Source organism: Oscillospiraceae bacterium NTUH-002-81 (genome assembly GCA_032620915.1).
Taxonomy (GTDB): Bacteria; Bacillota; Clostridia; order Lachnospirales; family Lachnospiraceae; genus JAGTTR01.
Window position 1 is genome coordinate 2,813,701 of the sequence record CP136052.1, and the last position, 41,300, is coordinate 2,855,000.

At 52.6% G+C, this 41,300-nt stretch carries 28 protein-coding genes, 7 tRNA genes, 1 rRNA gene and 5 pseudogenes (1 of these 41 running past the window's edge); 1 reads left to right on the forward strand and 40 read right to left on the reverse strand.

Features of this window, described 5'->3' with window-relative positions; all coding sequences use genetic code 11:
- Window positions 1-264 precede the first annotated feature (264 nt).
- The 8 genes and pseudogenes from RJD28_13865 to RJD28_13900 all read right to left on the reverse strand — a co-directional run bounded on the left by RJD28_13865 (window position 265) and on the right by RJD28_13900 (window position 8,977).
- Entirely contained in the window at window positions 265-579 is a 315-nt protein-coding gene (locus RJD28_13865; protein WNV57344.1) for a helix-turn-helix domain-containing protein, read from the reverse strand.
- 123 nt (window positions 580-702) lie between these two features.
- Window positions 703-1,017, reverse strand: coding sequence for a TnpV protein (locus RJD28_13870; GenBank protein ID WNV59631.1), 315 nt, complete (start codon window positions 1,015-1,017; stop codon window positions 703-705).
- Window positions 1,018-1,372: 355 nt separating this feature from the next.
- Window positions 1,373-2,543 (reverse strand): annotated as a pseudogene (locus tag RJD28_13875) (iron-containing alcohol dehydrogenase).
- A 141-nt stretch (window positions 2,544-2,684) separates the two neighbouring features.
- Complete coding sequence (locus RJD28_13880; GenBank protein WNV57345.1) at window positions 2,685-5,204, reverse strand: formate C-acetyltransferase/glycerol dehydratase family glycyl radical enzyme; 2,520 nt, start codon at window positions 5,202-5,204, stop codon at window positions 2,685-2,687.
- A 45-nt stretch (window positions 5,205-5,249) separates the two neighbouring features.
- Complete coding sequence (locus tag RJD28_13885; protein WNV57346.1) at window positions 5,250-6,194, reverse strand: glycyl-radical enzyme activating protein; 945 nt, start codon at window positions 6,192-6,194, stop codon at window positions 5,250-5,252.
- 99 nt (window positions 6,195-6,293) lie between these two features.
- Window positions 6,294-7,388: a helix-turn-helix transcriptional regulator gene (locus tag RJD28_13890; GenBank protein ID WNV57347.1), complete on the reverse strand. Its 1,095-nt coding sequence runs from the start codon at window positions 7,386-7,388 to the stop codon at window positions 6,294-6,296.
- A 217-nt stretch (window positions 7,389-7,605) separates the two neighbouring features.
- On the reverse strand, window positions 7,606-8,715 hold the full coding sequence (locus RJD28_13895) for an MATE family efflux transporter (GenBank protein ID WNV57348.1): 1,110 nt from the start codon (window positions 8,713-8,715) through the stop codon (window positions 7,606-7,608).
- Complete coding sequence (locus RJD28_13900) at window positions 8,693-8,977, reverse strand: MATE family efflux transporter (GenBank protein ID WNV57349.1); 285 nt, start codon at window positions 8,975-8,977, stop codon at window positions 8,693-8,695. The genes RJD28_13895 and RJD28_13900 overlap by 23 nt, the downstream gene beginning before the upstream one ends.
- Window positions 8,978-9,260: 283 nt before the next feature.
- On the opposite strand from RJD28_13900, the gene RJD28_13905 reads away from it, so the two are divergent.
- Window positions 9,261-9,959: a LysR family transcriptional regulator gene (locus tag RJD28_13905; protein ID WNV57350.1), complete on the forward strand. Its 699-nt coding sequence runs from the start codon at window positions 9,261-9,263 to the stop codon at window positions 9,957-9,959.
- A 14-nt stretch (window positions 9,960-9,973) separates the two neighbouring features.
- Here the strand turns inward: RJD28_13905 and RJD28_13910 are convergent.
- The 32 genes and pseudogenes from RJD28_13910 to RJD28_14065 all read right to left on the reverse strand — a co-directional run.
- Window positions 9,974-11,347, reverse strand: a pseudogene (locus RJD28_13910) (MATE family efflux transporter).
- A gap of 34 nt (window positions 11,348-11,381) precedes the next feature.
- Window positions 11,382-12,233 carry a tagatose-bisphosphate aldolase subunit GatY gene (gene gatY, locus RJD28_13915; protein WNV57351.1) on the reverse strand — a complete coding sequence of 284 codons (852 nt, stop codon included), beginning with the start codon at window positions 12,231-12,233 and terminating at the stop codon, window positions 11,382-11,384.
- Window positions 12,234-12,260: 27 nt separating this feature from the next.
- Complete coding sequence (gene pfkB, locus RJD28_13920) at window positions 12,261-13,193, reverse strand: 1-phosphofructokinase (protein ID WNV57352.1); 933 nt, start codon at window positions 13,191-13,193, stop codon at window positions 12,261-12,263.
- Window positions 13,194-13,202: 9 nt separating this feature from the next.
- Window positions 13,203-14,252, reverse strand: coding sequence for a galactitol-1-phosphate 5-dehydrogenase (locus tag RJD28_13925; GenBank protein ID WNV57353.1), 1,050 nt, complete (start codon window positions 14,250-14,252; stop codon window positions 13,203-13,205).
- A gap of 18 nt (window positions 14,253-14,270) precedes the next feature.
- A pseudogene (xylB, locus tag RJD28_13930) lies at window positions 14,271-15,783 on the reverse strand (xylulokinase).
- Between the two features lie 169 nt (window positions 15,784-15,952).
- Window positions 15,953-17,251: a putative ABC transporter permease gene (locus RJD28_13935; protein WNV57354.1), complete on the reverse strand. Its 1,299-nt coding sequence runs from the start codon at window positions 17,249-17,251 to the stop codon at window positions 15,953-15,955.
- A 102-nt stretch (window positions 17,252-17,353) separates the two neighbouring features.
- Window positions 17,354-19,015: a phospholipase D-like domain-containing protein gene (locus tag RJD28_13940; GenBank protein WNV57355.1), complete on the reverse strand. Its 1,662-nt coding sequence runs from the start codon at window positions 19,013-19,015 to the stop codon at window positions 17,354-17,356.
- Window positions 19,012-20,160 (reverse strand): sporulation integral membrane protein YtvI, encoded by a 1,149-nt coding sequence (gene ytvI / locus RJD28_13945; GenBank protein ID WNV57356.1) that lies wholly within the window; start codon window positions 20,158-20,160, stop codon window positions 19,012-19,014. The genes RJD28_13940 and ytvI overlap by 4 nt, the downstream gene beginning before the upstream one ends.
- Before the next feature lie 53 nt (window positions 20,161-20,213).
- Window positions 20,214-21,054: pseudogene (locus RJD28_13950) on the reverse strand (metal ABC transporter permease).
- A gap of 306 nt (window positions 21,055-21,360) precedes the next feature.
- A pseudogene (locus RJD28_13955) lies at window positions 21,361-21,816 on the reverse strand (ATP-binding cassette domain-containing protein).
- On the reverse strand, window positions 21,813-22,997 hold the full coding sequence (locus tag RJD28_13960) for a metal ABC transporter substrate-binding protein (protein ID WNV57357.1): 1,185 nt from the start codon (window positions 22,995-22,997) through the stop codon (window positions 21,813-21,815). Before RJD28_13960 ends, RJD28_13955 begins: the two are co-directional and overlap by 4 nt.
- Before the next feature lie 168 nt (window positions 22,998-23,165).
- Window positions 23,166-23,762, reverse strand: a complete 597-nt coding sequence (gene yihA / locus RJD28_13965; GenBank protein WNV57358.1) for a ribosome biogenesis GTP-binding protein YihA/YsxC — start codon at window positions 23,760-23,762, stop codon at window positions 23,166-23,168.
- A gap of 41 nt (window positions 23,763-23,803) precedes the next feature.
- Window positions 23,804-26,125 carry an endopeptidase La gene (lon, locus tag RJD28_13970; GenBank protein WNV57359.1) on the reverse strand — a complete coding sequence of 774 codons (2,322 nt, stop codon included), beginning with the start codon at window positions 26,123-26,125 and terminating at the stop codon, window positions 23,804-23,806.
- An 81-nt stretch (window positions 26,126-26,206) separates the two neighbouring features.
- Window positions 26,207-27,469: an ATP-dependent Clp protease ATP-binding subunit ClpX gene (gene clpX / locus RJD28_13975; GenBank protein ID WNV57360.1), complete on the reverse strand. Its 1,263-nt coding sequence runs from the start codon at window positions 27,467-27,469 to the stop codon at window positions 26,207-26,209.
- A 111-nt stretch (window positions 27,470-27,580) separates the two neighbouring features.
- A complete protein-coding gene (clpP, locus tag RJD28_13980) occupies window positions 27,581-28,165 on the reverse strand; it encodes an ATP-dependent Clp endopeptidase proteolytic subunit ClpP (protein ID WNV57361.1) in 585 nt (194 codons plus the stop codon).
- Window positions 28,166-28,196: 31 nt separating this feature from the next.
- Complete coding sequence (tig, locus tag RJD28_13985) at window positions 28,197-29,483, reverse strand: trigger factor (GenBank protein ID WNV57362.1); 1,287 nt, start codon at window positions 29,481-29,483, stop codon at window positions 28,197-28,199.
- Window positions 29,484-29,642: 159 nt separating this feature from the next.
- On the reverse strand, window positions 29,643-30,194 hold the full coding sequence (locus RJD28_13990; GenBank protein WNV57363.1) for a DJ-1/PfpI family protein: 552 nt from the start codon (window positions 30,192-30,194) through the stop codon (window positions 29,643-29,645).
- A gap of 197 nt (window positions 30,195-30,391) precedes the next feature.
- Complete coding sequence (locus RJD28_13995) at window positions 30,392-31,774, reverse strand: transglutaminase-like domain-containing protein (GenBank protein WNV57364.1); 1,383 nt, start codon at window positions 31,772-31,774, stop codon at window positions 30,392-30,394.
- Window positions 31,775-31,803: 29 nt separating this feature from the next.
- A complete protein-coding gene (locus RJD28_14000; protein ID WNV57365.1) occupies window positions 31,804-32,883 on the reverse strand; it encodes a dipeptide epimerase in 1,080 nt (359 codons plus the stop codon).
- 54 nt (window positions 32,884-32,937) lie between these two features.
- Window positions 32,938-33,930 (reverse strand): dipeptide ABC transporter ATP-binding protein, encoded by a 993-nt coding sequence (locus tag RJD28_14005; protein ID WNV57366.1) that lies wholly within the window; start codon window positions 33,928-33,930, stop codon window positions 32,938-32,940.
- Window positions 33,927-34,916 carry an ABC transporter ATP-binding protein gene (locus tag RJD28_14010; GenBank protein ID WNV57367.1) on the reverse strand — a complete coding sequence of 330 codons (990 nt, stop codon included), beginning with the start codon at window positions 34,914-34,916 and terminating at the stop codon, window positions 33,927-33,929. The genes RJD28_14005 and RJD28_14010 overlap by 4 nt, the downstream gene beginning before the upstream one ends.
- 12 nt (window positions 34,917-34,928) lie before the next feature.
- The gene (locus RJD28_14015; protein WNV57368.1) at window positions 34,929-35,855 is read right to left on the reverse strand and encodes an ABC transporter permease; all 927 of its coding nucleotides are present in this window, start codon (window positions 35,853-35,855) and stop codon (window positions 34,929-34,931) included.
- Window positions 35,855-36,787, reverse strand: coding sequence for an ABC transporter permease (locus tag RJD28_14020; protein ID WNV57369.1), 933 nt, complete (start codon window positions 36,785-36,787; stop codon window positions 35,855-35,857). Before RJD28_14020 ends, RJD28_14015 begins: the two co-directional genes overlap by 1 nt.
- A 159-nt stretch (window positions 36,788-36,946) precedes the next feature.
- Window positions 36,947-38,557 (reverse strand): ABC transporter substrate-binding protein, encoded by a 1,611-nt coding sequence (locus tag RJD28_14025; GenBank protein ID WNV57370.1) that lies wholly within the window; start codon window positions 38,555-38,557, stop codon window positions 36,947-36,949.
- 407 nt (window positions 38,558-38,964) lie between these two features.
- Window positions 38,965-39,050 (reverse strand) — tRNA-Leu (locus RJD28_14030).
- Between the two features lie 21 nt (window positions 39,051-39,071).
- Window positions 39,072-39,144, reverse strand: a tRNA-Val gene (locus RJD28_14035).
- Window positions 39,145-39,179: 35 nt separating this feature from the next.
- Window positions 39,180-39,253: transfer RNA gene (locus RJD28_14040), tRNA-Asp, on the reverse strand.
- Between the two features lie 33 nt (window positions 39,254-39,286).
- Window positions 39,287-39,360: transfer RNA gene (locus RJD28_14045), tRNA-Ile, on the reverse strand.
- Between the two features lie 13 nt (window positions 39,361-39,373).
- Window positions 39,374-39,446 (reverse strand) — tRNA-Thr (locus tag RJD28_14050).
- Window positions 39,447-39,467: 21 nt separating this feature from the next.
- Window positions 39,468-39,539 (reverse strand) — tRNA-Glu (locus RJD28_14055).
- A gap of 140 nt (window positions 39,540-39,679) precedes the next feature.
- Window positions 39,680-39,751: transfer RNA gene (locus RJD28_14060), tRNA-Asn, on the reverse strand.
- A 250-nt stretch (window positions 39,752-40,001) separates the two neighbouring features.
- Window positions 40,002-41,300: ribosomal RNA gene (locus RJD28_14065) — 23S ribosomal RNA — on the reverse strand; it runs 1,594 nt beyond the window's last position.

Consider the following 41,300-nt stretch of genomic DNA (forward strand, 5'->3'; position numbering starts at 1 on the left):
TCATCATATCATAAAAATGCGTTTCAAACAATCTAATCTATCAAAAATCATAATTCAATTCCGAAATATCGCATTTAAAATCACAAGAAGCACAGCTTAATAAGACAAGCTGAAAGTACAAGCACATCTTAATAGCAACGGTTTGTCCAGTATGGGATTTACCATATCTGGTTTTCCTATTTTCTGATGTCCGGAGATAGAAATTTCCTATGACCTGATTGTCCAAAATTGGACTATCCACCCTTAGGCACTTCTATTCTCTACTTAATCATTTTCTTCTCCTAATGGAACTTCCCGGATAATATATTTGGTATCGCCATAAAAGCCATACTCATTACGCAATCTATGACGTTCCACATATCCATGATGCTCTAATTCCTTAATTGCAGAACGAACAGAATCAATCCCATCTCTGCTCAATGTTGCCAGTCCTTGCATATTGTAATTCCAGTCATCTGGCAAACTTAACATCAGCGATAATAGACCTTTCGCTTTCAATGTCAGATTCTTATTCTTGAAATGATGATTACTCATTACCGTAAAATTCTTAGTTCTCTCTACACGAAAAATCTGTGCCATGCTCCCATCCTCCTTTCCAGTTCAAAAGAAAAAGACGCAAGCCATATCTTATGACTCACGCCTTACTTCGCTCACAATATTCTATTTTTATCAGTTACCTGCCAGATTAGTTACTGGCAATCCTTATACATAAATCAATTCCTTGAGAATAATCTCTTCCGCAATCGCTCTGTGTTGATTAGCAGCTCTTACCCATGCCATTTGATCTGCTTTTTTATCCGGCAGTGGTTCTTTTTCTTCCAGTTGCTTCAGAATCACTTCTTCCCGTTCTCTTGCTGCTTTATCTACTTCCAAAAGGTGTTCTCCAATTGTATCCTGTAAAAGCATCACCTGATAGGTTGTATTTCGATGGTTTTTCAGATAATCTCTGCGAAGAAAACCATACTTGCCAAGCTGCTCCATCTGCTCACCGGATTTATAGATGAGATTCGGGATCAGATATCCATTTACATTCGTATACGTTACATAAACAGGACATTCGCAATCCGCTTTCGCTACTTGCTCATGAACGCAGTTGCTTCGCTGCCTGCGTTCATTTTATTAGCACTCTCCATTTCTCATCATTTTTTGACCACAAATTTACGACATTTACGACAAATCTGACACTGCTTTACAATACCAGACAAAATGACTGATGCCCCGGAAAGCCTGTAAAACAGGCACTTCCGGGATACACAAGACAGGACAAAAATCGACTTCCATTATCAAGAGGTGCGTGCTAATAATTTTGTGAACGCCAGGAAGCATGAATATTTGCATATGATTCAAAATGTTTTATGGAAAGTCCAAAGAATTACATGGACATTTTTACAATTTCCCGGATTTCCTCCTTCGTCAGCACCCGATAACCACCTTTCAGGATGATCGTACCCTTCACGATATCCTCGATCATATCTTCTGTCGCGCCAATCTCAGAAAGAGACATGGCAAGTCCCAGCTCCCGCATCCAGGCTTCCATGGCGCTGAGCCCTTCCTCTGCCACTTCCCGGTCAGATTTACCGTCGGCGCTTACTTCCCAGACATTCTTGGCAAAGCGGGTAAATTTGGGCAGGCCCGCATCCAGGATGAACCGATAGTAGGGAAGGGACACGGCTGAAAGGGTCATGCCATGGGTAGCATCTGTGACAGCCCCGGCTGCCTGACCGATCATATGTACCATCCAATCTGTCTTTTTGCCCTTTGCCACCAACGTGTTCAACGCCCAGGTTGCCGTCCACATGATATTGCTTCTTGCCTCATAATCCTCCGGATTTTCATTGGCGATCCGGCTGGAATGAATGAGAGAACGCATCAGTCCCTCACTGATGTAATCACTGGTGTTGTCATCCTCCCCTGAAAAATACTGTTCACAGATATGGCTGAAAATGTCGTAACAACCTGCCACCATCTGACGGTGAGGAAGGGTCATGGTGTACCGGGGATTTAAGATGGCAAACCGGGGCATGATCTTCTCATCCCGGAATACATGGCAGATCTTCATCTTGCTGGCATGGTCGGTGATGACCGCACCGGCATTCATCTCAGAACCTGTTCCTACCATCGTCAGTACACATCCCACCGGCAACGTCTCACAGCTGGGTTCTTCAAACTTCACATAATATTTTTCCCACGGATCCTCATCGCAGTTGACAGCGACAGACACAGCCTTTGTGTAATCACACACGGAGCCTCCGCCCACAGCCAGCAGAAAATCTGCCCTGTGCGCTCTGGCAATGGCAACACCCCTCCCGCAGCTTGTCAGATGTGGGATTGGGCATGACACCGGAAATTTCCGCCACCTGCTTGCCCTCTGCTTTCAGTATGTCCATGACTTCATCATAGATGCCATTTTTCTTAATGGAACCGCCGCCATAGACGAGTACCACATTTGGGCCGTATTTCTTCAGCTCTGTACCCAGCTTGCCCAGCGCCTTTTCTCCAAAATATAATTTTGTTGGATTACAATATGAAAAATTTCCTAACATTCTTTTTCTCCTTTTGAATATTTTCCGAATCTGCCGGATAAGCAGAAAAACCTCCAGGCAGGGTAAGCCTCTGTTACTTCTCTGTCTGAAGGTTTTCATTTATATGTTACATTTGTTATCCTGGTGTTTCAAATACCGGGATCAGAAATGCAGTTCTGTTCTCTGGATCAGGTCTTTCTGCAGTGCATCTCCCAGCTCTACGAAGTATGCGCTGTATCCGGCCACTCGAACAAGCATATCGCGGTAGCTGTCGGGATCTTTCTGGGCAGCCCGCATCGTATCTGCGCTCATGATGTTGAACTGCACATGCATCGGGTCATTGGCCAGATAGCCGTCCACGAAGCTTAACAGGTTGTCTCTTCCCTCCACACCGGTCACTGCGTTCTCCGGGAAACGAACGTTCAGCAGCGTACCGTTGGGTGCCAGGCTGTGGTCCACCTTGCCGACAGAGTTTGCCAGAGCGGTGGGGCCCTTGGTGTCGTGAGAACCGGCCTCGGTATGTACCGGTCCCATGTTATCAGAGATGGCCTCTCCCTTCTTTCTTCCATCCAGGGAAGCATTGGTGCCAAGACCCATGGAAACGTTGCCGCTTACAGAGTAAACGCCCGGGTTGAACTGGCCGCCGCGGATGGTCGGTCTGCCGATCAGTGTCTTACAGTAGCACTCGAAGATGAATTTGAACAGATCATCTGCGTAATCATCATCGTTGCCGTAGTGATGCACCTTGGAGCTGTTGATGAGCTGATGAAGTACCTCATGGCCTTCCCAGTTATCTTTGATCGCCTGGAGAAGCTCTGCACCGGTGTATTTCTTCTCATCAAATACCAGCTGCTTGATCGAGACAAGGGAGTCTGCGCAGGTAGCCACACCCAGTGCCTGGGGTCCAATGCCGTTGTATTTTGCACCGCCTGCGGAAAGGTCTACGCCCTTCTCCAGACAGTCTTCGAAAAATGCGGATACATACGGCAGCGGCTTTCTCTCTCTGTGTGCCCGGTCAATGACATTCAGACATGCACACATCTGATCCAGCCAGTACTCAAACTGCTTCTTCACGCTCTCCAGCAGCTCATCCATGTTCTTATAATCTGCCAGGTTGCCGGTATCCGGGCCAAGATGCTTGCCCAGCTTGCCGCATTTCTCCCATCTCGGACACTGCTCTCCGCAATCCAGACATCTGCCGCCGTTTAATACCATTTCCATGAATTTTGCGGTATTGATGTAAGCAGCGTCATGCCAGCCATACTCTTTACCGGGGATAGAAGGCTCAACGCAGCCAACGATTGCATAATCTGCTGCCTCCTCTGCCGGCACGCCCTTTCTTGCAAATGCCTTGATCGTAGGCGCATCGTTGAAGATCTTCGGATGGCCATATCCGGCACGGATACACTCGATGGCCTTTACCTTTACCTCATAGGGGGTGCCCTCATGCATTCTCACTAGGAGCCACGGGCACATCATTCTTGTATGGACAGATGCATCCAGCATCATCATGGTCAGGTCGTTGGTCAGGTCGTTGCCGTCCTTATCAGCGCCGCCGATGGTCAGACATTCGCCGCCGAAGCCACGGCCCTGACGGACTTTTGCAGTACCGCCGTCTCTGACCTTGGTGGGGTTGTTCATCTTTACGAAGGTAACCTCCAGAAGCTCCTGTGCGAACTCCTTGGTGATCTTGCCTTCCTTGATGTCTTTCTCATAGTAAGGATACAGCCACTGATCCATTCTGCCGTAGGAGATGGAATGTCCGTTGCTCTCAATCTGGGTCATGGTTGTGGCAAAGTTGAACAGCTGCAGTGCCTGCCAGAAGCTCTGTGCCGGGCCGCCTGCGATCTGGTGACAGTTGTCAGCCATGGCAAGAAGCTCTTCTTTTCTCTTCGGGTCAGCTTCTTCTGCTGCCTTCTCCCGGGCCAGTGCCTCGTATCTTGCGATGTATTTCTTTGCTGCTTTATGGCAGATGAGAACAGCGTCGTAGAACTCTCTCTTTACTGCAAAATCAGGATCCTTCTTGGTGAGCTTTGTAAGGCCTTCCTCGGCTCTTCTGATCATGCCGTCGAAGCCTTCCTTCATGAGACGCTCATAATCCATGACCAGATGGCCGATGCCGCCGTAGTGGTACAGGTTTGTCTGGAAAATCTTCTTGCCCACCTCGGAGCCCTTCTTCATTTCCTCATCCATGTACTCGTTGGCCAGATCCTCAACGGTCTTGCCCTTCCAGTAAGCACACAGCTTGATGAACTCCTGTCTGTCCTCTTCATTTGCAAAATAGTGCTGGTCATGTTCCCGCTTCTCGAAGGGCTCATACAGTGCCTCGTAGAGCATCCAGTCGATGGAAAACTCCGGGTACTGGGGGGATGCCTTTGCCGGTGCACAGATCTCGCCCAGGATCAGCTCCTCATCGTAGATTCGAAGAGTTGCGTTCAGCAGGATCTTCTCAAAGGCTTTCGCACATTTGATCTTGGTCGTTGCTCTCTCATTTTCCTGATAAGCCTCTGTCACGTTGCGGAAACGCTCCACGTCAATCAGGTACTCCCGATCCAGGAATGCTTTTCTCAGATGGTTGACACGGGGATACGGGGACCAGTCCTTGTGGCCAACCTGATATCCGATACAGTAGTTTTTGTCATACGGATCTACGCCGCGTGCTGTGGTGTGTACTTCGCTCATCGTTCTCTCTCCTTCTAAAAAAATATGATGAATGGTTATTTGTTTTTATTCTTTTTCCTTGGTGCCCACGACACAGTGGATGCCGCGGCTGTTGAAATAGTCTGCGATGCCTTCTACCTTTTTCTGGAACTCTTCCCGGTCAAACTCCAGATCCTTCATCTCGTATGGTCTTCCCAGGGAAGCACATTTCTCCTCGCCCATCCGCATGAAGCTTAAGAGCTGCAGGGTACGCAGGCTGCTGCCGATCTGGCTCTCCAGGAAATCCGCCGTTCTGGTGATATTTTCCATGTCATCGTTGATGCCTGGAATGACGGGAATACGGAGGATCATCTCATGTCCTTCCCGCGCCAGGTGTGCCAGATTGTCCAGAATCTGTTCACAGCCCATGCCGGTGTATTTCTTATGGATCTCGCTGTCCATGTGCTTCACATCGGAAATGAGCAGATCCGCGTACTGTACCGTATCCGCAACGATATCCCAGTCTGCATAAAAGGTGGATTCCAGACATGTATGGATGCCGGCCTCCCGGCTGGCCTTCAGAAGCTCTCTCGTAAATTCGTGCTGCACCAGCGGATCGCCGCCGGATACGGTCATCCCGCCACCGGAACGCTCGTAGTATTTTCGATCCTTCTCAATGACCTTCATAACCTCTTCCACAGTCATGTGCTCGCCCCAGCGCTTGATGGCCTCCGAGGGACAGGCCTCCACGCACTGAGTACAGCCGATGCATTTGCTCCTGTCAATGCCCCAGATCTTCTCTTCACCGAAAAGCAGCGCCTGCTGCTTACAGACCTTCGTGCAAAGCCCGCATTTCTGCTCGGAAATGCATTTGGACGGGTACACGCCCGGCTCGGACGCCAGCTTCTGACTCTCCGGATTGCTGCACCATTTGCACCGCATGGGACATCCCTTCATGAAAATCTCTGTCCGGATGCCGGGTCCATCATTGATGGTAAACTGCTGGATATTAAAAATAATTCCCTTTTCCAAAATGACCCCTCTTATCCTGTTTCGTTTGTTATTGTTATATTTTTATCAGTCAATCATATTATAGGTTGCACCTGCCCCAAAAACAATAGGAAGGTCTCCCTATTTTAGCACCTCATACAGCTCGTACCGGTTGTTTACATGGTATTTGGAAAAAATATTCTGCACGTGATTTTTTACCGTATGATAGCTGATGCACAGCTCATCCGCCACCTTCTGATAGGTAAAGCCTTTGCACAGAAGCTCTGCCACCTTCTGCTCGGCAGGCGTCAGGGCAATCTCCTCCTTGTGGTTCTTCTCCTCCACCGGATCTTTCCGGGAAATGGTGATCCAGTGATACCGGTCAACAATGCCATGGCTGTAGCTCTGGTCGTACGTATAGATCTTGAACACACAGTTTTTGATCTCCTTGATCACTACCCGGTCGCCCTCCACCTGGCCAGCCTTTCCTTCCAGCAGAAACGGCAGCCACAGGCACCGGGCATGGTGCTCGATCTCCTCCGCCGCCGACTGGCCCAGAACGCTCACCAGCAGCCGGACCGCCTCCCGGTTGTAACCGATGATGTGCATGAAATCGTCGGTGATCAGGTAGGCATGCTCCCCGGAGGAAATGATCTCGTCCTGGATATTGGAAATGATCTTCGCCTGCTCATGCTTCTTGAAGCCCACGTAGGAGGTAGCGATATAGCGGTAAATCTCCTGGAAGCTCTCCACCTCCGCGTCGGAGAAATCCCCCTCCTCTTTTGTTTTGAAAAAAGCGATCTGGATGTAGGCGTTGATGCCAAACGCCAGAGAAAGACAGTAGTGGGCACCGAACTCCTTCTCGATGAGCCGCACAAAGCTGGATTTGTCGTAGGTATTTTTTGCATAAAAATCAGAGGCCCGGTACATCCGCGGATTTTGATTAAAATAGGTCAATCCGTCGGCAACTGCCTCCTCATACATGGTTTTTCGCATCTTATCGTAGCGCAGGATCCGCGAATAGGCGTGATCTGCCCCGGCCACTTCCATTCCGTTTTTCCGGATCCAGGAAAGGAACTGCCCTTCGGTGTTATAAATGAAGATCGCTGCCCGCTCCAGGCCGAAATCCCGCTGCAGCGCGTCCAGCAACCCTACACTGAAAAATTCCCGGGCGGAAATCTGCCGCTCCGACATCTCCGTCACGAACCGCGACGCCTCTTTATCGTTGTAAGCCATAGCACGCCAGGCCTCCTCTTTTCGACAGGTATTGTTATCTGTATTTTACTACGTTTATGTTTTCAAATCAACGAAAGGAGCACCTGTTATCATGAAAAAAGATGCCTGAACCTTCTGCCGATCATTCGGCAAAAAGCAGACATCTTTTATTTTCCATATGCTCTGTCATGACGCTGCGGGGCAGATCATTCACATCACAGAAATCTTCCCTCGGGTTTTACGATTGCTGCAGGTGCTTCCGCGCCGGGCGGTACCACATGAGCGCCAGGAACATGAGTAGCGCCGTGGTGGACAGGCTGATGGGGTACGCCATCATGATGGTGCGGAAGGTCTGGCTTCTGGGGAATGCGGTGAAGATCCACAGCAGGCGGACGCCGCACACGCCGATGATGGTGAGTACCGCCGGTACCACGGATATACCGAAGCCCCGCAGGTAGCCGGAGAAATTCTCATACAGCATGGTAAACGTATATGCCGAGAAGATCAGCAGCAGTCTGGTATAGCCAATCTCGATGACCGCCGGATCGCTGTTGAAGATCGCCAGCAGATTTTTTCCAAAAAACAATACGATAAAAATGGTGGCTGCCGTGGCGATGGTGTCCTCCAGCAGGCACAAAAGCAGCACCTTCCGGCAGCGCTTGATCTGCCCGGCGCCGAAATTCTGGCCGGTGAAGGTGGTGCACGCCTGGCTGAAAGCGTTCAGCACATCGTAGGCAAATATTTCCAGATTGAAGGCCGCGCTGGAAGCGGCGATGACCACCGTACCCAGGCTGTTGATGGCCGACTGGATCACGATGTTGGCAACAGCAAACACGGCGCTCTGGATGCCCGCAGGCAGGCCGATGCGCAGAATCTTCACAAACACATCCTTGTGGAAACGAAGCTCGTCCAGCCGGATGCGGATGGCCTGATCCGTCCGCAGCAGCTTCACCAGCAGGATCAGGGAACTCACCGCGTTGGAAAGTACCGTGGCAATGGCAACGCCGTTGACCGTCATATGCAGCACCACCACGAAAAACAGATTGAGACAGACGTTCAAGACACCGGAGATGGCCAGCGCCTCCAGCGGCATCCTTGTCTCGCCGACACTCCGGAAGATCGCCGCCTCAAAATTGTATAAGAGAATGACCGGCAACCCCAGCAGGTAAATGCGGATATACAGCAACGCCTGAGGAAATACGTCCTCCGGCACGTTCAGCATCCGCAGCAGGCTGCCCACACCCAGCTCGCCGATGACCGCCACCAGGGCGCCGCCCGCCACAGCCATGATCACCGCCGTATGTACCGCGTGGTGAATGGTTTTCTCATCCCCCCTGGCCCACTGCATGGGCGATGACCACATTGGCGCCCAAGGCAATGCCGATGAATAGGTTCAGCAGCAGGCCCACGATGGGGCTGTTGGCGCCCACGGCCGCCACCGCCACCGTCCGCATCTCGCCGGTAAAATTGCCCACAATGGCCACGTCAGAGGCGTTAAACAGCTGCTCCAGAATGCCCGTGGCCGCCACCGGCAATGCGTACAGGATGAGTTTGTTCCAGATGGAGCCATGCAGCATATCCATACTCCGCTTTTTCGTTTGTCCGCTCATAGTTTCCCCTCGATTTCTATTCTTTGTCTCTTCTATTGTTTTTGTTTCCGTTGATGTCCGTCTGCATTTTGACTTCATTTATACAAATGTCTGACAGATTTTCCGTGATATCGCTGTCACACTTGATATTGCTGTCATACTTGATAGGATATCTTCCTTTATTCTGTTCATTATACGCAGTTGTTCTTTTCATAGCATATATATATTAGCTATCATTTACCATAGTTTACAGGAATGATATTTTGGATTAAAATAAGAGAAAAATGATAGTGGGGGAATCTGTATGGACATTCGCATCCTGCGCTATTTTCTGGCAGTTGCAAGAGAAGAGAATATTACAAGAGCGGCGGAAAGCCTGCACATCGCCCAGCCCTCCCTGTCCAAGCAGCTCATGGAGCTGGAACAGGAGCTGGGGAAGCAGCTGCTCATCCGGGGAAAACGCAAGATCACGCTGACCGAGGAGGGGATCCTGCTGCGCAAACGGGCCGAGGATATCGTATCCCTGGTGGAAAAGACCGAGCGGGACATTTCTTCTGATTCCCGGGAGATTTCCGGGGAAATCGTGCTGGGCGGCAATCCCACGCACACCCTTCTGGCAGCGGCTTCCGCCCTGCAAAAGCAGTATCCGGACATCCGGTTTCATTTCTACAGCGCCGATGCCACGGACATCACCGAGCGGCTGGATCACGGCAGCCTGGATTTCTCCGTTCTGCTGCAGCCGCCCCACACGTCCCGCTATGAAAGTCTCGCGCTGCCCGACACCTCCGCCTGGGGCGTGCTCATGCCCCGGAAGGATGCCTTTGCCCGGCTTCCTGTCATCCGCCGGGAAGAGCTGCTGCAGATGCCGCTGGAGATCCACTATCATCTCGTGTGGAAACGGGACAGTGTCTTTGGAAAGGCCGCTGGGCTGTTTCTGGAGGAAGTAAGGAGACGGGCAGAGGCGGCAGCTGCGTCCGCTCCTCGCAACGTCCCGGCTTCATGAATCATCTGCTTGGCTTACTGCTGTGCTTCCTCTATCTTCCGAAGCTCCGGCAGCACGGTCGCCAGCATCGTCACAAAGCACAGGCCCCCGCCGATGACGTTGGACACCGGCTCCGCCAGGAACACGCCATCCGTCCCCATGGAAAGCCCAAAGGGCAGAAAATACGTCAGCGGCACCACGATCACCACTTTTTCTCAAAATAGAGAAAAAGATGGCCTGCTTTTTCTTATTTAATGATTTGAACACCATCTGTCCGATGTACTGCAGATCCATGAACACAAACGCCGCGAAATACAAATTCAGCGGCCGGACCGCATGGCTGACCAGCGTGGCATCTGAGCTGAAAATGCGGATCAGCGCCTCCGGCGCCAGCAGGATCACACTCCACGTCAGTGCCGTGTACAGCAGCACCAGCGTCGCCACCACCCGGATGGACTTCCGTACCCGGGCAGGCCGTCTGGCCCCGTAATTATAGCTCAGCACCGGGGAAGCGCCCTCGCTCATGGCATGGATGGGTGTCTCCACCAGCTGCCGGACGCTGGAAATGATCGTCATGATAGAGATGTACAGATCCCCGCCGGTCACCGACAGCACATGGTTGCAGGAAATACTCACCAGACTGTTGGTCAGCTGCATGATAAAGCCCGCCGTTCCCAGACTGATGATATTGGCCGCCAGCGGCAGACTTTCCGCCAGTTCGTCCTTTCGCAGCAGCCGCACCTTCAGCTCCGCTTTCCCGTGCAGAAAGGTAAACACAAAGACCGCCGACAGAATCTGAGACAGCACCGTGGCAATGGCCGCCCCCTGGATGCCCAGATGCAGACCGAACATCAGCACCGGGTCCAGCACCAGATTGGTGCCCGCCCCCCACTGCCACCGACAGCATGCCAATGGTGGCATAGCCCTGGGCGTTGATGAAAGGATTCATGCCCGTGGCGATCATGGCCGGCAGCGTGCCCAGCAGATAAATCATCAGATACGGGTACGCATACTGGATGCCGTCCGCGGACGCGCCAAACAGAAACAGCAGCGGTCTGGCAAACAGCATTCCGATCACCATCAGAAGCAGCGCCGCCCCGCACACCATGGTAAACGCCGTGTTCATGATCTGATCCGCCTTTTTCGCATCCCCCCTGTCCCTGGCTGATGGCAAACAGCGGCGCCCCGCCGGTGCCGAACAGGTTGCTGAACGCCGTGATGATCACAATGATCGGAAAGCATAAACCCACCGCCCCCAGCGCCACCGTCCCCACATCCGGGATCCGGGCAATATAGATCCGGTCCACAATGTTGTACAGAAGGTTCAAAAGCTGCGCCACCAGCATCGGCAGCGCAGCACTTAAAATGTGATTGGTTACAGTTCCGTTTTCAAAATCGATTTTTTTCATAAATTTGTATCAATATTTCTGAATTCCTGTCTGATCAGGCCCGTCCGTCACTGCCGCACACAAGGATCTTGCTCATGACGTACTGTTTCACTTCTTCTCTTCCCCGGGCATTGTATTTCTTCGGGTCAAACACATCGGGATCTTCCTGCATATACGCTTTCACGCCCTTGGAAAATGCGATTCTTAAGTCTGTCGCATAGTTTACCTTGCAGATACCTCTGCGGACACACTCTCTGACAATATCATCCGGCACACCGGAAGTTCCATGCAGAACGAGAGGAATGGTTACTACCTCACGGATGGCGCTTAAGCGGTCTACGTCTACCTTCGGGATTCCCTTGTATACGCCATGGGCGGTGCCGATGGCAACCGCCAGAGAATCTACGCCGGTTCTCTCAACAAATTCCCTTGCCTGCTGCGGATCGGTGTAAGGATTCTCATCCCCGGCTTCCAGATCATCCTCTTTGCCGCCTACTTTTCCAAGCTCTGCCTCCACCGGCACACCGGACGGATGGCACGCATCTGCCACGGCCTTGCTGACTGCGATATTATCCTCAAAGCTCTCATGGGAACCGTCGATCATGATGGACGTATAGCCTACCCGCAGGGCACGCATGGCCAGATCAAAACTGTTGCCGTGATCCAGATGCATGACGATCGGTACCGACGCCATCTCTGCCGCTGCCTTTGCATTGGCGTAAAAATATTTCAGATCTGCATATTTTACGGTAGAGGGGGTTGTCTGCATGATCACAGGAGCTTTCAGCTCCTCCGCTGCTGCTGCCACTGCCTGTACCATTTCCATATTTTCCACATTAAATGCGCCGATCGCATAGCCGTTTTTCTGCGCATCTGCAAAAAGTTCTCTCGTTGTAACCAGTGCCATCGTTATCTCCTTCTTTCCTGTTATTTTTTATTTCAGTTTCTCTACTGTGATCTGTTCCATCAGGATGCCTGCCATCTTCGGCTCAAAATCCCCGGTATTGGGAGACAATGCATTGGCCGTGGCAACAGACGCCGCATATTTCAGCGCTTTTTCCGGCGGATAGTTTTTCTCCAGAGCAACGGCAAAGGCGCCCACCATGGAGTCACCGCAGCCCACGGTGTTCACCACTTCCAGCCTGGGGATCACGGCACGGTAGCAACCTTCCCTGCACACAAGCAGGGCGCCGTCCCCGCCCAGGGAAACGACCACATGAGGAATGCCCATGGCCTGAATCTTCTCCGCGCAGGCGATCACGGCCTCCATACTGTCCAGTTTTTCTCCGAACAGCTGCTCCATCTCATCCCGGTTGGGCTTCACCATGTCCGGGCAGGCCCGAAGACCGGCTTTCAGCGTATCTCCGCTGGAATCCAGGATCACTTTCTTTCCCATGCCTTTTGCAAGAGAAATGATCTTTCCGTACACATCGCTGCTCACACCCCGGGGAATGCTGCCGGAAATCGTCACCACATCACTGTCCTGTATGATCTGCGGCAGCCGATCCATAAACTGTTTCTCCTCTTCCGGGCTGACGGTAAAGCCCGGCTCCAGATATTCTGTGGAACCGTAGCCCGGATCCAGAATGTTGATACAGCAGCGGGTCTCTCCATTTACATAGCCAAAGCTGTGGGGAATTCCGTCCTGCTCCAGCAGATGCTCCAGCTGCTGCCCGTTGTAACCGCCCACCAGGCCGGTGGCCTGCACCTTTGCCCCGCACAGGGCAATGACCCGGGCCACATTCAGTCCCTTGCCGCCTGCGGTGGTGCGGCTTTTGGATACCCGCATCACCGTGCCGTTCTTGATCTCATCTGTCATAAAATACGCCTTATCCAGCGCCGCATTCATTGTAACTGTCGTTATCATATGCTTCTCCTACTTTTCACTGTCGATCAGGATCTTGCCCTTTACGGTGCCCGGTGTCTTGTACATCTCGAAGGCATCTGCAATCTGGCTCAGCGGCATTTTTCTGAAAATAAAGGAATCGTCAAACTTCAGATCTCCGGTCTTGAAGTAATGTGCTGCCAGATCCCACTCTTTTCCCGGGAACGGTGCGCTGTAGGACATCCAGGAACCGGTCAGGTTGAATTCTTTACGGTTGATGTTCTCCCACTCGGCTACGGTAAAGGTCAGTTCTTTCGTGGGCGTGCCGATGAAGCATACATTGGCTTTGTTGGCAGCCAGTTCAAAGGCCATCTTCATGGTGATGGTATTGCCTGCGGTCTCGTATACATAGTCAAAGCCTCTGCCGCCGGTCAGTGCCATTGCCTGCTCCATGAAATCCGCATCCTTCGTATTGATGCCTGCCGTTGCACCCAGGCGCATGCCCATGTCCAGACGCTCTTTGGCGATATCAAAGATCACAACCTCTTTTGCGCCGAAAATCTTTGCCCACTGTGCGGTAAACATACCGATGGTGCCGCCGCCCAGGATGGCCACCGTCTTTCCGCCTTCATAAGGCACCCGCAGCAGACCGTGCAACGCCACTGTTGCAGGCTCGAAAAATGCACCCTGCTCAAAGGAAACGCTGTCGTCAAATTTTACCGCATTTTTCTCCGGCACTGCCACATATTCTGCGAAGCTGCCGAACTCTCTGGAACCAATAAAGCTGTAGTGCTTGCACAGAGAATAGTTGCCCTTCTGGCAGTCCTCACATTTCATGCAGGGCACCAGCGGAACACCGGCCACTCTGTCTCCGGGCTTGAGGCTTGTCACACCTTCTCCGATCTCCTCTACCACTCCCGAAAACTCATGTCCGAGTACATTCGGGAAGAAATGGCAGGCATTTCCGTTTACCCGCGGAATATCAGAACCACAGATTCCCGTATACTTTACCTTGATCAGCACATGGCCCGCTGTTGCTTTGGGCTTCTCAATCTCCTCGTACCGAATATCCTCTCTTGCGTGTACAACTCCTGCTTTCATGCTTCTTCTCCTCCTGTTTTATTGATTCATTATATTTTTCAGATCTTTGTAAAGATCCAAATAGATCTCATAGTTTCTCATATAAGCATCATGGGTGCTGTCATCCGGTGTATGCTCTCTCGTGATATGTACCGTCCGGTTCACCGCATCGTCGAAATCCCGATAAATGCCTACCCCCACACCGGCCAGGAGCACTGCCCCCAGCGTGGTTGCCGCGTCCGAAAACGGAACGATCACCTTTTTCCCGGTGATATCTGTCTTGATCTGCGTCCACAAAAAGAGAGTTGGCAGAACCGCCCATGGCGCGGAGAACCTCTACATGCGCCCCCACACTTTCTGCGATATCCAGATTGTGTTTCAGGGAAAATGCCACGCCCTCCATAGCCGCCCGGATCATGTGGGCCTTCGTCTTGCCGAAATCCAACCCGTAAAATACCCCTTTCGCGTTGGGATCCCAGATGGGAGAACGCTCTCCGGACATATAGGGCAGAAAGACCACGCCCTCGCTTCCCGGCGGTATCGCTGCCGCCTGTTCATTATACTGATCCAGGGAAGATTTGCCGGTCTCTTTCGCAATGCTGCGCTCATAGGCGCCAAATTCCCGTTCCATCCATTTCATCACACCCCCGCCGCCGGTGCTTCCGCCCTGCAGCAGCCATTTGCCCGGCACCACATGATAGCCGAGGATGAGACGGGGATCCGCGGTATAGCTATCCATACAGATGCTCATGCCGCCTGCCTGTCCGCCCTGCTCCTGGGTCTCGCCCGCATGAATGACACCGGCTCCCAGTGCCCCGCAGGCTGCATCCAGACCGCCTGCCACCACAGGAATGCCGCTGACCAGACCAATCTGTACCGCTGCTTCTTCGGTAACGGTTCCCACCACCTGATGACAGGGCACGATCTTGGGTAAAAAATGCCGAGGGATGCCCAGCTCGTCACACATATCCATATCCCACTGCCCGGTGCGCATGTTGAAGCAGTGGAAGCCATAGCTCTGGCAGATATCCTGTGTCACGGCACCGGTCAGCCGGTAAGCGATAAAGCTGTTGGCCTGCAGGATCTTGTCGATCTTCGCATAAACCTCCGGCAAATTTTCCTTATACCAGATGATCTTGGCCGTCGTGTAAGATGGCCGGAGCATATTGCCGGACACCTCAAATATCCGATCTGCACCGATCTGCGCATTCAGGCGGTCACAGATGTCCTGCGCCCGGGTATCCATCCAGATGGGCGTGTTCGTCAGCACATGACCTTCCCTGTCAATGGCAATGGCGGACCAGCCCTGTCCGTCAATGCCGATCCCTGCGATCTCCTCCGGCGCCACCGCACCTTTCTCCAGACATTTCTTCGTTGCCTGGCACACCGCATCCCACCACTCATCCGGGTTCTGCTCTGCCCATCCCGGTTTCGGATAATATACGGCATAGTCTCCCGAGGCCGCGGCCTTTACCTGTCCATCCAGAGTAAAAAGTGCCACCTTACAGGCGCTCGTTCCGATATCAATTCCCAAAAGATATTTCTTCTCCATTCTTTTCCCCTCCGGTGATTGATCGTCTAATTCCTTTTCTTGCTTTATTATATCATAACATTCCTACATTTTAAAGGAAAGCACAAATTATTCGGGATTTTCACTAAAAAAGAATGGCCAGAACGCATCCGGCCACTCTTCTGAAAATTCCTGTGAAATTTTTCCCTGTCTATTCCGTCTCGATAGCATTTGGATAAATCTTCGCCATCTTTGCATCGTCGTAATGCACATCGGCCCATTTCTGCCAGCCACTGGTGGCTTCCACGCCTTTGCTTCTCTGGTCGTGCCGCACCAGTGCCACGCAGGACACGGCCACATTGCAGCACATGAAAACGATCAGCGCCCAGGTCAGAAGCTTGCCGCCCACGACAGGGAGCTTTTCGATCCATTTTTCCATAAGCGGGCAGAGGAGTTTGAGCCACACCACCGCCGCGATGCCCCAGAAGAAGCAGTACAGCAGGTTGATCCTGCCGCCCAGGTTGAAGGGGATCTTGCTGTAGTCCCAGAACACCTTGCCGAACACCAGCTCGGTGAAGACACTGCACAGGTACTCGTAGGCGCCGCCCAGCAGGGTACCGATGAGGAAAAGGAACCGGTCACTCCGGTTCTTATACTTGTACAGAAGGGCGGTGGCCAGCGCGATGGCCAGTCCCCAGACGATGCTGAAGGGGCCCCACACCACGCTGCTGCGGCTCATCCACACACCGGCGGTGACCCGGCAGAAGATGGTTTCCGTGATGTCGCCGAGAAAAGCGCCGATGAAAAACAGCATGACAACCTTATAGAAACCGCAGCCCGCCGCAAATACCTTCTCATTGGCCAGCCTTGCCTCCACGGCCTGAATCTTCGGATAGGCTTTTCGGATACGCCGCTCCACACGCCGGGAGATCCAGGAGCCCAGCTCTTCGCTGACTTCGTCGATGCGTTCATCCGTTTCTGCCCAGCGGGCTGCATGCTTGCTGTGTCCGAACAGCAGGATGCAGGACGCCAGAATGTCCACCAGCAGTACAGCCACCAGCGCCAGCAAAACCATCCGCATCACCACGCCCGGCAGGAATTTCAAAAGCTGCAGCAGCAGGCGGTTGCCGAAACGAACAGTACAGAAACCCAGCGCGCCAAAGATCAGGGATGCCGGCAGGCAGATATAGCCGTCCAGGTTCCAGCGGACATCAGAGTAGTCCCACCAGCGCTCCCGGAATATTTTTTCAATGAGATGGCCGCTGATCCACTCCGCCGCCGTTGCATAGACGACTGCAAAAAGATAGAGCCAGCCGCCGGTCAGCTCCTGCAGGCCCACGGTCATGACAACCGCCGTGATACCATAGATCACGCAGAACGGCCCGTTGACCAGGCCACGGTTCACGAACCGTTTCTGTTTCAGCGCAGCTGTCACGGTTTCCAGTACCCATCCACCGAAGGAATACAGGAAAAACAGCCACAAAAGTTCATAACCTGTAAAAGTATTCATCGTCTCTTCCCCTGTCCAGGCCTCCCGGCCCTTCGTATTTTTTCTATTTCTTCTGTCTGATCTGTTCCTGATGAGAAACCGTTTTTCTCCTGATTGCCGATGCTATAAGAGCGGTGCAACCAGCCGCAGCACACACTGGGCAATCCGCAGCACGGTGGAGCGTCCGCTCCGGTATTGCTCGGTCACCTCCCGACACACCGGGAACAGCTGTGCAAAATCTTCCCCGATCTGTTCCACCGCCGGGCATCCGTACAGAAATACCCCGTTTTCAAAATGATGATACAGACTGCGGTAATCCATGTTGATGGTTCCCACTGTGGCCGCCACGCCGTCACAGAACGTCTGCTTGGCATGAATAAAGCCCGGCGTATATTCATAGATCCGCACCCCCTGCATGGCAAGTCCCGCATAGTAGGAGCGGGTCACCTTGTAGATCAGCTTTTTGTCCGGGATGCCCGGGGTGATGATCCGCACATCCACGCCCCGCTTGGCCGCCAGCCCCAGCTCTCGGGTCATCTCATCGCTGATGATCAGATAAGGCGTTGCCGCATAGAACCGGTGCTTCGCGCTCTTGATCAGGTTCAGGTACACATTTTCTCCCATGTACTCGTCATCCAGCGGGCTGTCCGCATAGGGCTGGACGAAGCCGTTCCCCAAGGCATCCAACTTCTGCTCATCCTGCGCGACAGCTGCCTCATCTGCCCTTTCTCGGGCTGCAGACACCTTCTCGTCTGAAAACTGCGCCGCTGCCGGGAGCCGCCCTGCTCCGGCAGCCTCCAGATATTTCTCCCAGCCGCTCTCCTCCTGCTGTCCTCTGACAGAGGCGTTCCACATTTCCAGGAACAGTGCGGTCAGCGTCTGCACCGCCCCGCCGGTGAGCTTGACGCCGGTATCCTTCCAACGCCCATAGGGGTGGGTGATGTTAAAATATTCGTCCGCCAAGTTGTAGCCGCCGGTGAAGCCCACCTTCCCGTCGATGACGGTGATCTTCCGATGATCCCGGTTGTTCATGAACACCTTGATCACCGGCAACACCGGGTTGAACACCCGGCAGGCAATGCCCAGCGCTTCCATCCGGTGAATGAAATCCAGACCGATGAAACCGATGCTGCCCACATCGTCATACAGGATGCGCACTTCCACACCGGCCGCCGCCCGCTCTGCCAGCACATCCCGCATCCGCCCGAAGGCCTCGGCTTCCTCGATGGCGTGATATTCCAGAAAAATAAATTCTTTCGCTTCCCGCAGCTGTCGCAGCTGTTCCTCGAATCCCTCCGCGGCATCGCTGTAAAACGCCACCTCCGTATTTTCATACACCGGAAATTTTCCGTAGTTGTATATATAACGGCACTGGTTTGCCGCGGCAAAATCCGTCTGCTCCAGGTGGTGCATCACCGCAGGATCCTGGCGCAGCCTGCCAAACAGCTTCCCGTCAATGGCTTCGTAGCGGCGGCGCATGGGTTTTGTGGCATCCTTATTGGCCGCCAGCGCATAGAAGCACAGCCCCATCACCGGAAACACAAGGATCAGCACCGTCCAGGACATTTTAAACGCCGAATTCTGATGTTTGCCGTAAATGCGCAGCACCAGCAACAGGGCCAGCAGACTGCTGATCAGGGCGATGGCCGTGGAATACCGGTTCAGCCGGATAAACTGCTCCAGGATCCACACCAGCTGAATGAGCACACTGATCGCCACAAACGCCAGCCGTCGGATGCTGTTTTTCACATTGGATTTCTGCTCTGTACGCATTCTTTTCTTCATCTTATCTTCCTCTGTTCCTCATTCTGTTTCTCCATTTTGCGGAATCGGTTGATATCCCGGGCCACATCGCCGATGGCCGCAAACAGCGGCTGAAACATGCCGATCCGGTAAAAGGTCTGCACCAGCACGCCCACGGGCACTGCGACGATCATGCCCACCACGCCGTACAGCTTGTACCCGATGTAAATCCAGATCAGCGTGGCCAGGGGACTTAAGCCCACCGTGTCACCCACGATCTTCGGCTGGATAAGCTGCCGCACGGTCTGGCTCACCGCGTAGATGACCAGCAGTCCCACCGCCATCCGGTAATCATGGGCCAGAAACTGGAATAACGCCCAGGGCAGCAGCACCGTGCCTGTACCCAGAAACGGCAGGAAATCCAGAAATGCCGTGAGAAAGGCGATAAGCACCGCAAAGCGGATGCCCAGCACGGCAAATCCCACCAGCAAGATGAGAAACACCACGCCCATGATCTTAAACTGGGCTTTGAAATACCCGCCCACGGCATTTTTGATGCTGTCCGTGGCGATGAGAAACGTTTTCTGTACGTTTTCCGGCACATTTTCCCGGAAAAATTTCATGATCCGCTCCCGGTCTGCAATGAAAAAATAGGCAGACAGAATGACGAACACCACCCCCAGCAGATAGGAGGGCAGATTTTTGGCAAAATTGCCCGCCGCCGTCACGGTGGGCCGCCCGATTTCTTCCACAATGGTGCCCATGTACGAATCAAACTGGGTGCCCAGGGATGCCAGCCCTGCCTGCAGGCCGTCCGGCAGCTGCGCATACACACCGCTCAGATTTTTGCCGATCTGGGTAAACTCCTCCCCCATCCGGGCATAGGTCTCCGGAAACGCATAAATGAAGCCCACGATCTCCCCGCCCAGTCTGGCGATGATGAGATAGAGCACCAGCACCACCAGCGCAATGGCCGTAATGATAATGAGCATGGAACCGTGCCTGCGCACGATCCGGAACCGTTTTTCCATCAGCCGCACCAGCGGATTGGCCAGGATCGCCAGGATCCAGCCAATGACCAGCGGCAGGAAGAACAACAGTAACCGCGGCACCACCGTAAACAGCAGGACAATGCCCGCTGCCCACAAAAGCAGATTCACCAGCAGCTTCGCATATTTTTCTTTCATCGGATCATCCCCTCTGCCCTTATTCTACCCTGCCCGCCGCCGCCCGTAAAGGCCTACGGGCACACTTTTCGATAAAGATAGGTGGCAAAATAAATGATGGCCGAGATGATGACGATGGTGGGGCCGGTGGCCACGTTCACGTAAAAAGAAACGATCAGCCCCAGAATGCCGGAAAACATGGAAAACAGCACCGAAAAAGAAGTGATATTCCCGGATGTTGACGGAAAGATTGCGGGCCGATGCCACCGGCAGGATCAGCAGGGCGTTGATGATCATAAGCCCCACCCATTTGATAGAAAGCATGACGATGCACGCCGTCAGGATGGCGAACAGATTGTCCATCAGCGCCACCGGAATGCCCCGGCTGGACGCCACGGAACGGTTGATGCTCACCGCATTTAACCGGTTAAACGCCACCAGCCAGAACACCAGCGTCACCACAAAAATGAGCAGCAGATAGCCTAGCTCTTTGCCGGAAATGCTCAAAATATCACCCACCAGCAGGCCGGAATATTTGCTGAAATTGCCGCCCTGGGACAGGATCGCCAGGCCCAGCGCCACGCTTAAAGAGGAGCACACGGAAATGATGGTGTCCGTGTTCTGGGTCTGCTTCGCCTTCAGCCGGTTTAACACCAGCGCAAAAACAATGGCAAAGGCGATCATGGTCAGGTTCGTATCCGTCACGCCCAGCACCACGCCGATGGCAATGCCGGTCAGCGCCGAATGCCCCAGCGCATCGGAAAAAAACGCCATCTTGTTGCTGACGATCATGGTACCCAGGATGCCGAACAGCGGCGTGATGATCAGGATGGCCAGCAGTGCATTTTTCATAAAATCAAAGGAAACCCAGGAAAAGGGCAGTAGCGTTTCCATCCAGCTGTAAATTACTTGCATCCCTCTGCCACCTCCCTCTCTCGTCTCAAATTCCACTTTGCCGAAAATCCGGTGAAAGCTTTCGCTGGCGTATACCTCCGCCGGGGTGCCCCGGGCCACGATCTTCGTATCCAGCAAGATCACCTCATCCGCATATTTTTCCACATAATCCAGATCATGAGAAATGAGGATGATGGCCATGTCGTACTCTTTTTTCAGTCGTACCATGATCCGGTAAAACAGATCCATGCCGTTTTTGTCGATACCGGCCACCGGCTCGTCCATGATGAGCAGATTCGGGGCATCCATCACCGCCATGGTCAGCAGCACCCGCTGCAGCTCGCCGCCGGACAGCTTGCCCACCTGCTTGTCGATGAGATCCGTCGCCTCAAATACCTCCAGGTGCTCCCGGATCGCCGCATATTCTGATTTTTTCTTATGCAGAAATACCGGAAAATTGGAATGATAGCTGGCGATCATATCGTACACGCTCATGGGCGTATCCCGGTCGATGTTCACCTTCTGGGGCACATAGCCGATCTTCATTTTCTGCAGATTGCCGTTTTCATGGGTTTTCAGTTCAATGGTACCCGTGTGGGGAATCTCGTTCAGGATGGCCCGCACCAGCGTGGATTTCCCGGCGCCGTTCTTGCCGATGATCACGTTCAGTTTGCCGCAGTGGATATGGAGATTGATGTCCTCCAGGATCACCTGTCCCTCGATCTCCACGCCCAGATGATTGACCTTGATGCAGTGAAGGCCGCATGGTCCGCTGTGTGTCATTTCGATTCCTCCTTTCCCGTTTCTATTTCCTGAAAGGCTTGCTGCAATGTCTCCAGATTTTTTTCCATCCCGGTGATGTAGCTGTCCGCGTCATAGTTGCCACTGACAAGGGAATCCAGCACGTACACCCGGGCATCCGTCTCCCGGGAAACCGCATCTGCCAGCTTCGTTCCATACTGCTCTTCCGTAAACAGAAGATCGATGTTTTCCTGTTTCACCAGATCCACGATTTCCGACACTTCTCTGGCGCTCAGGCTCGTATTCTCGTCCATGTCAATGACATAGGAAATATCCATGCCCGTCATGTCCGCAAAATAGGCAAAGGCATCGTGGAATAAAATGATCTTCTCCCCGTCTGCCCGTCCCCGCAGCGTCTCCAGCTCCTGATGCAGCGTTTCCAGTCGCGCCTCATAGGCAGCGGCGTTGGCCTCGTAAGTCTCCCTGTGAGCAGGGTCGTTGTCCGAGAGCGCCTGGGCAATGTTTTCCACGTAAACCTCATACCGTCCCACATCCATCCACACGTGAGCGTTCACATCCCCATGATCGTGTGTATGATCGTGTACATGGCCATCCTCACTTTCGTGAACGTCTGTATCCTCCGCATGATCGTGTCCCTCTGTGTCTCCTTCATCATGCACATCATATTCGTGCGACAATCCTGCTGTTGTCCCGTCGTCTGCATCATGCGCATCATACACCTGTCCGTCTACGGTCTCCAGAAAGTCGATCCCCTCGCTGGCCTCGGCCACCGGCAGATTGGGATAGCTGGTGAACACATCGCTCAAGAAGCTTTCGATGCCACCGCCATTGACCAGAAACAGATCCGCATGGGAGAGGGAGATCATATCCTGGGGTGTCAGCTGATAGTCATGGAGACACCCGGTCTGAGGTTCGGTCAGATTATGAAGCTCCACGCCTTCCACATCGCCGATGACATTTTTTGCTGCAATGTAGATGGGATAAAAGGAGGTCACCACCTGGAAAGTTTCATCCTCTCTGTTTCCCACCGCTGCGTCCTCTGTCCGGGCATCGCTGTCGTCTGTCTTACCCTCTGTCTGGGTGCTGCCGCTGCTTTTGCCATGGCTGCCGCTCCCTCCGGAACCGCATAACACCGTGATTCCAAAGCCCGCCGCGGTCAGCGCCGCCAGCAGGACAGCTGTAAATATATATTTTCGTTTCATTTCCGGTTCCTCTTTTCTGTCTTGCAAAATTTCTTTTCCAGAAATTACCAGTTTTCATCATTCTTCTGAAAAAGGGACAGCCCTCTGACCATCCCCTTCTATTCATACATTTCATATCTGTCCTTGCATACATCTGACGACTGCCTGACAGCTGTATTTCCGGACAGTTTACTCCCCATCATGCTCCGGTTCCGCACAGATCAGATCCCAGATCTCCTCCCGGCCTTCCTTGGTCTCCGCAGAAAACGGAATGATCTTCGTGCCGGGCAGGACGCCCAGGCCGGTGCGCACCAGCTTCAACTGTTTGTCCCGCTGGCTCCGTTTGATCTTGTCCAGCTTGGTGGCAATGATGATGGGCGCAAACCCGTTGCTGACGATCCACTCATACATCATCTTATCGTTGGCCGAGGGCTCATGCCGGATATCGATGAGCAGGAACACATACTGGAGCTGCTTCGATGTGTGCAGATACCGCTCGATCATCTTGCCCCACTGCTCCTTGGCCTCCTGGGATACTTTGGCATAGCCGTATCCCGGCAGATCCACCAGATACCGTTCATCATTGATATTGTAAAAATTAATGGTCTGGGTCTTGCCCGGCTGTGCCGATGTCCGAGCCAGAGACTTGCGGTTCATCAGCGCATTGATGAGGGAGGATTTTCCCACGTTGGATTTTCCCGCAAAAGCCGCCTCCGGCTTGTCATTTTTCGGCAGCACACTAGTGATGCCGCATACCGTTTCCAGATTTACACTTTTAATTACCATGTTCTTCCCTTCTCTCTCAATCGCCAGACATTCCATTTCGTTTACTCTGCCACCAGCGCCTGCTCCAGCACCTGGCTCATGTTTTCCACCGGAATGATCTCCAGACCTTTCTTGATCTCCGCGGAGATCTCCGCCACATCATCCTCGTTTTTCTTCGGTACGAGTACCGTGCGGATACCCGCACTCCTGGCCGCCAGCAACTTTTCCTTCAGGCCGCCGATGGGCAGCACACGGCCACGCAGGGTGATCTCTCCGGTCATGGCAAGATCTGCCCGCACCGGCTGTTTGATAATGGCAGACAGCATAGCCGTCGCCATGGTAATCCCGGCAGACGGGCCGTCCTTTGGCACCGCACCCTCGGGAATGTGGATATGGATATCATTCTTTTTGAAAAAATCATCCTCAATGTGATACGCCGGCCCGATGGAACGGATGTAGCTGATGCCGGCCTTGGCCGACTCCTTCATCACATCGCCCAGTTTTCCGGTGAGGGCAAACTCGCCCTTGCCCGGCATGACGTTGACCTCGATCTCCAGCGTATCGCCGCCGGCGCTGGTCCAGGCCAGGCCGCGGACAATACCGATGTCATTTTCTTTGTTTGCCATACTATAGGAATAGCGGGCTCTGCCCAGATATTTTTCCAGGCTGTTCTCCGTTACCCGGATGTGCTTTTTGCCATCCTCCAGGATTTCCCGGGCCGCTTTCCGGCAGATGGCACCGATCTTCCGCTCCAGCCCACGGACACCGGCCTCTCTTGTATAGGAACGGATCATTTTTTCCAGGGCACGGTCACTGATGGTGATCTGTGCCTGCTCCAGACCGTTTTTCACTATCTGCTTCGGAATCAGATGTTCCCTCGCAATGTGCATCTTCTCATTGGCCGTATAGCTTCCTACCTCAATGAGTTCCATCCGGTCCAGCAGGGGCCGGGGAATGGTCTGCACATCGTTGGCGGTGGCAATGAACAGCACCTCGGACAGATCCACCGGCAGCTCCACGTAGTGATCACAGAACTTGTCATTCTGCTCCGAATCCAGCACCTCCAGCAGGGCGGATGCCGTATCTCCCTTGTAATCGCTGCTCACTTTGTCGATCTCATCCAGCAGCATCAGCGGATTTTTCACACCGGCGCTTTTCAGGCCTGTGATGATCCGGCCCGGCATGGCGCCCACGTATGTTCTTCTGTGTCCCCGGATCTCCGCCTCGTCCCGGACACCACCCAGACAGATGCGGACATATTTCTTATTCAATGCCCGGGCCACAGACTGGGCAATGGACGTCTTACCGGTTCCCGGCGGGCCCACCAGACAGATGATGGGGCTGTCGCCCTTGCTGGTCAGCGTCCGCACAGCCAGGAATTCCAGCACCCGCTCCTTCACCTTCTCCAGGCCATAGTGATCCTCGTCCAGCACCTTTCTGGCATTGCCGATATCGGTGTTGTCCTGGGACATATGGTTCCAGGGCAGAGACAGCAGCGTCTCAATATAGCCGCGGACCACCGCACCCTCGGAATTGTTCTGTCCCACGTTTTTAAAACGGGAAATCTCCTTGGCGATCTTCTCCTTGATATCCTCATCCGCTTCCAGACCGGCCAGCTGCTCTTCAAAGTGCTCCGCATCAGAGAACGTATTGTCCTCTCCCAGCTCCTCCCGGATGTACTTTAACTGCTCCCTCAGCAGGTATTCCCGCTGGTTCTTGTCCACCCTCTCCTTGACCTTGGCCTGGATATCCCGCTTGATGCGCATGATATTTGTCTCATTGGCCAGAATCTGGCTCAGTTCCCGGAACCGGTCCTCCAGATCCACCGCCTCCAGGATCTTCTGTTTTTCCTCATAATATAAGGGCAGATTGTTGGCGATCTCGTCCATCAGCGGTGCCAGCGCCTCTGTGGACTGGAGCACATTCTGGAACGCTTTCGCCAGCTTGCTGTTCTCACTGCAGTAATCATCCAGCAGCTCCTTCAGTGTGCGCACCATGGCCTCCTCTGTCAGCGGGGACGGGTGCTCCAGCTCTGCCGGATCAAAAATAGCAACCTCCGCTTCCAGATAGTCGGTGTTCTCTTCCAGCAAAAGCAGCTCGGCCCGATCCTGCCCTTCCACCAGAATACGCAGAATATTGTTGGGCAGCTTGATGACCTGTTTGATCACTGCCACCAGACCGATATTGTACAGATCTTCCCCGGTGGGTTCCTCCGCGTCCGGATCCTTCTGGGTGACGAGAAATACCTTCTCATCCTGCAGCATGGCCCGCTCAATGGCTTTGATGGAGCGTTCCCTGCTCACATCAAAATGAACGACCATGCCAGGAAGGATCGTCATGCCCCGCAGGGCAACCGCCGGTAATACCTTCGTTATTTCACTCATGTTTCTCATCTCTTCTTTGTTTTTCAAAAGCCGCGGGAACCCCCCGGCCCCCGCGGCTATGCTGTTGTTCAGTTACTTATTTTATATTGCTCTGCGCCGTCCGGCCCGGGACTCCCGTCTCGTGATGATGGGCTCGCCGGTTCCGTCGATGACGTCCTTCGTCACCACACAGGACTCGATGCTCTCATCCGAGGGGATCTGATACATCAGATCCAGCATGGACTGCTCCATAATGGCCCGAAGACCTCTGGCACCGGTTTTGCGCTCCAGGGACTTCTTCGCCACTTCCTTCAGTGCCTCCGGCTCAAAGGTCAGCTGCACATCATCCAGCTCAAACAGCTTCTCATACTGCTTGACAATGGCGTTCTTCGGCTCTGTCAGAATCCGCTCCAGCGCGGTCTCATCCAGCTGATCCAGAGATACCACCATGGGCACACGGCCGACAAACTCCGGAATCAGGCCGAATTTTACCAGATCCTGGGGCAGGATCTTCTTCAAAACCTCTCCGATATTTTCTTCACTCTTATGGGTAATCTCTGCGTTAAATCCGATGGACTTCTGATCCATCCGCGCCTCAATGAGCTTCTCGATCCCCTCAAATGCACCGCCACAGATAAAAAGGATATTGGTGGTGTTGATCTGGATCAGCTCCTGATGCGGGTGCTTCCGGCCGCCCTGGGGCGGAACGGAGGCTTCGGTTCCCTCGATGATCTTCAGCAGTGCCTGCTGCACGCCCTCACCGGAAACGTCTCTTGTGATGGACACATTCTCGCCCTTCCGGGTGATCTTGTCGATCTCGTCAATATATATAATTCCATACTCCGCACGCTCGATATCGTAGTCTGCGGCCTGAATTAATTTCAAAAGAATATTTTCAACATCTTCTCCCACGTAACCGGCCTCTGTCAGCGCAGTTGCATCGGCGATCGCGAACGGCACGTTCAGAAGGCGGGCCAGCGTCTGTGCCAGAAGGGTCTTACCGGAACCGGTGGGGCCCAGCATGAGAATGTTGCTCTTCTGCAGCTCCACGTCCAGATCTCTGCCGGAGGTGACGCGCTTGTAATGATTGTAAACCGCAACAGACAGTGCTTTCTTCGCCTCGTCCTGTCCGATGACATAATCATCCAGGAACTCCTTGATCTCCTGCGGTTTCAGAAGGTTGATCTCAAATTCATCCGGCTCCGGGTGATCCTGAAATTCCTCCTCAATGATCTCCGAGCAAATGTCCACACACTCGTCACAGATGTATGCTCCGTTGGGGCCAGCAATGAGCTTGCGGACCTGATCCTGCGTCTTGTTGCAGAAGGAGCAGCGCACCTTGTCTTCACTATTTTTTCCTGCCATCTTCTATACTCCTGTTTTTCCTTTTCCTAAAAAGAATCCCGCAAAAGAATTCTGCCTTGACCTTAGAAGGGACACGGCGATTAAACCACCCTGTCCCCTCGGCTCATTCTCTTATGCATGCTTCTCGATCACATGATCGATCAGGCCATATGCTTTTGCTTCCTCAGCAGACATCCAGTTATCTCTCTCGGTATCTGCCATGACAACATCCAGAGGCTTGCCGCAGTTCTCAGCCAGGATAGAATTCAGCTTCTTCTTGGTCTTGAGAATGTGCTCGGCAGCAATCTGAATCTCCGTTGCCTGTCCCTGTGCGCCGCCCAGCGGCTGATGAATCATCACTTCTGCGTTGGGCAGGGCAAAACGCTTGCCCTTGGTTCCGCCTGCAAGCAGGAACGCACCCATGCTGGCTGCCATACCGATGCAGGTCGTTGCCACATCGCACTTGATGTATTTCATCGTATCGTAGATCGCCATACCTGCTGTCACAGATCCGCCCGGGCTGTTGATGTACAGCTGGATATCCTTTCCCGGATCCTCAGATTCCAGGAAAAGCATCTGTGCCACGATCAGGCTTGCAGACACGTCGGTCACTTCCTCACCGAGAAAAATGATCCGGTCCTTCAGCAGGCGGGAATAAATATCGTAGGATCTCTCTCCTCTGCTTGTCTGCTCAATGACGTAAGGTACTAAACTCATATGACTTCCTCCTGTCTTACGACACGGCTGTCTATACTTCCTTTGCAGTATCTCTGATCAGATCTGCTGCTTTCTGGACAGCAATGTCCTCTTTCATTGTCTCAGCCTCAGCCTCGCCGATGAGCTGCTCTAATTTCTCTGTCTCCATCTGGTACATCTTTGCCATCTTCTCTACCTCAGCCTTGTACTCTTCCTCGGTAGCCTTGATATCCTCAGCCTTCACAACAGCCTCCAGTACCAGTCTTGTCTGGATTCTCTTCAGGGCGTTGGGCTTCATCTGCTCAGCCAGCTTGTCGTTGTCCATGCCGGTGAACTGATAGTACTGCTGCAGTGCCAGACCCTGCTGCTGCAGACGGCTTGCGAACTCATCCATCATCTGTCTTGTCTGTGTATCGATCATGGCTTCCGGAATGTCCATCTGTGCGTTCTCGATGGCTTTGGCGATAGCTGCCTCTTCCTTGGCCTCTTTTGCTGCTGCCTCTTTCTTCTCCTCGAGTTTCTTGCGGACATCAGCCTTGTACTCTTCCAGTGTGTTGAACTCGGAAACGTCCTGTGCGAAATCATCGTCCAGAGCCGGAAGCTCCTTTGCCTTGATCTCCTTCACGGTTACCTTGAACACTGCCGGCTTGCCAGCCAGATCCTCTGCATGATACTCAGCAGGGAACTGCACCTTTACCTCAACCTCTGCACCTTTCTCTGCGCCGATGAGCTGATCCTCAAAACCGGGGATGAATGCATCGGAACCGATGGTCAGCGGATAGTCCTCGCCTTTGCCGCCCTCGAAGGCAACGCCGTCAACAAATCCCTCGAAGTCGATGATGGTCTGGTCACCCTTCTGTACCGGACGGTCCTCAACGGTGATGGTACGTGCGTTGCTGTCTCTCTCTTTCTCAACCTGTGCGTCTACTTCCTCGTCTGTCACAGCGGTATCTGTCTTCTCTACTTCCAGTCCCTTGTACTCGCCAAGTGTTACCTCAGGCTTTACAGCTACCTCAGCGGTAAAGATGAACGGTTTGCCCTTCTCTAACTGAACAACGTCGATCTTCGGCTGGGAAGCGATCTCCAGCTTGCTCTCGTCTGCTGCCTCGGCATATGCATCAGGGATCAGGCGGTTAGCCGCATCATCATAGAAGATCTCCGGTCCGTACATCTTCTCGATCATGGCACGCGGAACTTTTCCCTTACGGAATCCCGGAACGCTGATCTTATTCTTCTCTTTCAGATAAGCAGCCTGGAGTGCTTTCTCCAGATCATCTGCGGATACCTCAATGGTAAGCTTCGCCATATTCTTCTCTAAATTTTCCACCTGTACACTCATTTTAGTGTCTTCCTCCTTAAAATTACTTTTTGACTCAAGGGATCATCCCTGAAATACAACGTCTGCAGCCAGTTTGACACCGCCCGCAAACAATATTTATTCATACTTACAGTCATTTTAACAGTATAGCATAAACGTCCCGAAATTACCAGCTTTTTTTTATGCGTACACCAGTGTCTTCGCCAGATCGTCCGCTGTCTCCTGTCCCAGCAGCTGGGAAACGAGAGACAATGCAAAGGGAATGGATTTTCCCGGGCCTCTGCCGGTGGTCACGTTGTCAGAAACTGCCACCTCTGTATATACCACCTTTGCGCCGGTCAGCTTTTCTTCCAGGCCCGGATAGCAGGTCGCTTCCCGTCCTTCCAGAAGGCCCATCTGTCCGAATACGGTGGGCGCCGCACAGATGGCTGCGATCATTTTGCCCTCTTCGTAAAATTTCCGGATCTGTCCGGTCACACCGGCGTGACTGCCCAGGTTGGTCGTTCCCGGCATGCCGCCCGGCAGCACCAGCAGATCCTTGTCTGCGAAATCCACATCCTCAAAGCAGCAGTCCGCCTGGATCACAATATTGTGTGCACCGGTGACCATCCGCTCTTTTTCCTTAATCGAAACCATCGTCACCTGCACGCCCGCTCTGCGCAGCAGATCCACCACGGTAAGGCCCTCGATCTCCTCCAGGCCGTCTGCAAGAAATACAACTGCTTTCTTCATATTGCCACATCCCCTTTCGTTTTTACACCTTGTTCAGCGTATCATGGAACTTCTGTGCTGTCAACTCCTGTGCGCCATATACTATAACAGTGTGCAAAAAACAATAGGTGCATATTTATTTCAGGAAAGGCTCCGAACCACATTTCTGCAATTCGAAGCCTTTCTTTTCAACAGCCGCCATGATGGCTACTGCCTGTTTATTTTTCGATATCTTCCATGGAAAGCAGCTCCTGGGATACCTCGATCTGGGAGAACCGAAGCCCGTGATCCTCGTACTCAAACTCGCCTCTCTGGTTGTCGATGGGGTCGATGCGGAGCCATTTCTTCTCCGGCATGAACTCCTTCTGGATCTCGGAGTTGGCCGGCATACGGAAGATGTCCAGATTGCCGAAGTAATAATTCCAGCGCTCCTTCTCTCCTGCCCGCCATGCACTGCCGCCGAAGGACGGATCTGCAAATACCCAGCCATAGGGTGCCACATAGAACTGTGCCCAGTCATGACAGCCGGTGTAGTACTCGGTGGCATAGAGGCCGGACTGCCAGCGTGCCGGGATACCGGACATGCGGCAGAGAGTGATGAACAGCAGCGCCTGTACGCCGCAGTCTCCCTTCAGATTGACCGCACAGTACTCTGGGATACACTCGATGGTGAAATATTCTCTCATATAGGAATACATCACCTTCGTTGTCACGAAATCATAGAACCGGCGGGCCAGGATCACCGGGTTGGTCTCCTCCCCTGCCAGCTCATCCCGCAGCTCCCGCAGATATGGGGTAAACATGATGTGGGGTGCCTGCTCTTCCAGGCAGAAATCCGGCTGCTCTCTGGACACTTTAGCCGGATCCAGCTCCACATAGTTCACATGATAGTCAAAGGAATATTCCACCATGAATTCCTGATCCGGCTGTAGCGCTGTCTCAAAATAGACGGTACGCTGCGGGGCATCCTCCGGCGCCGTGTAGGTGATCTCCGGGCTGGACGCATGGATCTGTACGTTGGAAACCTGCTCATACACTTTCGGGATGGGCAGATGGACGCGCACCTTGCGGCCCACTTCCTCGAATTCCTTCTTCGCTTTGATGGCGGCACGGATGCGGGTATGTACCGTTCTTCCGCCGTGCTCCTTCATGTAGCGCACGTTGTCGTTGAGCAGCTTCTGTTTCAGGGCGTTGCCTCTGGCATCGTCCACATCCTCCACCATGACCCGGGCCGCCAGATCCGGTCGGGTCTTGATCAGGTTTTCATAGAAGCGGCGCTGAAAATGCACCTCTCCATCAATGTAGATCCAGTCAGCCGCACTGATCTCTTTCAGATACTGCAGCTCCTCTTCCTTAAAATCCCGCAGGTGGCTGGTCATAATGTCCAGTGCCTCTGCATAATCGTAAGGGTACTCGTCTGCGCCCATGACACCGATGACTTCCTGCTCGATCTCCAGACGTCTGCGCAGCGCCTGGGGGATATCCTTATGCTCCAGGAAATAACGGATCATTTTCTGGGCTCCTGCATAATCCCCATATGTTTTTAATTTCAGAACGTCCTCCGGAAGGGGAACCTTCATAAAAGCTAAATCCTGATACATGAATCGCACCTCCACTCATTTATTGATTTTTACTGCTCGTCCTTAAAACCGATGAAGCCGAAACCGGGCACTTCCGGAAGTACCAGCTTCTTCGTGTCTTCTACATACATGCCGCCCTCAAATGCCAGCTCGGACAGAGAGAAGGTTGCATCCAGATCGGCACGGGTGATGTTCTTTGTTGCAGCGCCCAGGCTGGCAGCTGCGGTGATGCCCAGATTGCTCTCCTCTGCCATACAACCCAGCATCACCTCGATGCCTGCTGCCTCACAGATGGCGTTGATCTTCAGCGCCTCACGGATACCGCCGCACTTCATCAGTTTGATGTTCAGGTAGTCAATGGCACGGCGCTCCACCAGACGAAGGGCATCCTTGGAATTGAAGCAGCTCTCGTCGGACATGATGGGCACGATGGAATGCTTGGTGACATATTCCAGACCGGCAATATCGTGGTAAGCCACCGGCTGCTCCACCAGCTCCAGATTGTACTCGTTCAGACGCTCGATGAGACGAACAGCTTCTTTCGCTGTCCATGCCTGGTTGGCATCCACACGGATCTTAATGTCATCGCCCACAGCCTCACGAATGGCTTTTACTCTGGCGATATCCTCGTCAAAGGAAGTGCCGACCTTGGTCTTGATGGTGTCAAACCCGGCCTCCACGTGCTTTTTTGCCTTGGCAGCCATGATCTCTGGCTCGTCGATGCCCACGGTCATATCGGTCTCGATGTAATTGTTCTGTCCGCCCAGCAGCTTGTATACCGGCATACCGGCTTTCTTGCCCAGCAGGTCGTAGCAGGCCATATCAATGGCATTCTTGGCGCTGCCGGAATGGGCTGCTGCCCGGTCCATGATCCAGTATACCTTTTCCAGATCGGTGGGATCCACGCCGATGAGGTCACGCTCCATGGCTTTGATCACATCGTTGGTGCCGGAAAGGCTCTCACCGGTGATGAGGATGGCCGGTGCGCCCTCGCCGTAGCCCACCAGACCCTCGTCGGTCTCCACAGATACGATGGCACTGCGGGAGTGTGTGATCACACCCAGAGAAATGCGAAAAGGCTCCTTTAACGGTACTTCCACCTGACGAACTTTGATTCCTGTAATTTTCATTGGTCTATTCCCCCGTAAAATAAAATTTTATTGATATCTTTGGATTGTCTGAAACTAAGCCTGGGGCTGTTCCGGGAAATGGCAGGCACAGCAGTGGCCGTTTCCGCAGTCCCGAAGCTCGGGCACCTGGGTCTTGCAGATCTCCTGGGCTTTGTAGCATCTGGTGTGGAACACGCAGCCTGCCGGCGGATTGGCCGGGCTTGGCAGATCGCCCTCCAGCACGATTTTCTCTTTCTTGTGCTTCCGGTCCGGTACCGGGATCGCAGACAGCAGCGCCGTGGTGTACGGATGCATCGTCCGCTGATACAGATCCTCTTTGTTGGCCAGCTCCACCACATGGCCCAGATACATGACCATGATCCGGTCGGAAATATGTTTGATGACGCTCAGATCATGGGAAATGAAAATGTACGCCATGCCCATTTCCTTCTGCAGATCCATAAGCAGGTTCAGCACCTGCGCCTGAATGGATACGTCCAGCGCGGATACCGGCTCGTCACATACCATCAGCTTCGGCTCCAGCACAATGGCTCTGGCAATGCCGATCCTCTGTCTCTGTCCGCCGGAAAACTCATGGGGATACCGGTTGATATACCGGGTGTTCAGTCCCACGCGCTCCATGGTTTTCAGCACCCGCTGCATCCGCTCCTTGGCGGGCAGCTTTAACTGGATGTCCAGCGGCTCTCCGATGATGTCGCCGATGGTCATTCTCGGATCCAGGGATGCGTACGGATCCTGGAAAATGATCTGCAGATCGGTACGGGATTTTCTCAGATCCGCGCTTTTGAGCGCCGTGTAGTCTTTACCCTCAAACAGCACCTGACCGCTGGTGGGTTCCAGCAGGCGCAGCACCGAGCGTCCCATGGTGGATTTGCCGCAGCCGGACTCTCCCACCACGCCCAGCGTCTCCCCGGCGTTTAACGTAAAGCTGACGCCGTCCACCGCCTTGATAAATGCTTTTTCCCGGGAAAACGCAGAGCTTTTCGCAGGAAACCATTTTTTCAGATCTTTCACCTCTAACAATGGTGTTTTGCTTTCTTCACTCATCTGGCGTCCTCCCATTCCTTGGAATATTTAAAACAGCGTACCTTCTGGCCATCCACTTCGGTCAGCTCCGGCATCCGCTCCCGGCAGATGTCTCTGGCCTCCGCACAGCGCGGGCAGAACGCACAGCCCTTGGGCATCTGGTCAAAGCTTGGAACCATGCCCTTGATCACCGCCAGATGAGTATGATCCTCATCCGTCAGCTTCGGGATACAGTTCATCAGGCCCACCGTATACGGGTGCTTCGGGGATTCGAAAATATCATCCGCCGAGCCGTACTCCACCACTTTTCCGGCATACATGACCATCACATCATCGGCCACCTCTGCGATAACGCCCAGATCATGGGTGATCATCATGACAGAGGTGCCCAGCTTCTCTTTCAGCTCGTTGATCAGATCCAGGATCTGCGCCTGGATCGTCACGTCCAGCGCCGTCGTCGGCTCATCACAGATGAGCAGCTTCGGATTACAGGACAGCGCCATGGCGATCATGACACGCTGGCGCATACCGCCGGACAGCTGATGGGGATACTCGTTGAACCGTTTCTCCGGCAGCGGGATCTTTACCAGCTTCAGCATCTCAATGGCACGCTCTTTCGCCTGGGCCTTGTCCAGATCCGTGTGTAGCATCAGTGCTTCCATGATCTGTTTTCCCACGGTAAATACCGGGTTCAGGGAAGTCATGGGCTCCTGGAAGATCATGGCGATCTCTCCGCCGCGGATCTTTCGCATCTGATCTTTATTTTTCTCCAGCAGATTTTCCCCCTGGTACAGGATCTCGCCGCCCACGATTTTTCCCGGCGGCGTCTCTACCAGCTGCATGATGGAAAGAGAGGTGATACTTTTTCCACAACCGGATTCTCCTACGATACCAAGCGTCTTTCCTTTTTCTACAGAAAAGGAAACATCATCTACCGACTTCACTACACCGTCATCGGTGTAAAAATAGGTCTTTAAGTTTTTTACTTCAAGCAGTTTTTCTGACATTTGTCTTCCCCCTTACTGATTCTTCATCTTGGGGTCCAGTGCGTCACGAAGACCGTCGCCAAAAATATTGAAGGCGATAACGGTGATCATGATGGCGATACCCGGGAAGATGCTGTAGGTCGGCATGTAACTGATATAGGACTGTGCAAAGCTGATCATGGAACCCCAGCTCGGTGTCGGCGGCTGGATACCCATGCCGAGGAAGCTTAAGGATGCCTCATACATGATAGCATTCGGGATGCCTAACGTTACAAGCACGATGATCGTGGAAATACAGTTGGGAATCAGATGTCTCGTAATAATGTAGAACGGTGTCGCACCGCTTGCCTTGGCAGCCTCCACGTACTCCTTTTCCTTTAACTGCAAAATGGAGCCGCGGATCATACGCGCCGTGCGCACCCAGGTCAGAAGGCCCAGTGCCACGAAGATATTCTTCATGCCCGGCCCCAGCACGTACATGATCGCCATGGCGAAGATCAGATCCGGGAACGCCGCGAAGATCTCCATGATACGGGAGATCACCGTATCCACCCAGCCGCCGTAGTAAGCAGCCAGAGATCCCATGGTCACACCGATGATTGTGGCAATGACCTGTGCCAGAATACCAACGCTTAAGGAAACTCTTGTTCCGTAAATGATTCTCGATAAAATGTCGCGTCCATACTCGTCGGTGCCAAGCAGATGCAGTTTGGACGGCGCCTGTAAAATCGCGGTGTAATCCTGCAGGTTCGGATCGCAGGGCGCGATGAGCGGCGCAAAAATCGCGATCAGGATCAACAGAACAATGACGATCAGGCAGAACATGGACATCTTGTTCTTTTTCAGACGCTTGAAGCTGTCTTTATAGTAACTGGAATATTCCATATCGCCAACGGCATACTCGCCGGACAGGACTTCCTGTTCAAATTTTTTCTGTTTATTAAATATATTTGTCTTCATCAGCCCTCTCCTTTCCCGTAACGGATTCTCGGGTCAATCAGGGCATAAGAAAGGTCAACGACCAGATTGACGATAACGAATACAAGGGCAATGTATACCACCGTTCCCTGCAAAAGCGGAAGGTCGCGGTTGCTCATGGCATCCACGGCCAGCTTGCCGATGCCCGGAATGGAGAATACCTTCTCGATGAGCATGGAGCCGGTGAGCATGTTGCCAAGCTCTGTACCAACCAGGGTGACAATGGGGATCATGGCATTTTTCAGCGCATGCTTCATGATGACCACAGATTCCTTCACGCCTTTGGAACGGGCCGTACGGATGTAATCCTGCTTGATGACATCCAGCATACTCGTTCTTGTGATACGCGCAATGCTGCCCGCATAACGGGTGCCCAGCGCGATACTCGGCAGAATGTAGTTCAGCGGTCCGTCAAAACCGGAGATCGGCAGAAGATCCAGCTTCAGTCCAATGACGATCTGTAAGATGATGGCGATCCAGAAGGACGGCGCAGACACACCTACCACAGACAACGTCATGAGTGCCGAATCGATCCACCTGCCCCGGTACACCGCGGCGATCATGCCGCAGGTGATGCCGAGCACCACGGCGAACAGAAACGACATGGCAGCCAGTTTTACCGTTACTTTAAAGCAGCGCACGATGGCGTCTGTCACCACCTCTTTGGTAAAGTAAGAAGTACCGAAATCCAGCTTTACCGCGCCCTTGACAAAATCAATATACTGCTCATGAAGAGGAACATCCAGTCCCATCTCGTGACGGACCTTCTCAATGGTGGCTTCATCCGCACGCTTATCCAGCATCATCGCCACCGGATCTCCCGGTACGACATTTAAGAGCAAAAAAGTGATCAGCGTAATCCCGATCAGAACCAGAAACGTTTGTCCCAGTCGTTTTAGTATGTATTGAAACAAGGAAGTCCCTCCTTTTTTATCTTCACAGCCTCCTGCTGCCCAAATATCGGTCAGTCCTGCTGTATTTTTGGATGCTTTCTCTGCAACCAAAGATATAGCTACGGCCAAAATGATGTGTCCAGCCGTAGCTATATCCTATCTGTTTATTCGTTTTGCAAACTAGTATTCAATATCTGTGTTGTTAAACATCGTACGATATGTAAAGGTAACTGCGAAGTCTTTTACATAAGGTTTCTTCAAATAGAACATGGTCTCGTTATAGATCATTGCCACTGCAAATTCCTCATGAGTCAGAATGTGGTCTGCGTGAGCGTAAATCTCCTGTCTCTCTGCAGTATCCTCTGTCTGCACACCATCGATCATCAGCTGCTTGAATTCGTCGTTGTGCCAGAAGATGGAATTCAGGTCTACACGTCCATCACTTACCGGATACAGCATGCTGTCGGGATCGTTGTAGTCCACATACCAGTTACCGATACCGCAGGTCACACCGCCATTTTTCTTCATATCTGTCCATGCAGCGCTGTCAACCTGTTCGATCTCCACGCGGATGCCAGCCTCTGCCATCTGTGCCTGTACTGCGGTAGCAATGGTCAGGGATGTCGGATATTTTGTATTTACAGTGATTCTTAAATCATAACCATCCGGATATCCGGCCTCTGCCAGTAAGGATTTCGCTTTCTCCGGATCATATGCGAACTGCTCTGCGCTGTCGTCTGCACCAATCAGGCCATCCTGCAGGAAGTTGGAGTTCGGGGTAGCGGTTCCAAACAGGACGCTGTTGCAGATCGCATCTCTGTCAATTGCGTAGGTCATTGCTTCACGAACCTTTACCTCCGGGATATCCTTTACATTGAGGGACAGATAATAGCCACCTACCGGATTGAAGGTGTAAAGCTCATCCTTCAGATCACCGTTTGCGTATGTCGGGTACAGGGAAGCGTCCAGGTAAACCACATCAATATTGCCCTTCTGGTATTCCAGAACACCGGTGTTCGGATCATCAATGAAGGTGTACTTGATGCCGTCCAGCTTCACTTCGCCGCCATGGTAGTTCTCGTTCTTCGCCAGCTCAACACCTACGCCTGTCTGATAGCTCACCAGCTTGAAAGGGCCTGTGCCGTACAGAACGCTCATACCCCAGTTATCTCCGGCCTCTTCACATGCCTCTGCCGGATAAATTGCGCAGTAAGGTGTGGAAAGAGCAGATAACAGCGGCGTATAAATTTCAGACATATGGATATTGAAGTGTGTATCGTCAACAATCTCGATACCTGTAATCTCATCTGCCTGCTCATCAAAGAATTCCTGATATCCTGCCACCTTCTCCAGTAAGCTTGACATCTTATACTTGCTTACCATTCTCTCAAGAGAATACTTCACATCATTACTTGTCAGCGGTGCACCATTGTGGAAGGTCACACCATCCTTCAAAGTGAAGGAATACGTCAGCTTATCCTCAGACAGTACAGGCATCTCAGCCAGCAGGGTGGGCTCCAGCTCACCTTTATCGTTTGTCAGCATCAGGGACTCGGTCACGTTGTCTGTCACCTTCATGATGATGCTGTAGGTGTTCAGCTGCATATCCAGCGGTACCTGGGGATCCTCAGATGCCACGCGAAGAATCTTCTCTCCGCTTGCCTCGGAGGATGCAGTGTTGGTGGTTGCGGTTGCATCTGCCTTGTTCTCATCCTTGGAGCCGCCGCAGCCTGTCAGGCAGCCAGCTGTCAAAGCGAGCGCAAGTGCAAGACTTACTAATCTCTTTTTCATTCATTCCTCTCCTTTGAAAGCTTCTTCACATCCATGTCAGGGTGAGCAGGCTCTCCTCACACTTCCGTTTGAATCTTTTGATTATATTGCGGTTCATTTTCAGAAATTTCATAAGCCCGTTCAGGCAGATTAGCTTGCATGTTTTCAGTAATCCACGTATGTTTCACCATTCAAACCATAAAAATTTACCAAAGTAAGAACCTCCTATTTATTATATTTGCAATATTTTTCCCTGTCAATATTTTTTATCCATTTTTATTTGTTGTAATACTTGAATCAAGAAAAAAATAAGGTATTTATATGCTTTTTCATTTGAAAAATACAGTGTTTGCGGGATGTGCGAAAAGAATTTTCCAAAGAAACAAAGAAAAACAAAAAAAGAGTTCAAAACTGAACTCTTTTTATCATGCCGGCGACCGGAATCGAACCGGTACGGGAGGTAAGTCCCGCAGGATTTTAAGTCCTGTGCGTCTGCCAGTTCCGCCACGCCGGCATTCGAGGATAATCCTCAAAGTGGGACCTATAGGGCTCGAACCTATGACCCTCTGCTTGTAAGGCAGATGCTCTCCCAGCTGAGCTAAGATCCCATGGCGACTAACGCCGATGAACTTTCATTCATCAACGACCCAGATCGGACTCGAACCGACGACCTTCGCCGTGACAGGGCGACGCTCTAACCAACTGAGCCACTGGGCCATATTCTTACATTCTTCCAATAAAACAGCTTAATGGACCTTCGGGGACTCGAACCCAGGACCGACCGGTTATGAGCCGGTTGCTCTAACCAACTGAGCTAAAGGTCCAAATCTCTTAAGAAGCCGATGATCGGACTCGAACCGATAACCTGCTGATTACAAATCAGCTGCTCTGCCAATTGAGCCACATCGGCACATATGCTGTTCTACTGAAATGACTCCAAGGGGATTTGAACCCCTGTTACCGCCGTGAAAGGGCGGTGTCTTAACCGCTTGACCATGGAGCCGTACATTTCGTCCGCCTGTTTGAAGTAAGAACAAAATTGTCCTGCTCTCTTCGCGGCACAATAAATACTATCATATCTCACAAGGATTTGCAAGTATTTGTATAAAAAAATCCAGTACTGATTTCATACCGGATTTTCAGCTCCCCGAGTTGGGCTCGAACCAACAACCCTTCGGTTAACAGCCGAATGCTCTACCATTGAGCTATCGAGGAATATAAAAAGGCATGTACCTTCAAAACCACATATTGTATTACATCCGTTTTTCCTGAACCTACCAACTTGTTTCGCGGCAGTCAGCTCGAATCCGCTTCGCTTCTTCTCGCTGCCTTTCGCTTTGCAAATTATTAAGTTCACATTCTACCTGAACCACTGTCGGAAGTTCGAATTCACATCCGTTCATTCGAACGACCAACGCACTAAGTTCTGTCTTCGCGCTTCGCGCTCGCCAGTCACCAAGTGCTTTTGGTCAAGCCCTCGACCTATTAGTGACAGTCAGCTGCATGCGTTACCGCACTTCCACCTCTGCCCTATCTACCTTGTCGTCTTCAAGGGGTCTTACAGCTTTCGCTGGGATATCTCATCTTGAGGGGGGCTTCACGCTTAGATGCCTTCAGCGTTTATCCCGTCCCGACTTGGCTACTCGGCCATGCTCTTGGTGAACAACCGATGCACCAGAGGTCAGTCCATCCCGGTCCTCTCGTACTAAGGACAGCTCCTCTCAAATATCCTACGCCCACGCCGGATAGGGACCGAACTGTCTCACGACGTTCTGAACCCAGCTCGCGTACCGCTTTAATGGGCGAACAGCCCAACCCTTGGGACCTACTACAGCCCCAGGATGCGATGAGCCGACATCGAGGTGCCAAACCACTCCGTCGATGTGAACTCTTGGGAGTGATAAGCCTGTTATCCCCAGGGTAGCTTTTATCCGTTGAGCGATGGCAATCCCACTTTATACCACCGGATCACTAAGTCCTACTTTCGTACCTGCTCCACCCGTCGGTGTCACAGTCAAGCTCCCTTCTGCCTTTGCACTCTACGAATGGTTTCCAACCATTCTGAGGGAACCTTTGAGCGCCTCCGATACCCTTTCGGAGGCGACCGCCCCAGTCAAACTCCCCACCTGACATTGTCCCTCCGCCAGTTCATGGCGGCAGGTTAGAAACCCAGTACCACAAGGGTGGTATCCCAACAGCGGCTCCAGAAAGACTGGCGTCCTTCTTTCATAGCCTCCCACCTATCCTGTACATGCAATACCGAATCCCAGTATCAAGCTAGAGTAAAGCTCCATGGGGTCTTTCCGTCCTGGCGCGGGTAACCAGCATCTTCACTGGTACTTCAATTTCACCGGGTCCATTGTTGAGACAGTGCCCAAATCATTACGCCTTTCGTGCGGGTCGGAACTTACCCGACAAGGAATTTCGCTACCTTAGGACCGTTATAGTTACGGCCGCCGTTTACTGGGGCTTAAGTTCGGACCTTCGCTTACGCTAAGCCCTCCCCTTAACCTTCCAGCACCGGGCAGGCGTCAGCCCATATACTTCACCTTGCGGTTTTGCATAGACCTGTGTTTTTGCTAAACAGTTGCTTGGGCCAATTCTCTGCGGCCTCCTGTTACAGAGGCACCCCTTCTCCCGAAGTTACGGGGTCATTTTGCCGAGTTCCTTAACAATGCTTCTCCCGTCGGCCTTAGGATTCTCTCCTCATCCACCTGTGTCGGTTTACGGTACGGGCTCATAATAAACAATAGCGGCTTTTCTT

Bases quoted from the DNA above. Each gene is read 5' to 3' on its own strand.
- RJD28_13880 (WNV57345.1), bottom strand. From the start codon at position 5,204: ATGAGCGAAGTACACACCACAGCACGCGGCGTAGATCCGTATGACAAA.
- RJD28_13900 (WNV57349.1), bottom strand. From the start codon at position 8,977: ATGAGCGGACAAACGAAAAAGCGGAGTATGGATATGCTGCATGGCTCC.
- RJD28_13905 (WNV57350.1), top strand. From the start codon at position 9,261: ATGGACATTCGCATCCTGCGCTATTTTCTGGCAGTTGCAAGAGAAGAG.
- yihA (WNV57358.1), bottom strand. From the start codon at position 23,762: ATGGTAATTAAAAGTGTAAATCTGGAAACGGTATGCGGCATCACTAGT.
- RJD28_14015 (WNV57368.1), bottom strand. From the start codon at position 35,855: ATGAAGACAAATATATTTAATAAACAGAAAAAATTTGAACAGGAAGTC.
- RJD28_13960 (WNV57357.1), bottom strand. From the start codon at position 22,997: ATGAAACGAAAATATATATTTACAGCTGTCCTGCTGGCGGCGCTGACC.
- RJD28_14010 (WNV57367.1), bottom strand. From the start codon at position 34,916: ATGTCAGAAAAACTGCTTGAAGTAAAAAACTTAAAGACCTATTTTTAC.
- ytvI (WNV57356.1), bottom strand. From the start codon at position 20,160: ATGAAAGAAAAATATGCGAAGCTGCTGGTGAATCTGCTTTTGTGGGCA.
- tig (WNV57362.1), bottom strand. From the start codon at position 29,483: ATGAGTGTACAGGTGGAAAATTTAGAGAAGAATATGGCGAAGCTTACC.
- pfkB (WNV57352.1), bottom strand. From the start codon at position 13,193: ATGATAACGACAGTTACAATGAATGCGGCGCTGGATAAGGCGTATTTT.
- RJD28_14025 (WNV57370.1), bottom strand. From the start codon at position 38,557: ATGAAAAAGAGATTAGTAAGTCTTGCACTTGCGCTCGCTTTGACAGCT.
- RJD28_13995 (WNV57364.1), bottom strand. From the start codon at position 31,774: ATGTATCAGGATTTAGCTTTTATGAAGGTTCCCCTTCCGGAGGACGTT.
- gatY (WNV57351.1), bottom strand. From the start codon at position 12,233: ATGGCACTGGTTACAACGAGAGAACTTTTTGCAGATGCGCAGAAAAAC.
- RJD28_14005 (WNV57366.1), bottom strand. From the start codon at position 33,930: ATGAGTGAAGAAAGCAAAACACCATTGTTAGAGGTGAAAGATCTGAAA.
- RJD28_13935 (WNV57354.1), bottom strand. From the start codon at position 17,251: ATGAATACTTTTACAGGTTATGAACTTTTGTGGCTGTTTTTCCTGTAT.
- RJD28_14000 (WNV57365.1), bottom strand. From the start codon at position 32,883: ATGAAAATTACAGGAATCAAAGTTCGTCAGGTGGAAGTACCGTTAAAG.
- RJD28_13890 (WNV57347.1), bottom strand. From the start codon at position 7,388: ATGGCTTACAACGATAAAGAGGCGTCGCGGTTCGTGACGGAGATGTCG.
- RJD28_13940 (WNV57355.1), bottom strand. From the start codon at position 19,015: ATGAAGAAAAGAATGCGTACAGAGCAGAAATCCAATGTGAAAAACAGC.
- RJD28_13925 (WNV57353.1), bottom strand. From the start codon at position 14,252: ATGAAAGCAGGAGTTGTACACGCAAGAGAGGATATTCGGTACGAGGAG.
- RJD28_13990 (WNV57363.1), bottom strand. From the start codon at position 30,194: ATGAAGAAAGCAGTTGTATTTCTTGCAGACGGCCTGGAGGAGATCGAG.
- clpX (WNV57360.1), bottom strand. From the start codon at position 27,469: ATGGCAGGAAAAAATAGTGAAGACAAGGTGCGCTGCTCCTTCTGCAAC.
- lon (WNV57359.1), bottom strand. From the start codon at position 26,125: ATGAGTGAAATAACGAAGGTATTACCGGCGGTTGCCCTGCGGGGCATG.
- RJD28_13865 (WNV57344.1), bottom strand. From the start codon at position 579: ATGGCACAGATTTTTCGTGTAGAGAGAACTAAGAATTTTACGGTAATG.
- clpP (WNV57361.1), bottom strand. From the start codon at position 28,165: ATGAGTTTAGTACCTTACGTCATTGAGCAGACAAGCAGAGGAGAGAGA.
- RJD28_13895 (WNV57348.1), bottom strand. From the start codon at position 8,715: ATGCAGTGGGCCAGGGGGGATGAGAAAACCATTCACCACGCGGTACAT.